This is a genomic window from Reyranella sp. (genome assembly GCF_030651995.1).
Classification (GTDB): domain Bacteria; phylum Pseudomonadota; class Alphaproteobacteria; order Reyranellales; family Reyranellaceae; genus Reyranella.
This window is the reverse complement of sequence record NZ_JAUSBN010000024.1, coordinates 56,607-114,277: the sequence shown is the minus strand read 5'-3', so window position 1 is coordinate 114,277 and position 57,671 is coordinate 56,607. Positions and strand designations below refer to the sequence as shown.

Here is a 57,671-nt window from a genome sequence, read left to right as displayed (position 1 = left end):
CATCGGCTACGCCGCCCCCGGGCTCGGGCTCAACGCGAGCTTCGGCCCGACACGGTTCAAGGCCGGACGCATCGCCGCGGTCGCCCAGTCGGGCGCCGTGCTGGCCGGCCTCGCCGACTGGGGCGTGGCGCAGGGGATCGGCTTCTCGCACCTGATCTCGATGGGCGACATGGCCGATGTCGATTTCGGCGACGTGCTCGACATGCTGGCGCGCGATTCCGATACGCGTGCGGTGCTGATGTATGTCGAGGGCATCACGCAGGCGCGCAAGTTCATGTCGGCGGCGCGCGGCGTGGCGCGTATCAAGCCGGTGATCGTGCTGAAGGGCGGCCGCCACGCCGCGGCCGCCCAGGCGACGGCCTCGCACACAGGCTCCATGGCGGGATCGGCGGCGGTCTACGACGCCGCCTTCGCGCGCGCGGGCCTCGTGCGCGTGCTGGGCCTCGGCGAACTGTTCGATGCGGCGGAGACACTGGGCCACAGCATTGCCCCACGCACCGAGCGGCTGGCGATCCTGACCAACGGCGGGGGCGTCGGAATCATCGCCACCGACCTGCTGATCGACGAAGGCGGCGAACTCGCCACGCTGCCGCCGGCCACCATCGCGCGGCTCGACAAGCAGATGTCGATGAGATGGTCGCGCGCCAACCCGGTCGACATCGTGGGAGATGCCGACGGGCCACGCTATGCCGCTGCCCTCGACGGGCTGGCCGACGATCGCGGCGTCGGCGCCGTGCTGGTCATGAACGTGCCCACCTCGCTCACCTCGTCGGTCGAGGCGGCCCGCGCCATCACCGGTGCCGCCGGCCGCAAGGTCGTGCCGGTGATCGGCTGCTGGATCGGCGGGCGCGAGGCCCAGGCCGGTCGCGACGTGCTGCACGACGCGGGGATTCCCGCCTACGACACGCCGCTGCGCGCCGTCCGCGGCTTCATGCACATCGTCGCGTATCGCCGCGGCCAGCGTGCCCTGCAGCGCACGCCGCCCTCTGTGCCGGAGATGCGTTCCGATACGGCGCTCGTGCGCTCGATCGTGCAGGGGGCGCTGGCCGAGAAGCGCAAGGTGCTCACAGAGCCGGAAGCCAAGCGGGTGCTGGCGGCCTACGGTATCCCCGTGGTGCCTACCGAGATCGCGCGCGACGCCGCCGAGGCCGCCGCCATCGCGGTGCGAATCGGCTTTCCCGTCGCGGTGAAGCTGCTGTCGCGCGACATCACCCACAAGAGCGATGTCGGCGGTGTTTCGCTCGACCTGGTGTCAGAGCAGGCGGTGCTCGACGCCGTCCGCGAGATGACCGGCAAGGTCCTGGTGCTGGCCAACAAGGCCAGGATCGACGGCTTCGTGGTGCAGCCCATGGTCCGCCGCCCGCATGCCGTGGAGCTGATCCTGGGCGCCGCCGAGGATCCCGTGTTCGGTCCGATCCTGCTGGTCGGCCATGGCGGCGTGGCCGCCGAGGTGATCGACGACAAGGCGCTGGCTTTGCCGCCGCTCGATCCGGTGCTGGCGGAGGATGCGCTGAGCCGCACCCGCGTCGATCGCCTGCTGCGCGGCTATCGCGACCGCGCTCCTGCCGATCGGGAGGCGGTCGGCGCGGCCATGGTGCGGCTCTCACAACTCATCGCCGATGTCGGGGAGATCGCCGAGCTCGACATCAATCCTCTGCTGGCCGACGCCGACGGCGTGATCGCGCTCGATGCGCGTATCGTGGTGAACCATCAGAAGAAGGGGCAGGAGCGGGCGGCCCGCTTCGCCATCCGGCCCTATCCGGTGGAACTCGAGGCCGACATCGAGCATGGCGGGGAGAAGCTGCGCATCCGTCCGATCCGCCCCGACGACGAACCCATGCTGCAGGCCTTCACACGCCGGCTGACGCCCGAGGATGTGCGCATGCGCTTCTTCGGGCCGATGCGGGAACTCAGCCACGAACTCGCGGCCCGGCTGACGCAGATCGACTACGACCGCGAGATGGCGTTCGTGCTGCTCGACGGGAAGGAGATGGTCGGTGTCGGACGACTCGTCGCCGATCCGGATTTCCAGCAGGCCGAGTTCGCGCTCACCGTTGCGTCCGATCGCCAGGGCCGCGGCTATGGCGAGCTGCTGCTGCGACACGTGCTGCACTATGGCAAGTCGCGCGGCATCAAGCGCGTGGTCGGCCATGTGCTGCGCGAGAACAGCAGGATGCTCGACCTCGCCAAGCAGGTTGGCTTCCGCCGCGAGAGCGGCCGCTCGGGCGAGCCAGACATCCGGGTGGTGAAGTCGCTCGCGAGCCTTAACTGAGGCAAAATAGTGGCTCGCGCCAAGAGGTTAGGGCATAACTCTCAGATGGCGTCGAGGAAGAACAGAAGCGGGAAGACGAACAGAAGGAGTCCGAAACGGCCGCCCGGCTTCACGGATCGCCTTCGCGCCCGTTTTGGCGGACTTTCCGCGTGGGTCGCAGCGCACCGCTGGTCCTCGATCGTCATCGCCGTGGTCCTGATGTTCGTCGGCAGTGTGTTTGGCGGTTACTGGATCGCCGAGCGACTGGACCTGCGCGGCAGCGAGAACGTGGCGCGCGATACGCTGGAAGACATGAAGCGCAGCGCCGCGGCGACCGGTCCGGTCGTTGCACCAAGATACTCGCGTATCGAGGACCTGCCGGACTTCCCGAAATACACCGAGGCCGACCCCGGCAAGCCGATGCCGAACCTCGAGGAAAAGCCGCCGGTGAAGAAGGTCGCCGCCGCGTTTCCGGCAGAACAGACCTGGCGTCGCAACGCGGTGCCGTTCCGTGACCTGAGGACCAAGCCACTGGTCGCGATCGTGATCGACGATGTGGGATTGGACCGCGCACGCTCGAGACGCGCCTGGGAGCTGCCGGGGCCGATGACCATGTCGTTCCTGCCCTATGCCAAGGACCTGGCCGAGCAGGCACGCGCCGCGCGGGCGCGCGGGCATGAGCTGATGCTGCACATGCCGATGGAACCCAACGGGCGCAACGATCCCGGGCCGGGCGCGCTGATGGTGTCGATGTCCGACGCCGAGCTGCGCCAGAAGCTCTTGGTCGCGCTGGAGAGTTTCGGCGGCTATGTCGGCATCAACAATCACATGGGCAGCCGCTTCACCGCCAATCGTCCCGACATGGAGCTGGTGATGCGCCAGCTCAAGCCGCGCGGCCTGATGTTCCTCGACTCGCGCACCAGCCCGCAGTCGGTCGGCGATCAGACGGCGCAGGAGATCGGCGTGCCATCGATCGTGCGCCACGTCTTCCTCGACGACGAGGACACGGTCGAGGCGGTGCGCCGCAAGCTCGCCGAGACCGAGGCGGTGGCGCGCCGGCAGGGCTTTGTCGTGGCGATTGGCCATCCGCACGAGTCGACGCTGCAGGCGCTGGCGGAGTGGCTGCCGACGGTGCAGGGCAAGGGCCTCGCGCTCGCGCCCTCGACCGCGATATTGCGCAAGCGCAACGGTTGGGATTGAGTCGTACCAACGAATGAGTTGGAGGAAGCGACGTGCGGTACAAGAATCAGGCGATGATCGTGGCCCCGCAGCCCGAGCCGACGGAGGCCGGCGCCGACGTGCTGCGCGAGGGCGGCAACGCCGTCGATGCGGGCATTGCCTGCGCGCTGGTGCAGGGGGTGGTCGATCCGCAGATGTGCGGCATCGCAGGCTTCGGCTCCTGCGGCATCTACATGCCGGGCAAGAACTTCCACGGCTATATCGACGCCCATGCGCCGGCGCCGCTTGCCGCGCGGCCCGACATGTGGGCCAACCTGATCGAGAGCGAGGCGAGGGATGGCTACGGCTTCATCCTGAAGGGACGGGTGAACGACATCGGCTACAAGTCGATCTGCGCGCCGGCCAATCTCAAGATGTACTACGACGCGCACAAAGAGCATGGCAGCCTGCCCTGGTCGCGCATCGTCGAGCCGGCCATCCATTGGGCCGAGAACGGCTGGACCGTGCGGCCGCACGTCCACTTCTGGTGGGCCGATGACGGCGCCTTCGGCCGCGCGCCCAACTTCGAGCGCACAGGTTTCACCCCGGCCGCGCGCGAACTCTACTGTCGCCCCGACGGCACCCCGAAGCGGGTGGGCGACCGGGTGATCAACCGCGACTACGGCCAGACCCTGCGCGCCATCGCCAAGGGCGGGGCCGACGTCTTCTATTCAGGCGAAATCGCTCACGCGATCGCCGAGGACATGAAGAAGAACGACGCGCTGCTGTCGATCGAGGATCTCAAGGCCTGGAGGACCGTCCGCAACGAGCCGCTGTGGGGCGACTATCGCGGCTACAAGGTCTCGACCAACCAGCCGCCGGGCGGCGGCGTGATGCTGATCGAGATGCTGAACATCCTCGAGAACTTCGACATTGGTGCGCTGGAGCACGGCTCGTCCGAGCATCTGCGCATCGTGGCCGAAGCGATGAAGCGGGCGACGATCGACAAGGATGCCAAGGTCGGCGACCCGAAGTTCGTCACCGTGCCGGTCGGCGAGCTGACCTCCAAGGCCTATGCCAGGGCGATGGCGGCCGAGATCGCGCGCGGCGAGAAGGCCAGCGTGACGCGCTTCAACTCGGGCGCGGTTTCGAAGGACACGACGCACATCTCCGTCCTCGACAAGGACGGCAACTGTTTCACCATGACCCATTCGCTGGGTATGCCTTCGGGCGTGATCACGCCGGGCCTGGGCTTCATGTACAATGGCTGCATGGGTGTGTTCGACCCGCGCCCCGGTCGCGCCGGCTCGATCGCGCCCGGCAAGGCGCGCTTCAGCTCGGTCGTGCCGTCCATCGTCTTCAAGGACGGCAAGCCGCACCTGATCATCGGCGCGCCCGGCGCCACGCAGATCGCCATGGGCGTGCTGCACGTGGTCCTGAACGCACTCGACTTCGGCATGACCATGGTCGAGGCGGTGAGCGCGCCGCGCTTCTCGGCGACCTCGGACGCGATCGACATCTCCAACCGCATCCAGGGCCGGGTCGAGCGCGAACTGCAGGCGCAGGGTTATCCGGTCGTCCGCAGCCCCTACGGCTTCGGCTTCGCCGCCGTCCATGGCATCCGCATCCACGAGGACGGTCTGGATGGCGGCGCCGATCCCGGCCATGACGGTGTGGTGATCGCGGTTTAGCTACAGAGCGGGCAGGTCCGGCGGCGGGCGACGGGCCTTGGTCGCCTGCTCGAAAGCATAGGCGAACCGCAGAAGCGTGGCCTCGCTCCAGGCCCGGCCGGCGAAGGTGAGGCCGAGCGGATAGTCGGGCGTTTCAGTGGCGCCGACGCCCGAGATGAAGCCGGCCGGAACCTGAACGCTGGGATAGCCCGGCTTGGCGGCGATGGCCGACCCGCTGGCTCCGGGAAACACCACGGCATCGAGCCGGTGGCGGCTCATGTAGGTGTCGATGCCGCGCTCGGCCGCCGCCAGGTCCATGGCACGCGCGGACTTGTATTCCAGTTCCGAGAGATCGCCCCGGGTGGTCTCCGCGGCCAGGAACAGGTCCTGCCCGTAGCGCAGCGCCTTCCCGGCATTCGCCGTGTTGAACTCGATGATGTCGGCCATCGTTTTCATCTGCGTACCGGTCGCCCAGTCGCGCAGGTAGAGGTTGAGGTCGCGCTTCAGCTCGTAGAGGAAGACGAGAGACGCGCTGCCGGCCGTACCCTTGAGCGGGCTGAATGGATTGCGGTTGAGCACCGCCATGGTGGTGCCCGGTCCGCCGATCCAGCCGTTCGCCGGAAGGGCCGCGCGCACGACCGTAGCGCCGAGGTCCTCCAGCACCGTGATCGCCTGTGCCATGACCTGCTTCCCGCGCGGCGTGAGCGGCCCGCAGAAAGGGTCGTTCAATGGATCGCCCGGATCGCTGGGCACACCGATGCGCGCTCCCTTCAGGCCGTCCTTGTCGAGCCCGGCGGTATAGTCCTCCGGCCGCTGCAGGAGGTGCGTCGCCGGATCGTCCGGGTCGCGCGCGGCCAGCACGTTCAGCAGGATTGCCGAGTCGCGCACGGTGCGGGTGAGGGGGCCGGCGGTGTCCTGGCTGTGCGAGATCGGGATGATGCCGCTGCGGCTGATCAGGCCGACCGTCGGTTTGACGGTAACGAGGCCGTTCTGGGTGGCGGGGCTGAGCAGCGAGCCCGAGGTCTCGGTGCCGATCGCCGCCGCGCACAGGCCGGCCGCGACGGCCACGGCCGAGCCGGCGCTCGAGCCGCCGGGCAGCACGACCGGCGCGTGGTGGTCCATGAGCTTGGGCGAGTAGGGGTTCCGGACATAGCCGGCGATCGAGCTATAGCCCGAGGGCATGCCGATCGCGAGGACGTTGGCGAACTCGGTGAGATTGGCTTTGCCCAGGATCACCGCGCCGGCGTCCCGCAGTTTGCTGACCACCGGCGCATCGTCCCGGGCATGGGCGCCGTCGAGCGCCAGCGAGCCGGCGGTCGTGGGCTGCCGGTCACCGGTCGCGATATTGTCCTTCAGCAGGATCGGCAGGCCGGCGAGCGGGCGATCGGCCGAGGGCTTCTCCATGTCGAGGCTGGCGGCGATGGCAAGCGCATCAGGATTGGTCACCCGCACGGAGTTCAGGCCCGGCCCGTGACGGTCATAGGCTTCGATACGGGCGAGGTAGGCTCGGGTCAGTTCGGTCGACGTGACACGCCCCTGCGCCAGGGCTTCCTGCAGCTCCGACAGCGAGGCATCGTCGACCGGTACGTGGGGGTTCGTCACGCCTATCACCCATGATTGCGCCGCCAAGATGGGCGGCGTGTGCATCTTTACAGGATGCAAACAACCGCCGTCCGCTGGTAGTTTGCGATCATCGACGCCTGCGGGGGCGAGGTTCGCCACGCGACCTGCGTACATTGCATGCGACCTGTAGCGCCCTAAACTCCCGTGAAAAGCGGAGGAAACAAGAATGGGCATCGGGCGGCGCCGCGTCGTGGCGGCCGGCATGGCATTCGCGGCATCGACGGCCGGGGCGAGAGCCCAGGGATCGTATCCGGACCGGCCGATCCGGCTGGTCATCGGCTTCCCGCCGGGCGGGCCGACCGACATCGCAGGGCGGCTGCTGGCGCAGCGGCTGAGCGAAATCCTCGGCCAGCAGGTGGTGGTCGACAACAAGCCGGGCGTCGCGGGCAACATCGCGTCGCAGATCGTGGCCGATGCCAAGCCCGACGGATACACGCTGCTGGTCGGCACATCGATCATGGGCATCGTGCCGGCCCTCTACGACAAGCTGCCCTACGACCCGGTCAAGGGCCTGGAAGCGGTGGCCCACTTCACGACGGTCCCCATGATCGTCGTGGCGCCGGCCGGCGGGATCGGCTCGATCGAGGAACTCGTTGCAGCCTTGCGCAAGGAGCCCGGCAAGCTCTCCTATCCGTCGCCGGGCAATGGCAGCCTGATCCACATGGGCAGCCTCCTGCTGGCCCAGCGCGCCGGGGGAGATGCACTGCACGTGCCCTACAAGGGCTCGGCACCTGCCATGCAGGACACGCTGGCGGGACGCCACGCCTTCCAGATCGACACGCTGGGCAGCAGCAAGGGGTTCGTCGATGCCGGACGGCTCAAGATCCTGGCCGTCTGCGACACCAAGCGGGCGGCCTCGATGCCCGACGTGCCGACGGTCCAGGAAAAGACCGGCATCGCGATCGAGGTCGTCACCTGGAACCTGATCTTCGCCCCGGCCGGCACGCCCCGGCCGATCGTCGACCGGCTGAACGCCGCGATAAACCAGGCCGTCCGGACTCCCGAGATGATGGAGAAGGCAAAAGCCGTGGGCATCGGCCTCGTCGAATCGACGCCGGCCTCGTCGAAGAAATTCTACGAGGGTCAGATGGCGATGTGGGCGCCGATCGTGAAGGCGTCGGGCGCGAAGGTCGAATAAGGGGGAAACGATGAAATTCACACGACGGGGCGCGCTCGCAGCGCTCGCAGCGACGCTCCTGGGAACACCTGCGGCCGCGCAGACTTATCCCGACAAGCCGATCCGCATGGTTATCGCTTTCGCGGCCGGCGGACCGACCGACGTGGTCGGACGCCTGCTGGCGCCGCGGTTGTCCGAGATTCTTGGGCAGCAGGTCGTGGTCGAGAACAAGCCCGGCGCCACCGGCAATATCGGCACGGCCATGGTCGCCGACGCCAAACCCGACGGTTACACGATCCTGTTCAGCGCCTCGACCATGGCGATGGCGCCGGCGCTCTACGGCAAGTCGCTGGGCTACGACCCGGTGAACGGGCTGGCCGCCATCGCCTATGTCGCCAGCGTGCCGCTGATCCTGCTGGCGCCGATGGACGGCGCGAAGTCGACGCCGGAACTGGTGAGCATGCTGCGCAAGGATCCTGGCAAGTATTCCTACGCCTCTTCGGGCAATGGCGGGATGATCCATCTCGCCAGCTATCTGTTCGCCACCCGAGCCGGCGGCGATGCCCTGCATGTTCCCTATCGCGGCTCTGCCCCCGGCATGGTCGACATGATCGCCGGCCGGCACGGCTTCCAGATCGACACGCTGCAATCGAGCAAGGGCTTCATCGACGGCGGCAAGGTGCGCGTGCTCGGCGTCGCCTCCGACAAGCGGCTGAAGCAGCTTCCCGACGTGCCGACGATCAAGGAGGCGACGGGCTTCGATTACGCCATCAACACCTGGTACGCGGCCTATGCGCCGGCAAAGACGCCGCGGCCGATCATCGACAGGCTGAACGCCGCCTTCAACCAGGCCCTCAAGCAGCCCGACATGGTGAAGAAGGCCGACGAACTCGCCATCGAGCTGGTCCAGTCGACGCCCGAGCAGGCCAAGAAATTCTACGACGACCAGATGGCCTTCTGGGATCCCATCATCAAGCAATCGGGCGCCAAGGCGGAGTGACGATCCGTGGTAGAGAGCGACGAGTAACGGAGAATGTGATGATCAAATTCTATTACAACATGGCGCCGAACCCGATGAAGGTGGCGCTCTGCCTCGAAGAGATGGGCCTGCCGTACGAGCTGGTGCCGGTGGATACGCGCAAGGGCGAGCAGCATTCGCCGGAATACCTGGCGATCAACCCGAATGCCAAGGTCCCGGCCATCGTCGACGGCGGCGAGACGGTGTTCGACAGCAACGCGATCCTGCTCTACCTCGCGGAGAAGACGGGCAAGTTCACGCCTCCCAAGCGGGGCGAAATGCTGTCCTGGATGATGTTCGTGGCCTCGGGCATCGGCCCTTACTCCGGCCAGGCGGTTCACTTCCGCAATTTCGCGCCGGAGCCCAAGGAATATGCCGTCAACCGCTACACGTTCGAGGCACAGCGCCACTGGGGCATCCTCGAGGCGCGGCTCGGCAAGCACCCATACATGTGCGGCGACACCTACAGCATCGTCGACATGGCGGTATGGGGCTGGTCGCGCCTGATCCCCTTCGTGCTGGGGCCCGAGGCGCCCAAGCAGTTCCCCAACGTCCAGCGTCACTTGGCCGAGATCAACGCGCGGCCGGCGGCGGTGCGGGCGCTCGGCCTGAAGGACAAGCACGCTTTCAAGGCCGAGATGGACGATGCGGCGAAGCTCGCGATGTTCCCGCACCTGGGCAAGAAGGTCGCCTGAGCCGCGAGGTCGGCTACATCATCCCCGGAGCGCCGAGGTCGGTACCGTCGATCATGCGGCTGTAGCGGAACGGCGCGGGATCGACGATCGGCGGGTCGCCGGCGATGAGGTCGGCGGCCAGCCGGCCCGCGCCGGGACCGATGCCGAAGCCGTGGCCGGTATAGCCGGTCGAGAGGAAGAGGCCGGGCAGGGGATCGACGGCGGAGATGACCGGGATGCCGTCGGGCGTCGAGTCGATCAGGCCGCCCCAGGCATGCGCCACCTTCAGCCCCTTGAGCGCCGGATAATGGTCGCCGAGGCGCGTCAGGCCGCGCTCGACCAGCACCGGATCGGCGGCGGGATCGAGCGTGCGCTGGCGCTCGAAGGGCGATTCGAGGTCGAACGACCAGTTGGCGAAGGACTCCGGCCCTTCGAGGAAGGAGCGGCCGATGCCGAAGGTGAGACCGGCACGGCGCTTCCTGAAGGTCGGCCAGAACTGCCGCGCGTAGAGCAACCCCTGCGGCGACAGTTCGACGAGGCCGCGGCCGCCCAGCCCCACCGTGTAGCCGCCATCGAGGCGGCGGCGGATCGTGACGTCGGGCATCGACAGACCGCCGCCGGTCACCTCGGGCGCCGCCACCGTGGCGAAGGACGTCGAGCGCACGCTGGCCTGGGCCAGCCGCAGATCGTGGCGGCGGCAGAAGAGAGAGCTCCAGGCGCCGCCGGCCAGAAGCACGGTCCGGGTGCGCACGATCCCATGCTCGGTGATGACGCCCGCGACCTTGCCGCCTTCGATGTCGAGGCCGCGGGCGGCGCAGTTCTGGTGGAGCGTGGCGCCGAGCTTCCGGGCCCCCTCGGCGAGGGCTGGGCCGGCGAGGGATGGCTCGGCGCGCCCGTCGGTCGGCGAATGCACGCCGCCGATCCACTGGCCGGTGCTGCCGGGCGTGAGTTCCGTGGCCTCGGCGGGGCTCAGCACCCGGCTGTGCATCTGGTACTCGCGGGCCTTAAGGGTCCATTCCTCCCACTGCGCGAAATCGTCCGGCCGGTCGGTGACATAGGTGAGGCCGGTGCGGCGAAAGCCAGTCTCGGCGCCCAGCTCACGGGAAAGCTCGCCCCAGAACTCCAGGCTCTTCATGGCGAGCGGCAGTTCGCGCAGGTCGCGATGCTGCTGGCGGCACCAGCCCCAGTTCCGGCTGCTCTGCTCGCCGCCGATCACACCCTTGTCGAGCAGCGCAACCCGGTGGCCCCGTTTCGCCAGCCAATAGGCGGCGGTGCTGCCGGCGATGCCGGCGCCGATCACCACGATCTCGGCGGCGGGGGGGAGTTTCTCGTCGCTGACGACGGGCTGGACGGGTGGGGACATTGGCTACCTGCGGGCTGTACGCGTTGCGGAACAGTGTATCGCACGCTTTACGCGCCGGAACCCGGCGCGGTACCTTCCGGACCCTAAAAGGAGCCCCCAATGGACCTGACGTTCGGCAAGGAAGAACTCGCCTTCCAACAGGAAGTGCGCGACTGGCTGAAGGAGAACCTGACGCCCGAGATCCAGGGTGAGATCAAGGTCGGCCGAAACGCCTACATGCCGAAGGAGCGGCTGGTCGACTGGCAGAAGCGCCTGGCCAAGAAGGGCTGGCTGTGCACCGGCTGGCCGAAGGAATTCGGCGGCCCGGGCTTCACGACGACGCAGAAGTACATCTTCGAGATGGAGATGGCGAAGGCCGGCGCGCCCGGCACCTCGCCGTTCGGCCCCAAGATGTGCGCGCCGGTCATCATGAAGTACGGCTCGGACGAGCAGAAGGCGCGCCACCTGCCGCCGATGCTGAACTCCGACCTGATCTGGTGCCAGGGCTATTCGGAGCCGGGCTCGGGGTCGGACCTCGCGAGCCTGCGCACCAAGGCGGTGCGCGAGGGCGAGTACTACATCGTCAACGGCCAGAAGACCTGGACGACGCTCGCCCAGACCGCCGACTGGATCTTCTGCCTGGTACGCACCTCTAACGAGGGCAAGCCGCAGGAGGGCATCTCCTTCCTGCTGATCGACATGAAGACGCCCGGCATCTCGGTCGAGCCGATCATCACCGCCGACGGCAACCGCGCTGGCACGCAGGAAGTGAACTCGGTCTTCTTCACCGACGTGAAGGTGCCGGTCGAGAACCGGGTGGGCGAGGAGAACAAGGGCTGGACCTACGCCAAGTACCTGCTCGAGTTCGAGCGCGGCGGCAATCCCTACAGCCCGCGCCTGCGCTCGGGCTTCGAGCGGCTGAAGCGCCTCGCGCAGTCGATGCCGGAAGGCGAGGACTCGATCCTGGCCGACTCGGCGTGGCGCGAGAAGCTCGCCCGCATGGACATCGAGATCTCCGGCCTCGAGATGTTCGAGCAGGAATTCTATTCCAAGCTGGCGTCGGGCCAGAATCCGGGCCCGCTCTCGTCGATGATCAAGCTGCGCGGCACCGAGGTGATGCAACAGGTCCAGGAGTACGCCGTCGAGGCGGCGGGCTATTACAGCCAGCCGTTCCCGGAGCAGCGCGCCTGGAACGCGAATGTCGAGCCGATCGGCCCCGAGGGCGCCGACGTGCTGGCGCCGCGCTACTTCAACGGCCGCAAGATGACGATCTACGGCGGCTCCTCGGAAGTGCAGCGCGGGATCATGTCGAAGGTGATGCTCGGCCTTTAGGCCGAGCATCACCCCGAGCGTAGCGAAGCGAAGCCGAGGGGTCTTGTCTCCCTCGGCGCCGTCTTTCGGAATGAAAAGAGGTCTCTCCGCTGCGCGCCTTCGGCGCTTCGGTCGAGACGACGGGAGTGTGCGATGCGTCTAGCCTTCAACGATCAGGAACTGGCCTTCCAGCAGGAAGTGCGCGACTGGATCAGCGCCAACATGCCTCCCGAAGTGGCGGAGGAGAGCCGTCGCAGCCGCAGCAGCCATGTCTCCAAGGAGCGGCTGCTGCAGTGGCAGAAGAAGCTGGCCGGCAAGGGCTGGCTCTGCCCCAACTGGCCGAAGGAATACGGCGGAACGGGCTGGACCTCGACGCAGAAGTTCATCTTCGAGATGGAGATGGCGCGCGCCGATTCGCCCTATCTCTCGTCGTTCAGCATCAAGATGGTGGCGCCCGTGCTGATGAAATTCGGCAGCGACGCGCAGAAGAAGCGCTTCCTGCCGAAGATCGCCGCCGCCGAGGAGCTGTGGTGCCAGGGATACTCCGAGCCGGGCTCGGGCTCCGACCTCGCGAGCCTGCGCACCAAGGCCGAACGCCAGGGCGACCATTACGTCGTGAACGGCCAGAAGATCTGGACGACCAACGCACATTTCGCCGACTGGATCTTCTGCCTGGTGCGCACCTCAAACGAGGGCAAGCGCCAGGAGGGCATCTCCTTCCTGCTGATCGACATGAAGTCGCCGGGCATCACGCTCGACCCGATCTATCTGGTCGACGGCACGCGGACGCCGATGCGCCACGAGGTCAACCAGGTCTTCTTCACCGATGTGAAGGTGCCGGTCGAGAACCTGGTTGGCGAGGAAAACAAGGGCTGGACCTACGCCAAGTTCCTGCTCGAGTTCGAGCGCGGCGGCCAGGCCTTCGGGCCGCGGCTCCGCAAGGCGTTCCGCCATCTCCAGACCCTGTCCAAGACCCAGATGAACCAGGGTGAGTCGCTGTCGACCGATCCGCAGTGGCGCGAGAAGATGGCGGCCGTCGAGATGGAGATCGACGCCATCGAGATGAACGAGCTGATGTTCTATTCGAGCCTCAAGACCGGCGACGCACCGGGCAACATGGGCTCGGTCGTGAAGATGCGCGGCACCGAGGTCGGCCAGAAAGTGACCGAACTGGCGGTCGAGGCGGTCGGCTGGTACGGCACGCCGTTCACCGAGCTGCGCAACTACGACAGCAATGTCGTGCCGGTCGGTGGCGAGTATGTCGACGACGTCTCGCCGCGCTACTTCAACACCCGCAAGACGACGATCTACGGCGGCTCGTCGGAAGTGCAGCGCAACGTGCTGGCCAAGGCGATGCTCGGCCTCTGAGTCGAGCCTCGCGTGAGCGGCCCGAAGAAGGCGATCTTCTACGCGATCCTGGCGGCTATCGTCCTGGTCGCGCTGGAGATCGGCGCCTCTGCCTTCCTCTACGCCGTCAACAAGGACAGGATCGCCGCTCTGCCCGGACCGCCGTCGGAGCCCGCGATCCTGCTGGCGCTGCGGACCGGGCTGAGCTGGCTCTTGCCCGGGTCGTTTCCGGATCCGGCGACCTACCGGCGCATGACGCGCCTGCCAGCCGGCTTCTTCGCCCAGGATGCCGAACAGGGGTACCGCGCCAATTCGGGACGGTACATTTTCCGCTACAGCGGCATGCGCCAGGGAAAGCTCGAGCATCTCGACGCCGTGGTGACGATCAACCCGGACGGAACGAGGTCCACCGGCAACGCGCCCGCCAATGCGGCGCGCACGATCTTCGTGCTGGGCGATTCCTACGTGTTCGGCGACGGCGTCAACGACCAGCAGACCTTCGCCTTCCTGCTGCAGACGGAATTTCCCGGCGCCTCCGTGCAGCTCCATGCGCTGGCCGGCTATTCGTGGGCCAATGCGCTGGTCACGATGCAGCGGATCAAGGACCGGATTCGGCCCGGCGATGTCGTCGTCCTGGGCTATGCCCAGTACTACAAGGAACGCCATGTCGCCGCGCCCGCACGGCTGCGCAGTATCCGCGACTGGATGGCCTCGACCTTCCCGGAGGTCGAGCTCGACCCGAAAGACAGGGTGATCCGGGCCCGGCTCGACGCGAGCAACCGCCTGTCCCTCGACACGATACCAATGCACTGCAAATTCGATCCGGCCTATTGCGCGGGGCCGGAGCCCGCTCCGGACTATGTGGACAGGGTTTCGAGCGAACTGCTGCGGGCGATTGCGGCGTCCACCGCTGAGAAGATCCATCTGCTGCACATGTTCGGCCCGAAGAACGATCCGGTGCTCCGGGACCTGCCGGGCAATGTCGAGGTCGTTGCCGCGACCCCACAGGACTTCACCTATGTCATGCAGGACAACATCATGGGCCTCGACGATCACGGCGGGCCCTACTGGCACTACGCCATGTACTCGAAGTTGAAGCAGGTCATCGCCGCACGGCCCTGACGCCCTCGCTGCGCGCCCGGGCCACGGCGGCGCAGATGGGCGATCAGCGCTTCCTGATTGGCTCTGTCCAGTCCCTGCTCGACGAGATCGACGACGACGGGCGTTGGCGTTTCGAGGCCAGCGAGAAGGGCTCTGAGCGCCGGGGTGTCGGTCGCGCCGTCCTGTATGAGCAGGGTGACGGTCGGCTCGATCTTCGACACCAGCGACGGGTCGGCCACGCGTTCGAGGCCGAGAAAGGCGCCGCCGATTTCCTCGGCGATGCGCATCGCCAGACGCCTCTTGCCGCTGCCCAGGGGGCCGGTGATGTAGGTGAGGGGACGGATGTCGCGCAGCTCAAAGGGTTCGCCGCCCCATGGCCAGGGGAGATCGAAGGCGACGTGGAGCCCGGCCGTCGGGACCAGCGTGCGGGCGAGGTCGGCCGCGCTCGGCGCGCCGCCGCGGGCCAGGTCGCCCCGCAGGGCCCGCACGCCGTCCATCGCCGCGACCACCTCGCGCAGCCGCGCCTCGAGTGACGCCTGGTGGGCTGCCAGCGCCGGCTCCAGCCCGCTCGCATCGCCCTTCAGGATGCGCGCCACCTGGGCCAGGCTGAAACCCAGCGCCCGCAGGGCCACGATCTCCGAGGCGCGCTCCAGGTCCTCCGGCCCGTAGGCCCGCCAGCCGGCGTCCGAGCGCACGGGTGCCAGCAGGCCGCGCTGCTCGTAGAGACGCAGCGCCTTGGTCGAAATGCCGAGGCGCCGGGCGGCGTCGGATGCGTTCAGGAATTGGCTCACGATCGACCTCGTCTGATGTTGACCGCTCGCCTTATGAGGGCGGCCCCTGGGTCCGGGTCAATGCGCTTTTCCAGGCACGGTCATTCCTTCGTTACCGCAGGACGGCGTAGTCTCCCTGTCGGATGACGGAGGGAACCGCATGGACTACCGCAATCTCGGCCGCGCCGGCCTGAAAGTCTCGGAGATCTGCCTCGGCACCATGACCTTCGGTAACGGCGCCGACCAGGACGGCGCCTCGGCGATGGTGAACGCCGCGCTGGATGCGGGTGTGACCTTCTTCGACACGGCCAATTCCTATGTCGGGGGCACGTCGGAGACGATGCTGGGTGTGGCGCTGAAGGGCCGGCGCGAGGACGCCGTCATCGCCTCCAAGTTCTTCAATCCGATGGGCCATCGGCCCAACGATTCAGGCATGTCGCGGCTGCATATCAAGCAGCAGATCGAGGGTTCGCTGAAGCGCCTGCAGACCGACTACATCGACATCTATTACATCCACCACGTCGACCATCAGACGCCGCTGGAAGAGGTGCTGCGGGCGCTCGACGATCTCGTGCGCGACGGCAAGATCGTCTACACGGCCTGCTCGAATTTCGAGGCGTGGCGCCTGATGGAAGCGCTGTGGATCAGCGACACGAGGGGCTGGGAGCGCTTCGCCGCCTACCAGCCGCAATATAGCCTGGTGGTGCGCGACATCGATGAGGAGATCGTGCCGGCGCTGCAGCTCAAGGGGCTGGGCTGCGTGGCCTGGTCGCCGCTCGGCAGCGGCTACCTTGCCGGTAAATACACGCCGGGCACTCTTGAGGTGCAGGGCAGTCGCTCAGCCGAGGGATGGGGGTTCCAGAGCAGGTTCTTTGCGCCCAACCATGCCGAGATCCTGCAGACGCTGCTCGACACCGCGAAGCAACTCGGCAAGCCGCCGGCTGAGGTCGCGCTGCGCTGGGTGATGGACCAGCCCTTCATGACCAGTGCCATCGTCGGCGCCCGCAATGTCGAGCAGCTCGGAGAGACGCTGAAGGCGGGCGGCTGGCGCCTGCCGGGGGACGCGCTCGCCAAGTTGAACGAGGTCTCCGCCCAGCCCCCCAGATACCCGCGCGCCTTCGAGGACCCGATGCCTCAGCGCCGCGCGAGTGCGCTGAAGATGCAGGGCCACAAAGCGGGCTGATGGACGACGAGCCCGACGTCAACTGCAATCGAGGTCAACGCGCGGCCAGCCGCTTGCCTTGACGGCGGGCGAGGGGTTCATTGCGTTCATTGAGATACTGAACGTTGCTGACGTTCGGCCAGAGCGGCTGTGCCATGACTTCCTCGATCGACCCTTGGCGGGTTCGCGTCACCACTGTGACGAACTCCGCTTACATCTGCCTGACGGCGCCAGCGTTCGGGAGAGGTGTCGGGTGTGTCGCACCGGCGACGGCCTGATCAGTCGATCGCGACGAGTCGTCCGCCCTGAACGCGGCAGAGGCCGCTGTCTGAGGTCGAGGGCCTGCCGGCCAGCGTCTGCACGTCCGGCACGTAGATCGGACGATTGCCCGCGAAGCCGGCGCTCGCGACGAGACGGGCCTGTTTGCCCGCTTCGGCCTGGGAGTAGACGACCGTCACCCCATTGATCAGCGCAAATTCGTCGGGCCAGACGAGGCGCAGGACCGTAACGGGGCGGGAGCGCTCGTCACGGGCCGTCCAGCGCTCGACCCTGGGCGGCGGGCCCGGCTTGCCGATGCCACGATGGACCGCGCCGTCCAGCGTGATGCCGGTCTGGGTCATCTGGCCGAGCGGCAGCATCGTGTTGATCTCCTCGCCGTTCTGGCCGACCCAGATCTCCAGATGCGACAGATGGATCCATGAGCCGCCGGAGGGTGCGGCCGGCGGGACGGGATCAAAGACCTGCACGATCAGCGAGTTGGTGCCGACGCCGATCGTCCGGATCTCGGCTGCCTGGTCGGCCGCCGCGGGCTTGCCCCAGACGACGAAGCCATTGTCGCCTGCCGTCGTCATGCCGGGCACGCAGTTGCCGAGCGCGGTTCCGGCCGGGATCGCGGCCTTGCCGGGCAGACCGGGCGCCACCACCGGATAGGCCCCGAGCGTCTCCGCATCGACGCGCGCCGCGAAGGTCTGCGGCGGTTTGGGCCAGGACGGACACCCCACGCCGAGTTCGCGCCGGGTGCTGTCCTTGGCCAACGCCCGCACCAGCCGCGTCCGGTAGTCGATGTCGGTCAGCGTGCCGCTCTGCTCCGAAACATTGTGGTAGCTGCAGTCCCGCTCGGTCAGAGCGCCAAAGGGCGCCAGCGAATAGGTAACCTCCATCGACCAGCGCCACGACGAGCCACCAGACTGGTGATGAACGAGGCGGTTGGGACCCACCTCGACCTCGTCCTCGCCGACGCCCGACGAGCCATAGCCGTCGTTGCAGAGCTGCAGGACCTGCCTGGGCGCCGCCGTGCCGGCCAGCAGCCAGTATTCGGTGCCGCCGTCGCGCGCGTCGCCGTCGATGCAGCCTTCGTCCTGATCCTTCGGCTTGTCGGCCAGGCCAAGGCGGACCTGGACGACCGCGAGCGACGTTCCGTCGGGCGACCTGCCGGCATCGTACGTCTTCTCGACCTTGCAGCTCGTGCGCTGACCGCAGATGGCGGCCGTCTGCGCGGCATCGGGCGCGGCGAGCGCGGCGACGGGCAGCACCAGGACGCAGGCCGCCAGGAGCAGCGGCTTCATGGCGATCAGCCCGCCAGCACGGGCTCGCCCACGATCTGGGTACGGTGCATCAGGCGCCGGAGGCTCTCGTCGAACGCATCGCGGCGGTGCATGACGCAGCGATTGTCCCACATCACGAGGTCGCCGGCGCGCCACTTCTGGTACCAGGCGAACTTCTCCTGTGTGGCATGCGCCCAGATCGCGTCGAGCAAGGCTTCGCTCTCCTCGACTTCGAGCCCGTGGATGTAGGCTCCGGGCCGGCGGCCGAGGAACAGTGCCTTGCGGCCGGTGACCGGATGCAGGCGGACGAGGGGATGCACGGCGCCGGGCGTGTGGCGCACGTCGACCGTGCGCTGGAATCCCTTGCGCAGTTCGCCGGCCGAGTTGCGGCTGGAATCGTGGATGCAGGTCTTGCCCTCGATCGCGCGCTTGAGTTCGGGCGTCAGCGTCTCGTAGGCGGCATACATGTTGAGGAAGCCGGTATTGCCGCCATCGGCCGGCACTTCGAGGGCGTAGAGCAGCGAGGCCCGCGGTGGCAACGGATTGTAGGACATGTCGGTGTGCCAGACGAGTTCGTAGGAACCGAGCCCGCCCATCTCCTTGCCGTCCTTCTTGGCATTGGCGATCACGGCGACCCAGTCGACCGCTTCCGGGACGACGCCGGAGTTGATGCGATCGAGGTTGGCGGCCCCGATCGGCACGCGGTCGAGCTCGCCGAAGCGGGCACTGAACTGCATCAGCATGGGGTCGTCGAGCCTCTGGCCCGAGAAACGCAGCACCAGGTGCTCCCCCCAGGCGTCGGCGATGCGCGCAAACACCGCGTCACTGACCGGTCGCGAGAGGTCGACGCCGTGCACGTCGGCGGCGAGAGCCGCGCCGGTCGGCTGGATCCACAATTCGCTCATCGGTAGGCTCCTTCATCCATGCATGGTGAGACCACCGGAGACGCTGATCGTCTGTCCGGTGATGAAGCTCGCATCGTCGCTCGCCAGGAAGCAGACGGCCCCCGGAATATCCTCGGGCTGGCCGACGCGTTTCATGGGAATGGCGCCGACGAGGGCGGCGCGCACTTTCCGGCCGCGCTCGTCGTCGCCGGCGACGGCCGCCAGCAGCGGCGTGTCGGTCGGACCGGGGCAGACGGCGTTCAGGGTGATGCCCTTGCGGGCGACCTCGCGCGCCACGGTCTTGGTGAAGGCAATGATGCCGCCCTTGCAGGCCGAATAGACGGCTTCCTGGGAGGAGCCGACACGGCCCGCGTCCGAGGCGATGTTGACGATCCGGCCGCTGCCGCGCGCCACCATGGTCTTCAGCACGAAGTGGCTCATGTTGAGCGGTCCGCGCAGGTTGATGGCGATCAGCTGGTCCCACAGGTCGGGCGTGGTGTCGACGAAGTTGGCGAAGCGGTCCCAGCCGGCGTTGTTGACCAGGATGTCGGTCGGCCCGACGCTGCGCTCGAAGCCGGCGATCGCCGCGCCGACCGCCTCGTAATCGGCGATGTCGACGCCCGAGGCGTAGCCGCCGATCTCGCCGGCAATCCGCTTCGCGCCGTCGAGGTTCTTGTCGAACACCCCGACCCGCGCACCGTAGCCCGCGAAGCGCCGGCAGATGGCGCTGCCGATGGCACCTGCGCCGCCGGTCACGATGACGTTCTTTCCGTCCAGTCCGCGCATGGTCTACGCCTCCTGTCAGATCGGCGAATACGGATCGAACTTCGGCTTGCGCTTCTCGAGGTGCGAAGCGAGGCCTTCCTTAACGTCCGGTCCCACGAAGCCCAGCATTTCGAGGCCGAGCGAGGTGTCGAAGGTCGGGCCCATCATGCGCAGCCAGTTGTTCAGTGCGTACTTGGTGAAGCGGATCGAGGTCTGGGCGCCCTCGGCGAGCTTGGTCGCCACTTCCAGCCCCTTGGCTTCGAGCTGGTCGTCCTCGACGCAGAGCGACACCAGGCCGATGCGCTCGGCTTCCTCGCCGTCGATCGCCTCGCAGAGCAGCAGATAGTACTTGGCCTTCGCCATGCCGCAGAGCAGGGGCCAGACGATGCAGGCATGGTCGCCGGCGGCGACGCCCAGGCGGGTATGCCCATCGATGATTTTTGCCTTCTTCGAGGCGATCGAAACGTCGGCCAGGATGCCGGCGACGAGGCCGGCGCCGACCGCCGGTCCGCGCATCGTGCTGACAATCGGCTTCGAGCAGTTGATGACGTTGTAGACGATGTCGCGCGCCTCCTTCCAGGTGCGCAGCAGCGCGTTGTGGTCCTTCATGTTCTTTTCGATGATGTCGAAGTCGCCGCCGGCCGAGAACACCTTCCCGCCGGCGCCCTGGATGATCACGCAGTTGACGGTGTCGTCACCGTCGATGTCACGCCACACGTCGACCAGTTCGCGATGCATGATGGCGTCCGTCGCGTTGTATTTCTCGGGCCGGTTCATCGTGACCCGCAGCACCTTGGGGTGCGGACGGTCGAACAACAGGCGCTGATAGCGGTTTTGCCAGTCGGACATGGGCTTTCCTCCGTTGCCGGGAGGTTAGCACCGCTCGCGCGGATCGCGGAATGGCATGCTGATTGCGTTCGATATGAAAGGTGATGTGGGAACGAACGGAGGATCGGACATGCGGGCCATGAAGTGGGCAATCGGGGCTGCGGCCACGGCATTGATGACTTTTTCCGTGCAGGCGCCGGCCCAGGCCCAGACGATCCGCGCGGTCATGCATGCGGACATCAAGATCATCGATCCGATCTGGACCTCGGCCTACAACGTCCGAAACTACGGCTACATGGTCTACGACACCTTGCTGGCGATGGACGAGAATCTCGTCGTCAGGCCGCAGATGCTCGAAGGCTGGAAGATCAGCGACGACAAGCTTACCTACACCTTCACCCTGCGGGACGGGCTCAAGTTCCACGACGGCGCCCCGGTGACCTCGGTCGACTGCATCGCCTCGCTGCAGCGCTGGGCGCCCAAGGATGCGATGGGGCAGAAGCTGTTCTCGCTGGTCAAGGAGCTGAAGCCGGTCGACGACAAGACCTTCACCCTGGTGCTGAAGGAGCCCTACGGGCTGGTCCTGGAATCGCTGGGCAAGCCCAGCTCCACGGTGCCCTTCATCATGCCCAAGCGGGTCGCCGACACGCCCAACAACGTTCAGATCAGCGACCCCACGGGCTCGGGCCCGTTCGTCTTCCGCAAGGATCTGTGGCGGCCGGGCGAAAAGACGGTCTACGACAAGTTCAAGGACTACAAGCCGCGCAGTGAGCCGGCCTCCGGCCTGGCCGGCGGCAAGGTGGTCAATGTCGACCGGGTCGAATGGCTCAACATCACCGACGCCCAGACCGCGGTGAACGCGCTGCTGAACGGGGAGATCGACTATATCGACCAGCCCGAGATCGAGCTGCTGCCGCTGCTCGCCAAGGACAAGAACATCGTCATCGGCACCTACAACAAGCTCGGCGGCCAGATGAACCTCCGCTTCAATACGCTGCACAAGCCGTTCGACAATGCCAGGATCCGCCAGGCTGCGCTCTATGCCCTGAACCAGAAGGACTTCCTGATCGCGGGGTTCGGCGACGAGAAATACTACAAGGAGTGCAAGGCGCTGTTCATCTGCGGCACGACCTTCGCCACCGACAGGGGCTTCGAGGACAAGCTGAACTCGGATTTTGCCAAATCGAAGGAGATCCTGAAGCAGGAAGGCTATGACGGCACGCCCGTCGTGCTGCTCTATGCCACCGACACCCAGACCGGCCGGCTGTCGCCGATCGTGAAGTCCCTGCTGGAGCGCGGAGGCTTTGTCGTCGACATGCAGGCGATGGACTGGCAGACCGTGCTGTCGCGGCGCGCGCGCAAGGAGGCGCCGGACAAGGGGGGCTGGCACGCCTTCATCACCACCTGGGTGTCGGCCGACCTGCTCGATCCGATCATGATGTCGTACATCGCGGCCACCTGCGAGAAGGCCAATGTCGGCTGGCCCTGCGACCCGCAGATCGAGAAGCTGCGCGACGCCTTCTCCCGCGCGACCACCGAGGCCGAGCGCAAGGAGCTGGCCATCGCCATCCAGGTGCGCGCGTCGGAATATCCGATGTACGCCAATCTCGGCCAGTACATCATGCCCGTCGCCATGCGCACCACGATCACCGACCAGCTCAGCGGACCGGTGCCGATGTTCTGGAACATGAAGAAGAAACAGTAGGACTGTCGACGCCGACAAGAACCAAAAGGGGGAAACGTTGACCATCGTCATTCACAACGCCGCCATCGTCACCGTCGACGATGCGGACAGCGTCCACTACAACGCCGCGGTCGCCATCGACGGCGACCGCATCGCCGCCATCGGGCCCAGCGCCGACATACTGGCGAGCTATCCCGGCGCCGAGAAGATCGACGGCACCGGCAAGCTGGTGATGCCGGGCTTCGCCAACATCCATACGCACTTCACCATGACCCTGGCGCGCGGCGTGTTCGAGGACCTGTCGCCCTCGCACAAGCCGCCCTTCTCGGGAGGCCTGTCGCCGATCCCGCTGCCCGACATGACGCCCGACGAGCGCCGTGCCTTTGCGTTGCTGGGCGCACTGGAAGCGCTGCGCAGCGGCACCACGCACGTGCTCGAGGATTCCAACGACGTCGACCATTATGCCGGCGCCCTGGCCGATACCGGCATGCGTTTCCTGCTGGCCGAGCGCGCCTACGACCGGATCGGCACCTCGATCGGCGATCCTGCGCTCTACCAGCTCGACCGCGCGCTGGGGCAGGGCCACATCAAGAACATCGAGCGGAACCATCGCGACTGGAACGGCAAGGCGGACGGGCGGATGCGCATCGCCATCTCCGCCTGGGCGCCCGACATGTGCTCGCCGGAGCTGCTGCAGGATCTGAGCGCGCTGCAGAAGCAGCTCGACAACCGCATCACCATCCACCTCAACCAGATCTGGGGCGAGGTGGCCGCCGTGCGCGCCCATCGCAACCGCCTGCCGACCGAGTTTCTCGCCGACCTGGGCTTCCTCAACGACCGCATCATCTGCGCCCATTGCCGCTGCATGGAGCCATCGGAGGAGAAGCTCTTGGGCGAGGCGAAGGTCAACGTCTCGTTCAATTCCGCCATTGCCGCACGCCGCGGTCTAAGCCCTCGCGTCGCCGATCTGGAAAGCTACGGCTGCAACATCGGCATGGGCTCCGACAACATGGCCGAGGACATGGTCGAGGTGATGCGCACCGGCCTGTTCATGGAGCGTGTCCGCCGGGAAGACGGGCGCGAACCGACGCCCGAGCGCGCGCTGCGCTGGGCGACGCGCAACGGCTACCGCGCGCTCGGCGTCCCCGACGGCGGCTGGCTGGCGCCGGGCAACAAGGCCGACCTGATCATGGTCGATCTCCAGCGCGCCCACCTGATTCCGGTGCTGCGCGTCGTCTCCGATTTCGTGCACAATGGCCAGGCGCGCGACGTGCAGTCGGTGATGGTCGACGGCAAGTGGGTGATGAAGGACGGCGCCGTGCTCACGATGGACGAGGACAAGATCCTGCACGACGCCCAGCGCATCGCCAACGAGGCCTGGTCACGGACGTTCAAGACCCGCTTCACGCCACCGGCCGGCTTTTCCCCGGACGCGCTGCCATAGGAGCTAAGCGATAACCCCGTCGTCTCGACCGAAGCCTCGCGCAGCGAGGCGTACCGGAGAGACCTTCTCTCCACGATTAGCCAGCCATTTGTAGAAAGAAGGTCTCTCCGCTGCGCGCCTTCGGCGCTTCGATCGAGACGACGGGTTGCTCTTTGCTGGATAGCATTTGAGGCTAACGCCGCTTGTTACCGGCGCTCCATTGGCCAGCACTGGCGAACCGCACGGCTTCCTCGGCAGCATCGACCAGGGCGCGCGCTTTGAGCACGCTCTCCTGGTATTCAGCCTCGAGGTCGGAATCGGCGACGACACCGACGCCAGCCTGGACGTACATCACGTCGTCCTTCACCAGCGCCGTGCGCAGCAGGATGCAGGTGTCCATCGAGCCGTTGGCCGCGAAATAGCCGGCGCAGCCGGCGTAGATTCCGCGCCGCACCGGCTCGACCTCGTCGATGATCTCCATCGCCCGCACCTTGGGGGCGCCGGACAGCGTGCCGGCCGGGAAGCCCGCCTTCAGTACGTCGATTGCGTCGAGCCCATCCTCGATCGTGCCCTCGACATGGCTGCTGATGTGCTGGAGGCGGCTGTACTTCTCGATCGTGAATTGCTCGACGACCCGCACCGAGCCGATCTTGGACACGCGGCCGACGTCGTTGCGCGCCAGATCGAGCAGCATCAGATGCTCGGCGTGCTCCTTGGGATCGGCCAGAAGCTTCTCGGCGAGTTGCTTGTCCTCTTCCGGCGTAGCGCCGCGCCGGATCGTGCCAGCGAGCGGCCTTATGGTAACGGTGTCGTCGCGCAGCCGGACCAGGATCTCGGGGGAAGAGCCTACGATCTGGAAGTCGCCATAGTCGAAGAAGATCAGGAACGGCGAGGGGTTGATGCGGCGCAGCGCCCGGTAGAGCGACAGCGGCGGCAGCTTGAAGGGCAACGAGAAGCGCTGCGACGGCACGATCTGGAAGGCGTCGCCGGCGCGGATGTACTCCTTGCAGGTCTCGACCATCGCCTTGAAGTCTTCCTTCGACATGTTGGCCTGCGGCTTAGGCAGGGCGTCGAGGTCGTCGGCGCTGTCGCGGCGGAAGGGAAGGGTGCGCTCGAAGTCGGAGACGGCGTCGGCCAGCCGCTCCTGCGCGGCCTCGTACGCGGCGCGTGCACTGGTCCCCGCCTGCGGCCAGACGGGTGTGACCAGGGTCACGTTGTCTTCGAGCCGGTCGATGATGCAGATCAGGGTCGGCCGCACCATGATCGCGTCGGGCAGGCCGATCGGGTCGGGATTGGTGTCGGGCAGCCGCTCCATGTCGCGGACCATGTCGTAACCCAGGAAGCCGAACAGGCCCGACGCCATCGGCGGGAGGCCGGCCGGCAGGTCCATCTGGCATTCCTTGATCAGACCGCGCAGCGTCTCCAGCGGCCGGCCCTCGAGCTTCTCGAAGGCATGGGAATCGACCTGGGCGCGGCGATTGATCTCCGCCTGGCCCTTGTTGCAACGCCACACGACATCGGGCTTGAAGCCGATGATCGAGTAACGGCCGCGCACCGAGCCGCCTTCCACCGACTCCAGCAGGAAGGAGTTGGCGCGGCCGTCGGCCAGCTTGAGATAGGCCGAGACGGGCGTCTCGAGGTCGGCGACCAGCTTGGTCGAGACGACCTGCGGCGTGCCGGCATCGTAACGCGCGGCGAAGGCATCGAAGTCGGGCGAGATCGACATGGGGCGTCTTCTATTGCTGCGGCGCGAAGGTCGCCTGGAAGGCGGCTTCGTCGACGGTCACACCGTACTTGGCGCGCAAGGCGGCCACGAGTTGCAGGATCAGGTCGTTCGCAACCATCGTGTCGAGCTGCTTGCCGAAGCGGTCGAGCTGGTCCTTGTCCTTGGCGAGGTCCGGCGGCTCGACGGACTTCACGCGCACCAGCACGCTGCCGTCGCCGGTGCGAACCGATTGCGTCTTGTCGGGCGTGAGCTTGAAGAGTTCCTGGACCACCGGCTGGCTGAGATAGTTTCCGGCATCGGCCTCGAAGCGGGTGACCGGCTTGGTGATCCGCGCCTCCACGCCGAGTTCCTTGGCCAGAGCATCGAAGTCGGTGCCGGCATTGGCCTTCTCGACCGCTTGCTTGACCTTCTCGTCGGCCAGCTTGCGACGTTCCACGGCCTGCCAGGACTCGACCGCCTTGGCCTCGACCTCGGAAAGCGCCGGCGTGCGCGCGGGCGTGATGCGGTCGGTGTGGACGATGAAATACTCGCCGCGCTGCGTTTCCAGCAGCTCGCTCTCCGCGCTCTCGCGTGTGGCGAAGGCCGCCTGTACCAGTTCGGACGCCGCCGGGCCGATCACGACCTGCTTGCCGGCGGCATCCTGGCCGCGTGCATCCACGTTCTCGTAGGTACGGACCTTGAGGCCGAGATCCTCGGCGGCCGCTTTCATCGACTGCGTCCTGCCCAGCACGCGCTCGAAGTCGGTAACCAGCTTGATGAGCAGGTCAGGCGCCTGCTGTGCCTTCAGGTCCTTCTCGAGCTTCTCCTTGACCTCTTCGAAGGGCACGGACTTGCCGGCCTCGATCTTGTTGATGCGCACGATGTGCCAGCCGAGCGGCGACTGGATCGGCGCCGCCGCAATACCTTCGGACAGGCCGAAGATGCCGTCGGCGAGCGGGCCGGGCGGCAGGTCCTTCTTGGTCACGGGACCGAGCTTGATGACGCCGTCGGCGTTGCCGGTCACTTCCTTGGCCGCGTCTTCCAGCGACTTGCCGCCCTGGACGGCGGCGATGATCGCCTTGGCCTTGTCCTCGTTGTCGGTCATCGCCTGGTCGACGTCGCGCTTCTCGGGCGTTCCGAATTCGGCGGCGCGTGCCTCGAATTCCTGGCGCAGGGCGTCGGCGGTGACCGCCACCTGGCTCTCCACGTCGTCGACCGTGATCATGACATAGGAGAAGGCGCGGAACTCGGGCACCTGGAACTTGGCCTTGTTGGCCTCGAAATAGGTGTTGAGCTGCTCCGGCGTCGGCTTGGGAACGTCGACGACGATGGCGTCGGGCACATAGATCGTCTCGGCGGTGCGCTTCTCGCTCTCGAGCATGAAGATGTCGTTGCGCAGCGATACCGGCGCAAGCCCGTCGGCGCGCACCACGCCGAACAGCTGGCTTGCGGCCATCTCGCGGCGCATGTCGATGACGAACTGCGGCTCGCTGATGCGGGCCTGCTGCAGGCGGTTGCGGTAGAGCAGGGGATCGAACGAGCCACCGGTGCCCTGGAAGGCAGGATTTCGGGCGATGGCCGCGCGGACTTCCTCGTCGCTGATGATCAGGCCGAATTCCTGGACGGCGTAGTCGAGCACGGCCCGCTGGATGACCTCTTCGAGGGCGCGGACGTGGAGGCCGTAGCGCAGCGCCTGTTCCTGCTCCGGCCGCTGGCCGGTCTGGCGCTGGATGGCTTCGAGCTGGCGGTTGAACTGCTCGCGCACTTCGGTCGCGTAGACCGGCGCGCCACCGACCCAGCCATAGAGGGGGATCTTCGTGCCGCCGACATGCGCCACTTCGGTGCTGCGCCCGGCCGCCTTCAGCATGTCGCCGACCCCCCACAGGCCGAAGCTGATGATCAGCATGCCGAAGAGAATGGAGAGAACGATGAAGCGGGCGTATTTGCGGAACTGATTCACGGGCCGGACAGGGTTCTTGAAGGGGCGCCATGCCTACCACCGGCCCCTTGGACAGGCAACCAAGCGGCCTTTGACCGCAAACGCCACCGGCTTTAGATACGCCCCCAACGGACTGGGCGGAACGGGAAGGGAAATTCGATGGCGCGAACGAGGCGGCCGCTGATCGCGGGCAACTGGAAGATGAACGGTCTCAAGGCTGATGCCCTTGCTCTCGCCAGGGATGTTGCCGCCGGGGTGAAGCAGGCCGGATGGAGCGACCGCGATCTGCTGGTCTGTCCGCCGGCGACCCTGGTCGCCGCCGTCGCCGACGCCGCCAGGGGAAGCGGATTGCTGGTCGGGGGCCAGAACTGCCACGCCAAGCCGAGCGGCGCCCATACCGGCGACGTATCTGCCGAGATGCTGAAGGATGCCGGCGCCACGCACGTCATCGCCGGCCACTCCGAGCGCCGTGCCGATTGTGGGGAGACCGACGCGATTGTCCGCGCCAAGGCCGAGGCGGCCTGGCGCGCCGGATTGTTGCCGATCGTCTGCATCGGCGAGACGCTGTCCGAGCGCGAGGCCGGGGACACGCTGTCGGTGCTGGAAACCCAGCTCAGGGGCAGCGTGCCGCCGGGGGCGACAGCCGCCAATCTGGTCGTGGCCTATGAGCCGGTCTGGGCGATCGGCACCGGTAAGACGCCGACCGTGGCCGAAGTGGCCGCAGCACACGCGCATATTCGTGCGGTGCTGGGCGGGCTGACAGGCGGGGCGGCCGGGGTGCGGCTGCTCTACGGCGGGTCGGTGAAGGGCAGCAATGCCGCCGAACTCCTGGCCGCCGGCGACGTCGATGGCGCCCTCGTGGGCGGGGCGAGCCTCAACGCCGCGGAATTTTTGGCTATCGCCAAGGCCGCTTAAAGGCGTTAGAAGCGCCCGCTTGCGAAGATGCCCTTCTAGCGCTGGACAAAAATGGACGCCGTAAGACACTTTCTCCACGAATGGCGCCTCGTGCTGCTCGTCATCCATGTCGGTGTGACCAGCGCGATGATCGTCGTGATCCTCCTGCAACGCAGCGAGGGCGGTGGTCTCGGCATGGGCGGCCGTTCCGACGCCCTGTTCTCGGTGCGCGGCCAGGCCAACATCCTGTCGCGGATGACCGCGATCTTCGCGACCATCTTCTTCGTGTTGAGCATGATCATGGCCTGGAGCATGACCGACCCGATGCGTGCCTCGAGGTCGATCATGGATCGCGTGCCCGTCGGATCGGGAGCGCCTGCCGTTCCGGGCGGCACGGCACCGGCCGCACCGGCGCAACCCGCAGCTCCCACCCGCTAAGGGCCGACATGAAATCAGCTTCCCACCTCCGCCGAAATATCTCCGGCGGGGTGATATCCCCATGGCTGCGCTCCACAAGCGCTTGTATGCTGTAAGCCCATGACGCGCTTTATCTTCATAACGGGCGGCGTGGTTTCCTCGCTTGGAAAGGGGCTCTCCTCGGCAGCGCTCGGCGCGCTGCTGCAGGCCCGCGGCTACAAGGTCCGGCTGCGCAAGCTCGACCCATACCTGAACGTCGATCCGGGGACGATGAGCCCCTACCAGCACGGCGAGGTCTTCGTGACCGACGACGGGGCGGAGACCGATCTCGATCTGGGTCACTACGAGCGCTTCACCGGCGTCGATGCCCGGCAGAGCGACAATATCACCACGGGGCGCATCTACTCGACGGTGATCGCGAGGGAGCGGCGGGGCGAGTATCTCGGTGCAACCGTCCAGGTGATCCCGCACGTCACCGACGCCATCAAGGAGTTCGTTCTCACTGACACCGACAAGGAGGACTTCGTCCTGGTCGAGGTGGGGGGCACGGTCGGCGACATCGAGAGCCTGCCGTTCCTCGAGGCGATCCGCCAGGTCGGCAACGAACTCGGCCGCGAGCGCACCATGTATGTGCATCTCACCCTGCTGCCCTGGGTGCCGACGGCGGGCGAACTCAAGACCAAGCCGACCCAGCATTCGGTCAAGGAGCTGCTGAGCGTCGGGATCCAGCCCGACCTGCTGGTCTGCCGCAGCGGGGACAAGGAAATCCCGCAGAACGAGCAGCGCAAGATCGCACTGTTCTGCAACGTGAAGCCGGAGCGGGTCATCGAGGCGCGCGACGTCGACACGATCTACCAGGTGCCAATCGCCTATCACGAGCGCGGCTTCGATCGCGAAGTCTGCCGCTATTTCGGCCTGCCGGCCGACGAGGAGCCCAATCTCGACCGCTGGCGCGGCGTGGTGCGCTCGGTGCGCGAGCCCGAGGGCAAGGTCACGATCGCCGTGGTCGGCAAGTACACGGTTCTTCTGGACGCCTACAAGTCGCTCTCCGAGGCCCTGACCCATGGTGGCTTCGGGAGCAACGTGAAGGTCGGCCTGGAGTGGATGGACTCCGAGATCTTCGAGCGGGACGACGCCGTCAGCCATCTGGAGCATGTCCACGGCATCCTGGTACCCGGCGGCTTCGGCGAGCGTGGCACCGAGGGCAAGATCCATGCGGTGAAGTTCGCCCGCGAGCGCAAGGTTCCCTTCTTCGGCATCTGCTTCGGCATGCAGATGGCGGTGATCGAGGCGGCGCGTAACCTGTTGGGCATCGAAACAGCCTCGTCGAGCGAGTTCGGTCCGACCGACCACGCGGTGGTGGGCCTGATGACGGAATGGATGAAGGGCAACCAGCTGGAGAAGCGCTCGGCCGACGGCGACCTGGGCGGCACGATGCGGCTCGGCGCCTATCCGGCCCACCTGCGGCCCGGCTCCAAGGTCCACGAGATCTATGGGCAGGACGTGATCAGCGAGCGGCACCGCCATCGCTACGAGGTGAACGTCAACTACAAGGACCGGCTGGAGCAGGTCGGTCTGCACTTTTCGGGCATGTCGCCGGACGGCATCCTGCCGGAAATCGTCGAGATTCCCGACCATCCCTGGTTCATCGGCGTCCAGTTCCATCCCGAACTGAAGTCTCGCCCCTTTGCGCCGCACCCGCTGTTCACCTCGTTCATCGGCGCCGCCAAGACACAGAGTCGCCTCGTCTAGGGAAGGGCGGGGCCGCGGCCGGGTCGCATTTCCGTCACCTTTTTCAGGTGAATACATTGCCATGTACCGAATTGCCGCCGCGCTCCTGCTCGCCGTCGTCTCGCTCGCCCCGGCCCTGGGCTCGACAGCCTGGGCACAGTCCTACGGCAAGGCCGAGAGACGCGATCCCATCTTCCTGCGCTTCAGCGAGATGGCGAACCGCTACTGGGTCAACAGCGAGACGAACTCGGCCAGCCACAAGGTCGTGGCGATCCCGATGCCCAAGCAGTGTGCCTTCCTCTATGCCGATGCTTATACGCGCGGAGGGCAGAGCGAGAGCGAGGTTCAGCAGATCGCCGTGTCCAACTGCAACCGCCGCTTGGCCGAACTCGGCCCCCTCGGTGAGAATTATGGCGTCGACTGCCGCTGTCAGGTCGTGATCAGCGATGAGAATTACGTCGTTCCCAGATCCTCGATGCCGGACGATGCCTATGGTCCCGCCTCGATCTTCTATCGCGACGATCGCGGCAATGTCGCGCGTCTGAACGGCCTCGTGCGCTACGGCGCGCTGATCGGCCGGGACCGTTCGGTGACCTTCACCGTCGACAATCCGCGCGGCGAGCAGGTGTGCACCGGGACCATGACCAACGCGACTCCCGGCAGCGGCCAATTCTCGCTCTCCTGCTTCGGCGGCAAGTTCGCCGGCCGCGGCAGCTACGAGAGCAAGACCGGGGCGCCGAACGATCACATCATCGCCCGCGGCCAGACCGGTCGCGGCCAGCCGGTGACCATGGTGATAGGCTTGCCGGCGCAGCTCGCGGCCAACAACTATGGCAGCCTCTGACATGCGGCTCGCCGCGGGCCTGATCGCGCTGGCGCTTCTGGCGCCGGTCGCCGCCTCGGCGCAGAGCGCCAGCGAAGTCGAACGCTGCTTCCAGAACCCTGCTGCCTGCTCGAACGGCGGGGCCGGCGGTGCGGCAGGACGGGGAACCCCTGCGCCGACTCCACCGCCGGCGCCCGTCGCGGCGCGCCCGGCGCCGGCGCCCGACTATACGACCGTCCTCAACAGCCCGGATCCCGAACGCCGGAAGATCCAGGAATCGCTGCGCACGCTCGACAAGTACAACGGCCCGATCGACGGCAACCTGCAGTCCGAAGCCACGATGAAGGCGATCGCCGACTGGCAGAAGGGGCGCAACACGCCGGCGGTCGGCAAGCTGACACCGCAGGAGGCGGCCCAGCTCAATGCCGAGGCGGCCCGCGCGCCGATCCGCCGGCTCGAGTCGCCGCCACCACAAACCGCCGCACCGGTCCCGCTGGCCCCGCCGGTGCAGCCCTCGAACGCCGACGCGCTGAAGGCCCTGCAGGCGAAGCTGGCCGAGCGCCGCAAGGCCGCGGAGCCCAAGGCCAATGCGGCGGCGCAGGCCCTCGTGCGCGACCTGAAGGCTTACGTCGCGGCCGACGGCAAGGGCGTGGCTGGCGACCAGTTCACGGCCTTCGCCAAATGGTACGCCGACAACAAAGCGGTTGGCCGCACCGTGGCCGAGATCACGCCCGTGATCGACGACTACGGCGATGCCAAGGCCGGCGCGGCGACGACGACGGAAGTGAAGTTCGAAACGAAGCAGGGCGACAAGACCTATGGCCAGTGCCTGGTCTTCGGCTGGATCGAAGCCACCCCGCGCAAGAACCCGCAGGCCTTCACCTGCGACGACGTCGCCGCGGTCGAGAAGTGGAAGACCGACCAGGCGCTGAAGAGCGCCTGGCGCTGATGCCTGGAATGCTTTCCTTCACTCCTGAGCGCAGCGAAGGATCTGATCAACGATACCCCGGGACGGCTGCGGCTTGAACAGGCGAGGTGTCGCTGCGCCTCAGAACCAGTAGCGCTTGCCGACGGCGGAGGGCGCCAGAACCTCGTCGCCGAAGGCTTGGCCCAGCGCCGCCATGGCGCGCCAGCCGGTGCAGTGGCCGGCGCCGATCCGGGCCAGGCCAAAGCCCTTCAGGGCGTCGATGGTCTCGGGGATGATCTTCTCGTTCGTACCCGAGAGATGCAGACCGCCTAGCACCGCATGCAGCGGCACGTCGGGGAAGCTCGCGCGGGCATGGTGGAGCACGTTCACGATGCCGGCGTGGGAACAGGCGCTCAGCACTACCAGCCCCTTGCCCTTCACGTTCACCGCGATCCAGCGTTCGTCCATGAGCAGTTCGTCGCTCTCCCACGGCGCATCGGGCGCCGTGCGCCGCATCTGACCGGGCAGGCCGCGCTCGAAGGGCGTGACCCGCGGGATCTCGCCGCTCACATGGAACAGGCCGTCGAGCAGGCGCTGCGGATGGGTCGTCGAGACGATCTCGGCGCCGAGGCCGCCCAACTCATCGGCCGAGGGCACGTCGTCCATCTGCCGCACACTGCCGTCTGGCAGCTTCATGCCGCGCTGGTGGAACATGCCGGGATGGACGTGGAAAGGCACGGCGCGTCCGCCGTTGCCGGCGCGGATGCGCTGCAGCGCCAGCTTCATGGCCCCGGCATGGTCCCAGTGGCCGTGCGAGAGCACGATGCCCTCGACCCGGCCGAGATCGACGCCGAGCCGCGCCGTGTTGCGCTCGAAGGCGTATTCCTCTGGCCCGCTGTCGAACAGCAGCGTGTGGATGACGTCGCCCTTCCGTACGGTGACGAGGCAGGAGAGCCCGTGGACGCCACAGCACAGGCAGCGGTCCGACGAGGCGCGCAGGCCGCGCCGTGTGGCGAAGGCCCATTCGCCCTCGACGTTGAGTGGGGTGGAGGAGAGGCCATCGACTGCGTTGTCGACCAGGATGTGTATGTCGACGCGGTCGGCTTCGGCGAGGTCGGTCATGCGGGTGGTCCTCCCATATTGATCGGCAGCCTAAGGGCGGGCGGTCCTGTCCGGCAACAGCGGACGGGCATCCGGCGCCTCGGTTGATACGAATTGGTTGAGAGGCGGACTCACGAGGTGGCGTTGTTCTGACTCCAGTTCAGGAGTGTTGCGGTCGTTCCGCTAGGTCCTTCGCTGCGCTCTGAAATAATCGTCTGATCAGAACGCGCCGATTACTTCGCGCGCTCCAGGTAGCTCTCGAACACGCCGACATGGACGAAGGCCGGATCGGCCGCGTCGGACCACAGGTCGCGCGCGTCGAAGCGGACGTCGTAGGTCGGCTCGTGTTCGGCCTCGATGCCGTGGCCATGGGCGTCGGGGAACGGGTAGGGCGGGGACACGCCGACCACCACGCCGCTCTTGCCGCGGATATAGCCTGGCATGCGCACATGGCCGTGCACGTGGTGCGACTTGACCGTGACCTTGTCGCCGACCTTCAGCGTCTCGCGCGTGGCGACGTTGGTGCGGCCGGGAGCGCTCGGCAAGGCGAGCGGGAAGGCGCCCTGGGCGCGGCGTTCCAGCTCCTCCTGGGTCAGGATGCCCTTCTCGACGCACAGCGTGGCGAGGCTGGTCAGCGAGCGCTCATAGTAGCTGGCCGACAGATAGTGGCGCGGCTCCATGCGCTCGATGGCGTGGCGGTACTCGTCCATGTTGAAGATGCCGAGCTTCACCGCCAGCGAGTAGAGCGCGTTGACCCGCTTCTCCCACGGCTCGTGGAAGGTCTGGGCGCGGAGAGAATAGCGGACCCGGCCGAAGCCCTGCTTGCCGCCGAGATCGTGCATGCCGTCCATGTTGTCTCTCCGGTCCTAGAGGCGCGAGACGCCGATCATGGCGTCCTTGGTGACCAGCCCGGCGAGCTTCTCCTCGGACCAGCCCTCGGTGCCTTCCGGGCGTACCGGCAGCACCATGTAGCGCGTGTCGGCCGTGGTATCCCAGACGCGGATCTCCATGTCGGCCGGCAGGTCGAGGCCCATCTCCTTCAGCACGGTGCGCGACTGGCGAACGACGCGGGCGCGATACTCCAGGTCCTTGTACCAGTCCGGCGGCAGGCCGATGATCGAGAAGGCGGTGCACGAGCAGAGCGTGCAGCAGATCACATTGTGGACGTTCGGCGTGTTCTCCAGCACGACCAGGTGCCGGTGATGCGGCGGCATAGACAGGCCGAGCTCGGTCACGGCCTCGCGGCCGTTGGCGAACAGCCGCTCGCGGAACGCCGGATCGGTCCAGGCCTTGGCGACCACCCGTGCGCCGTTCTCCGGCACCCACTCCTCCTCGGCAAGATGCTTGAACTCGCGGATGAAGTTGGCAGGTTCCATGCCGCGTTCGTGGAACGCGGCCTCGATGGCATCGGTCCGCGCTTCGACGGAGGCGGTGGCCTGATGCTGATGGGTCTGGTCGGGCATTGTTTTCTCCCAGGCGGCGGCAATTCTCGTCCCGAAGTATAGGAAGCGCGCGCCATCGCGTCACTTGCTCCCCGCCGTCGGCGCGGGCTAGACAGGCCGCGCCCAACAGGAGTTTTTCTCATGAGCGCCATAGCTGAAGTCCGCGGTCGCGAAATCCTCGACAGCCGTGGCAATCCCACCGTCGAAGTGGAAGTCGAACTCGACAGCGGCGCGATCGGCCGCGCGGCGGTCCCGTCCGGCGCCTCGACCGGCGCGCACGAGGCGGTCGAGCTGCGCGACGGCGACAAGAAGCGTTATGGCGGCAAGGGCGTGCTGAAGGCGGTCGCCGCCGTGAACGGCGAGATCATGGACCTGCTGTCCGGCCTCGACGCGCTGGAGCAGATCAAGATCGACCGCGCCCTGATCGAGCTCGACGGCACCCCGAGCAAGGGCCGCCTCGGCGCCAACGCGATCCTCGGCGCCTCGCTCGCCGTCGCCAAGGCTGCGGCGATGGACAGCGGCCTGCCGCTCTACCGCTATGTCGGCGGCAGCCAGGCCTCGGTGCTGCCGGTTCCGATGATGAACATCATCAACGGCGGCGCCCATGCCGACAATCCGATCGACATCCAGGAATTCATGATCATGCCGGTGAAGGCCGACCGCTTCGCCGATGCGCTGCGCATGGGCGCGGAGGTCTTCCACGCGCTGCGCGGCCAGCTCCATGACGCCGGCCACAATACCAACGTGGGCGACGAGGGCGGCTTCGCGCCGAATCTCGCCACCGCCGACGAGGCGCTGTCCTTCGTCATGAAGGCGATCGAGAAGGCCGGCTACAAGCCCGGCGAGGACGTGATGCTGGCGCTCGACCCGGCCTCGACCGAGTTCTTCAAGAAGGGCAAGTACGAGATGGAGGGCGAGGGCAAGTCGTTCGATGCCGCCGGCATGGTCGACTATTACGCCGATCTCGTGAAGCGCTACCCGATCGTGTCGATCGAGGACGGCATGGCCGAGGACGACATGAAAGGCTGGAAGGCCATCACCGACAAGCTCGGCAAGAAGATCCAGCTGGTCGGCGACGACCTTTTCGTCACCAACCCGAAGCGGCTGGAGCAGGGCATCAAGGACGGGCTGGCCAACGCGATCCTGGTCAAGGTGAACCAGATCGGCACGCTGACCGAGACGATGGAAGCCGTGTCCATGGCGCGCAACGCCAGCTACGGTGCCGTCATGTCCCACCGCTCGGGCGAGACCGAGGACGCGACCATCGCCGACCTCGCCGTCGCCACCAACTGCGGCCAGATCAAGACCGGCTCTCTGTCGCGCTCGGACCGCCTGGCCAAGTACAACCAGCTCCTGCGCATCGAGGAGCAGCTCGGCACCCAGGCCCGCTACGCGGGGACCTCGATCCTGCGCGGCTGAGCCGGGCTGAACGGGATGAGGAAGGGTCGCTGCGGCGGCCCTTTTTCTTTGGGAAAGAGCGAAAGGTCCTTCGCTGCGCTCAGGATGACAATTTTGCTCGAATCTATGCACTGCGCCGATCCAAAAAACGCTGTCATCCTGAGCGCAGCGAAGGACCTTTGCTTGATTGCCAATAGTTGACTACAGCAAGTAACTGATTGACGATGGCAACCATCTCGGAGGTTGCCATGGCAGCGTCGTCGCTCGCGTCCCGCATCGAGGCGGTCCGCCGTTTCTCGCGTTTCTATACCCGCCGCATCGGCGTGCTCGAGGAAACGCTGCTGCACAGCCCCTTCACACTGCCCGAGGGGCGGCTGGTCTACGAGATCGCCAATCGCGACCGGCCGACGGCACAGGAACTGTGCCGCGATCTCGGTCTCGACCCGGGCTATGTCAGCCGCCTGCTGAAGGGGCTGGAGAAGAGGGCCTGTCTCGCCCGCACACGCAGCCAGCAGGACAAGCGCGAGACGCAGCTCGCGCTCACGGCTAAAGGCCAGCAGCTCTGGGCGGCCATGAACGAGCAGTCGCGCCAGGACATCGCCAAGCTGCTGGCCGAACTGCCGGTGGAGCGGCAGGACAAGCTGGTCAAGGCGCTGGAGACGGTCGAGAAGCTGCTCGACGAGCCGCCGGAGAAGCGCACGCCCTTCACCCTGCGGCCGCATCAGCCTGGCGACATGGGCTGGATCATCCGCCGCCAGACCCAGCTCTATGCCGACGAACATGGCTGGGACGGCACCTTCGAGGCGATGCTTGCGGAGATATCGGCAAAGTTCATCCGGAAGTTCGATCCGAAGTCCGACAACTGCTGGATCGCCGAGCGCAACGGCGAGCTCGTGGGATCGGTCTTCCTGGTGCGGGCGGGCAAGGCCACTGGGCAGCTCCGCATGCTCTATGTCGAGCCGACGGCGCGCGGGTTGGGGATCGGCCAGAGCCTGGTCGCGGCCTGCATCGAGGATGCCCGGGCCAAGGGCTACAAGAAGCTGATGTTGTGGACCAACGACATCCTGGTCTCGGCGCGCAAGATCTACATCGCCGCCGGCTTCCGGCTCATCAAGGAAGAGAAGCACGACAGTTTTGGTAAGAAGCTGGTCGGGCAGTTCTGGAACCTCGACCTGTGAAGCGCCCCGGCCCCCTCTGGGCCGCGGCCGGGACCGGCATCCAGGTTGGCGCCGCCATGGTGGCGACGCGCTACGTCGTCGATGCGGCGGGGCCGGGCTCGCTCGGCTTCCTGCGCTATCTGGTCGGGCTGATCTGCCTGGTGCCGGCGCTGTGGCTTCGGCCATGGCGGCGTATCGCCGGCCGCGACCTCGTGCCGATCGGGCTGCTGGGCATCGGACAGTTCGCCGCGCTGATCGTGCTGCTGAACTATTCTCTGCTGCACATCCCGGCGGCGCGGGCCTCGCTGCTGTTCTCGACCTTTCCGCTCATGACCATGATTTTGTCGGCACTGCTCGGCCGGGAACGCTTGACGATGGCGAAAGTCGGTGGCTCGCTGCTCACCGTCGGGGGCGTCGCGATCGCGCTCGGCGGGGCCGCGATGACGGCGCAGCCGGAACACGGATCGGTCTGGCTGGGGACGCTGTCGGCGCTCGGTGCCGCCCTCTGCGGCGCGCTCTGTTCGATCTTCTATGCGCCCTACGTCGCGCGCAGCTCCGCGCTGCACGTAACCGCCTTCGCCATGTTCGTGGCCGTCCTCGCGCTCGCCGGCATGGCCGCCACGGAGGGCTTTTTCGTCACCTCGCCGTCGTTCACCGCGGGCGAGATCGCGGCCATCGCCTTCATCGGCGTATCGAGCGGCATCGGCTTCTTCCTCTGGGTCTATGCGCTGGGCAACGCGCCGCCGAGCCAGGTTACGCTGTTCCTCGGCCTCGGTCCGGTGACGGCGGCGCTGGGCGGCACGGCGCTGCTGGGCGAACCCTTGCCCGTCGCCGCACTGCTGGGGCTCGGCTGTGTCCTGGCGGGCCTGTGGTGGGCGCTGAAGCCCGACCAGCGGGCGGCGCAAATGAAAAAAACGAAATAACCGAAACAGTCGAAACGAAAGTCATGCCCCGAGCGATCCATGGGGGCGGAGTTGCTTGGAGATCGCGGGTTCCCGTTGTCACAACCGCTGACAGCCTTCGGCGGAACGAAAATTTCTTGACGGAAGCCCACCATATGTTGCCATATGCCTGCAGGAACGCAGCATATGTTGTTGAGACCACGTCAGATTTTGGCTCCCGTCATCTTCGCCACGGTATTCGGCTATTTCGGGTACCATCTGGTGAACGGTGATCGTGGGCTGCTGGCCATGGCGCATCTGCAGCGCGAAGTGCTGATCGCCGAACAGAACCTCGCCGAAGCCGAGACCACCCGGAAGATCTGGGAGCGGCGCGTTGCGGCGCTGCGCAACCAGAGCCTCGAGCCCGACATGCTCGACGAGCGGGCGCGCGTTCTCCTGAATTTCGCGCGCAAGGACGACATCATCGTCTTCATGCCGACGCGCTGAAGGTGAGATTCCTGCGACGATGACGCCTCGTTCAGCGTTCGCCCCGCGGTCATCTGAAAGAAACTGTCCGGTGCGATCCATCGTAGGCAAACAATCGCTCAATTGCTGCGGCGCACCCGCGGCGAGTCTGGTTTTTCCTGCTAGATCAAATACATCGCCCTGAGCGATGCTATAAGCCGAAGTGCGTTCATGAGGGGACTGCCATGGCGAAGCCGGCCACCAAGCCGAAAGACGATCCTTCTCCCGCCAAGGCGAAGTCGCCTGCGACTCCGGGCGACAACAGCGTGAGCCCCGACGAGCTCAAGGCGCATTACCGAGACATGCTGCTGATCCGCCGCTTCGAGGAGCGGGCGGGCCAGCTTTACGGCATGGGCCTGATCGGCGGCTTCTGCCATCTCTACATCGGCCAGGAAGCGGTCGTGGTCGGGATGCAGGCCAACGTCCGGGACAAGGACGCCGTCATCACCTCGTACCGCGACCACGGCCACATGCTGGCCTGCGGCATGGATCCCAAGGGCGTGATGGCCGAGCTGACGGGACGCAGCGGCGGCTACTCCAAGGGCAAGGGCGGCTCGATGCACATGTTCAGCCGCGAGAAGAGTTTCTACGGCGGCCACGGCATCGTCGGCGCCCAGGTGCCGATCGGCACCGGCCTCGCCTTCGCGCACAAGTACAACGGCAACAAGAACGTCTCGCTGACCTACTTCGGCGACGGCAGCGCCAACCAGGGCCAGGTCTACGAGGCCATGAACATGGCCGCGCTCTGGAAGCTGCCGGTGGTCTACATCATCGAGAACAACCGCTACGGCATGGGCACCTCGGTCGAGCGCGCCTCCGCCACGACCGAACTCTACCGCCACGGTGAAGCCTTCGGGATCCCCGGCGAACGGGTCGACGGTATGGACGTGCTGGCGGTGCGGGCGGCAGGCGAGAAGGCCATCGAGCATGCGCGCAGCGGGCAGGGACCCTACATCCTCGAGATGCAGACCTATCGCTATCGCGGTCACTCGATGAGCGATCCGGCCAAGTACCGGACCAAGGAAGAGGTCGACAAGTTCCGCAACGAGCGCGACCCGATCGAGCACATCCGCAAGCGCCTGCTCGACGCCAAGATCATCGACGAGGCCGGGCTGAAGGCCATCGACACGGAGATCCGCAAGGTCGTGAACGACGCCGCCGAATTCTCGCAACAAAGTCCCGAGCCCGATCCATCGGAGCTGTGGACCGACATCCTGGTCGAGGCCTGATCCCATGAGCACTCAGGTTCTGATGCCGGCCCTGTCTCCCACCATGACCGAGGGCAAGCTCGCCAAGTGGCACGTCAAGGTCGGCGATGAAGTGAAGTCCGGCCAGGTGATCTGCGAGATCGAGACCGACAAGGCGACCATGGAAGTCGAAGCGGTCGACGAGGGCACGGTCGCCAAGCTCCTGGTCGAGGAAGGCACCGAGGGCGTCGCGGTCAACACGCCGATCTGCATCCTCGCCGGCGAAGGCGAGAGCGCCGCCGATGCCGAGACGCCGGCTCCGACCACCAAGGCCGAGGCCTCGAAGGAGGAGGCTCCCAAGTCGGACGAGAAGCCGAAGGCCGAGGCAGCGCCTGCAGCACCTGCCGTCGTTGCGCCCGCACCCGAGCCGGAGTGGAAGGGCGGGACGCAGCACATCACCGTGCGCGAGGCGCTCCGCGAGGCCATGTCCGCCGAGATGCGCGCCGATAAAACCATCTTCCTGATGGGTGAGGAAGTCGCGCAGTACCAGGGCGCCTACAAGATCAGCCAGGGCATGCTGGAGGAATTCGGCGAGAAGCGCGTCATCGACACGCCGATCACCGAGCACGGCTTTGCCGGCCTCGGCGTCGGCGCGGCGTTCGGCGGCCTCAAGCCGATCGTCGAGTTCATGACCTTCAACTTCGCCATGCAGGCGATCGACCAGATCATCAACTCGGCGGCCAAGACGCATTACATGTCGGGCGGCCAGATGACCTGCCCGATCGTGTTCCGCGGCCCCAACGGCGCGGCCTCGCGCGTCGCCGCCCAGCATTCGCAATGCTACGCGAGCTGGTACGCCCATGTGCCGGGCCTGCGTGTGCTTGCCCCGTGGAGCGCCGCCGACGCCAAAGGCCTGCTGCGCGCGGCGATCCGTGATCCCAACCCGGTGATCTTCCTCGAGAACGAGATCCTCTACGGCCAGTCCTTCGACGTGCCGGAGGATCCCGACTTCGTGCTGCCGATCGGCAAGGCGAAGATCGAGCGCGCCGGCAAGGACGTCACGATCGTCGCCTTCTCGATCATGGTCGGCAAGGCGCTGCAGGCGGCCGAGGAACTGGCCAAGCTCGGCATCGACGCCGAGGTGATCAACCTGCGCTCGCTGCGGCCGTTCGACACCGAGACCATCGTCCAGTCGGTCAAGAAGACCAACCGGCTCGTCTCCTGCGAGGAGGGCTGGCCCTTCGCTGGCATCGGCTCCGAACTCTCCGCGCTGATGATGGAGCACGCCTTCGATTATCTCGACGCGCCGGTGAAGCGCGTCGCCGGTCTCGACGTGCCGCTGCCCTATGCGGCCAACCTCGAGAAGATGGCGCTGCCGCAATCCTCTCACATCGTCGAGGCCGCGCGCGCGGTCTGTAATCGCTGACGGGAGAGCCGGCATGTCCATCAACATTTTGATGCCCGCGCTCTCGCCCACCATGACGGAGGGCAAGCTCGCCAAGTGGCACGTCAAGGTCGGTGACACGGTCAAGTCCGGACAGGTCGTCTGCGAGATCGAGACCGACAAGGCCACGATGGAAGTCGAGGCCGTCGACGAGGGCAAGATCGGCCAGATCCTCGTCGAGGAAGGCACCGAAGGCGTTGCCGTGAACGCCGTCATCGCCGTGCTGCTCGAAGAGGGCGAAAAGGAAGTCGCCAAGTCCGCGGCGCCCGCCGCGGAGAAGCCGGCTCCCAAGGCCGAGGAGAAGCCTGCCGCGGCTGCTCCCGCACCGGCGGCCAAGCCCGCCGCTCCCTCCGGCGGCACCCGCCTCTTCGCCTCGCCGCTGGCCCGCCGCATCGCGGCGGAGAAGGGGATCGATCTCGCCGGCCTCAAGGGCTCGGGCCCGAACGGCCGCATCGTCAAGGCCGATGTCGAGAATGCGAAGCCCGCTGCCGCGCCCGTTGCGGCTCAGGCCCCGAAGGCCGCGGCCAAGGCCCCGGCGCCGGCCACCGGCAGCCAGCCGGTCTTCGTGGCGCCCGGCGACAGCCGCGTGCCGCACACCAGCATCCGCAAGGTGATCGCCCGGCGCATGCTCGAGTCCAAGCAGACCGTCCCGCATTTCTATCTGACGGTCGACTTCGAGATCGACGCGCTGCTGACCGCGCGCACGGCAATCAACGCCGTAGTAGAGAAGAAGGGCACCAAGGTCTCGGTCAACGACATGGTGATCAAGGCCTGCGCCAAGGCGCTGCGCGACCATCCGGAGTGCAACGCCTCGTGGACCGAGGAGGAGATGATCCAGTACGGCGCGGTCGACATCTCGGTCGCCGTCGCCACCGATCGCGGCCTCATCACGCCGATCGTGCGCAATGCCGACATGAAGGGCCTCGCGCAGATCTCGATCGAGATGAAGGATCTCGCCAGCCGCGCCAAGAGCGGCAAGCTGAAGCTTGAGGAGTTCCAGGGCGGCGGCTTCACCATCTCGAACCTCGGCATGTTCGGCATCCGCGACTTCGGCGCCATCATCAACACGCCCCAGTCCATGATCCTGGCCGTCGGCGCGGGCGAGGAGCGGGTCGTCGTCCGCAAGGGCGAGATGGTCATCCGCAACATCATGAGCTGCACGCTGGCCGTCGATCACCGTGTTGTGGACGGCGCCCTGGGCGCGCAGTTCCTGCAGACTCTCACGGCGTATATCGAGCAACCCGCCGCGATGCTGGCCTGATGTCGTCCGGGATCGAAAAATCCGGCCGTCATCTCGACCAGAGCGCGCAGCGCGGAGTGGAGAGACCTTCTCTCCACGATTTGTCGGCTTTTGGTCGAGAGAAGGTCTCTCCGCTACGCACCTTCGGTGCTCCGGTCGAGACGACGGAGGCTTGCCTCCTGCGACCGCAGCTCATCCGGCTCTAGGAGCACGTCATGGCCGAAACCAGTTTCGATCTCATTGTCGTGGGCGGCGGGCCGGGCGGCTATGTCGCCGCGATCCGCGCGGCGCAGCTCGGGCTCAAGACCGCCGTGGTCGAGCGCGAGCATATGGGCGGCATCTGTCTCAACTGGGGCTGCATCCCGACCAAGGCGCTGCTGCGTACCTCGGAGGTCTACGGGCTCATCAAGCATGCCGAGGCCTACGGCCTGTCAGTCAAGGACGTGTCGTTCGACCCGAAGAAGATCGTCGAGCGCTCGCGCAAGGTCGCGAGCCAGCTCAGCAACGGCGTCTCGATGCTGATGAAGAAGAACAAGATCACGGTGTTCGACGGCACCGCGAAGCTCGCCGGCTCCGACGGGGCCAGGCGCAAGGTCGCGGTCGCGCTGAAGGACAAGAGCAACGTCACCCTGACGGCCAAGGACGTGATCCTCGCCACCGGCGCCCGCGCGCGCCAGCTTCCTGGCCTCGAGGCCGACGGCAAGCTGGTGTGGAGCTACAAGGAAGCGATGGTGCCGCCGGAATTCCCGAAGTCGCTGCTGGTGATCGGCTCGGGCGCGATCGGCATCGAGTTCGCCAGTTTCTACCGCACCATGGGCGCCGAGGTGACGGTGGCCGAGGTCATGGACCGCGTGCTGCCGGTCGAGGATGCCGAGGTCTCCGCGTTCGCCAAGAAGGCGTTCGAGAAGCAGGGCATGAAGATCCTGACCAGCGCCACGGTCTCCAATCTGAAGAAGGGCGCCAACAACGTCACGGCCACCATCACGGTCGGCGGCAAGGCGCAGGAAATCACGGTCGACCGCGTCATCAGCGCCGTCGGCATCGTGGGCAACGTGGAGAATATCGGCCTCGAAGGCACCAAGGTGAAGGTCGAGAAGACCCACATCGCGATCGACCAGTGGGGCTTCACCGGCGAGCCGAACGTCTACGCGATCGGCGACGTCGCCGGCCCGCCCTGGCTCGCCCACAAGGCGATGCACGAGGGCGTGCTGGTGGTCGAGAAGATCGCCGGCGTGAAGGGCGTGCACCCGATGAAGACCGAGAACATCCCGGGCTGCACCTACTGCCAGCCGCAGGTCGCGAGCATCGGCCTCACCGAGGCGGCGGCGAAGGCCAAGGGGCTGGAACTCAAGGTCGGTAAGTTCCCCTTCATCGGCAACGGCAAGGCGATTGCCCTTGGCGAGCCCGAGGGTTTCATCAAGACGATCTTCGATGCCAAGACCGGCGAGCTTCTGGGCGCCCACATGATCGGCGCCGAGGTCACCGAACTGATCCAGGGCTACAGCATCGCCAAGACGCTGGAGACCACCGAGGCCGAGCTGATGGCCACGGTGTTTCCGCATCCCACCCTGTCGGAGATGATGCACGAGTCGGTACTGGCGGCGTACGGCCGGACGCTCCATATCTAGACCATCATGGACGGAACCCTCGACAAGCTTTCCCTGAGCCGGGCCGAACGCCACCCGGAAAAGGCCCATCGCCCCGACAACCCGATCCAGCGCAAGCCGGATTGGATCAGGGTGCGTGCGCCCAACTCGCCGGAATATGCCGAGACCAAGCGTCTGATGCGCGAGCTCAAGCTCACGACGGTGTGCGAGGAGGCGGCCTGCCCGAACATCGGCGAGTGCTGGAAGCAGAAGCACGCGACCTTCATGATCATGGGCGAGACCTGCACGCGGGCCTGCGCCTTCTGCAACGTGGCGACCGGCAAGCCGGGCGCCCTCAACCCGCATGAGCCGGCCAACATCGCCGAAGCTGTGGGCAAGCTCGGCCTCGGGCATGTCGTGGTCACGTCCGTCGACCGCGACGACCTGGAAGATGGCGGGGCAGGGCACTTCGCCGAGGTGATCACGGCGCTGCACAAGTCGGCGCCCACGACCACGGTTGAGATCCTGACGCCCGACTTCATGCGCAAGCCCGGCGCCATCGAGACGGTCGTCGCGTCGCGGCCCGACGTTTTCAACCACAATCTCGAGACCGTGCCGCGGCTCTATCCGACGATCCGTCCTGGCGCGCGCTATTTTACCTCGCTGCGCCTGCTGTCGCGCGTGAAGGAGATCGATCCCGCGATGTTCACCAAGTCCGGCCTGATGGTCGGGTTGGGCGAGACGCGCGAGGAGATCCTGCAAGTCATGGACGACCTGCGCGCCGCCGACGTCGACTTCCTCACGATCGGCCAATACCTGCAGCCGACGCCCAAGCACGCCGCGCTCGACCGGTTCTGGACGCCGGCCGAATTCTCCGAGCTTGCCCAGATGGCTCGCGCCAAGGGCTTCCTGATGGTCTCGTCTTCGCCGCTCACGCGGTCGAGCTATCATGCCGGCGACGACTTCGCGCGCCTCAAGGCCGCGCGTCAGGCGCAGCTCAAAGGCTGACGGCTCCTTGGCGACCCGTCATCAGGAACGGCGAGTCGTTCCGTTCCAACCGCGACAGCTGTTCGACCTGGTCGCCGACGTGCCGCGCTACCCCGAGTTTCTGCCCTGGTGTTTCGCCGGCCGCATCCGCCGGCGCGAAGGCCCCAGCGTCGAGATCGCCGAACTGGCGATCGGCTTCGGCCCGTTCCACGAGAAGTTCGTCTCGCGTGTCGAGCTGTCGCCCGACGATCCTGAAGGTCCGCGCATCGTCACGACTGGCATCGAGGGCCCCTTCCGGCTGCTCCGGAGCCGCTGGATCTTCAAGCCTCATCCCGGGGGCACGCAGATCGACTTCGAGCTCGAGTTCGATTTCCGCTCGCTGCTGTTGCAGAAGACCGTGCAACTCCTCTTCGCCGAAGCCGTCCGTCGCATGGTCTCGGCCTTCGAGGCGCGGGCGGCGCAGCTCTACGGGAAGCCTGCCGTCGCCTCCTCCTGAGACTACCGCTCCGCGAGCTTCGCCAGCATCGCGAGCGCCGTGATCACCGTGAGGCGGCGGATTTCGTCGCGGTCGCCAGGGAAGACGTGGCGTTCGGTCATCGGCTCGAAGCCCGCGCGCGCAGCGCCGAAATGCACGAGGCCGACGGGCTTTTCGGCCGAGCCGCCGCCGGGGCCGGCCACGCCTGTCACCGAGACGGACAGCTGCGCGCCGGAGCGGGCGAGGGCGCCCGTGGCCATCGCGCGTGCCACCGGCTCGCTCACCGCGCCGTGGCTCACGATCGCGTCCCACGGCACGTCCAGCATTTCGCGCTTGGCCTCGTTGGAATAGGTGACGAAGCCGCGGTCCACGACGTCGGAAGAGCCGGCGATGGCCGTGAGGGCAGCGGCGATCAGGCCGCCGGTGCAGGACTCCGCCGTCACGACCTTGAAGCCGCGCTTGCGACAGGCGAACAGGACGTGCTCCGCGGCTTCCCGCATTTCGTGATCGAACATGTGTCGCTCAGCTCCCTGGAAGTTCCACGGTTGCGATGGCCTGGGCCGCGATGCCTTCGCGCCGGCCGGTGAAGCCCAATCCCTCGGTCGTCGTGGCCTTCACGCTGACCCGACCCGGGGCAACGCCGGCGATGGCGGCGATGCTGCGCACCATGGCGTCGCGATGCGGCCCGACCTTGGGGGCTTCGCAGACGATCGTGACATCGAGGTGAACGATGCGGCCGCCACGCGCCGTCACGAGATCGACAGCGTGACGCAGGAAGCGGTCGGACGAGGCGCCGCGCCATTGCGGGTCGGAGGGCGGGAAGTGCTTGCCGATGTCGCCGGCGCCGATCGTGCCCAGCACGGCGTCGGTCAGCGCGTGCAGCGCCACGTCGGCGTCGGAATGTCCCGCCAGCGTCTGGCCGTGCGGGATGGCCACCCCCCCCAGCATGACGGCATTGCCCGGCGCGAAGCCGTGCACGTCGAAGCCGAAGGCGGTGCGGGTTTCCATATGAGGCAAGGCGAGGTCGGCAGTGGTGGTGATCTTGCGGTTATCTTCGGTGCCCGCGACCATGACAAGCTTCAGCCCGGCCCGCTCGGCGACGGCGGCATCGTCCGTCAGCGCGGTTGCTTCGTCGGCGGCGAGCAACGCGGCCGCGCGATGCGCCGCGAGGAGCGGCGCGAAGCGGAAGACCTGCGGTGTCTGCGCGCGCCACAGGTCGCTTCGCGGCACGGTTTCCGTGATCGTCTGGCCCGCGCCGACGCGCTTCAGCGTATCGGCGAGGGGAATGCCGAGGATGGCGCCGTCGATCCCGTCCGCCGAGGCGGCGGCGAGGCACGCCTCGATGTCGGCAGGCCGCACGAACGGCCGCGCCGCGTCGTGGATGGCGACGAAATCCGGCGCCGCAGCGGCCAGGGCTTCGAGGCCGTGCAGCACGGACTGCTGGCGGCTGGTACCGCCCGGCACCGGCGCGGGCAGGCCGAGCCCGCGGGTTGCTGCCTCGTAGCGGGCGTCATCTCCCGCACCGATCACCACGAGAATCCGGCCGACGGCCGGCGTGGCCCGAAAGGCGGTGATGGTCCGGCGCAGGACGGGTTGGCCATCCAGAAGCGCATATTGCTTGGGCAGTGGGCCGCCGAAGCGGCTGCCGCGGCCGGCCGCGACGATCAGGGCGGTGACTCTACGCATAATGGGCAATCTAGCAGGCTTTGGCGGGCAGGTACTTCCAGCCCTTGCGCTGGCCGTCGGGACCCGCTATTGCTCGCTTAATTATTGTGCAGTGCACAAGATGCCTAATATATGAACAAAGAATGCAAAACGCACACCGCCTCAAACCTGTCGACATCGGCCCCGTTCGCATCGAGGACCCCGTCATCCTGGCGCCGCTGTCGGGTGTCAGCGATATGCCCTTCCGCCAGATGGTGAAGCGCCGCGGGGCAGGACTCGTCGTCTCCGAGATGATCGCCTCCGCCGCGATGGTCCGCGAGAACCGCAAGACGCTGCTCATGGCCAAGACCACGCCGGAAGAGTTCCCGATGTCGGTCCAGCTCGCGGGCTGTGAGCCCGAAGTCATGGCCGAGGCCGCCAAGCTCAACGAGGATCGCGGCGCGGCGATCATCGACATCAATTTCGGCTGCCCGGTGAAGAAGGTCGTGAACGGGCATGCCGGTTCCTCGCTGATGCGCGACGAGGTCCATGCCGCGAAGATTCTGGAAGCCACGGTCAAGGCGGTGAAGCTGCCGGTCACGCTCAAGATGCGGACCGGCTGGGACTCGACCAACCGAAATGCCCCGAACCTCGCGCGCATCGCCGAGGCGTGCGGCATCAGGATGCTGACGGTGCACGGCCGCACGCGCTGCGATTTCTACGACGGTCACGCTGACTGGGCCTTCGTCCGCACCGTCAAGGCAGTCACGAAGCTGCCGGTAATCGTGAACGGCGACATCAACACGCTCGAAGACGTCGACCAGGCGCTGGAGCAGTCGGGCGCCGACGGCATCATGATCGGCCGCGGCGCCTATGGACGTCCGTGGTTTCTTGCCCAGGCAATCCACTATTTGCGGACCGGCGAGCGGCTGCGCGACCCCACGATCGCCGAACAGTACGCGGCGGTGCGCACGCATTTCGAGGCGATGCTCGAACACTATGGTCTGGAGACCGGCGTGCGCATGGCCCGCAAGCATCTCGGCTGGTACTCGAAGGGGCTTCCTGCCTCGGCCGATTTTCGGGCGGCGCTCAACCGCGAAACCGACGCCGGCAAGGTGCGGAGCATGCTCGCTTCGTTCTTCCTGCCGGCCGCGGAGCGGCAGGCAGCCTGATGTCCCTGCGCCCTCTCAAACGGAACGGCATGAGCGATCAGTTTCCGGCGGCTCTCCTCGATTCGCTCTCGGAAGCGATCATCGTCGTCGATGCGAACGGCCTGATGCACTACGCCAACCTATCGGCCGAGCAGTTCTTCGGCGTCGGCCGGGCTCGCCTGGTCGGTCATCCGCTGAGTGAGTTCGTTCCCGAAGACACGCCGCTCTTCTCACTTCTGGAGCAGGTGCTGGCCACCGGCGGTGCGGTCGCCGAGAACGGCGTGACGCTCGCGTCGCCGCGCATCGGCACGCGCTTCTGCGCGCTTCGGCTCTCGCCGATCGTCGAAAGCGAAGGCTTGGTCGCGGTCTCCCTGGTCGAGCAGACGATCGCCCGCAGCATCGACCGGCAGCTCTCGCACCGCAGCGCCGCCCGCTCGGTCAGTGCGCTGGCCGCGATGCTGGCCCACGAGGTCAAGAACCCGCTGTCCGGCATCCGCGGCGCCGCCCAGCTCCTCGAACAGTCGGTGCCGGATTCCGAGCGGGAACTGACCGAACTGATCTGCGAGGAGACCGACCGCATCGTGGCCCTGGTCGACCGCATGGAGGCCTTCGCTGACGGACGCCCCATCGAGCGCGGCCCCATCAACATCCATCAGGTCCTGAACCACGTCCGCCGCCTGTCGCAGAACGGCTTCGGCAAGGGCGTGCGTTTCATCGAAACCTACGATCCGTCGCTGCCGGACGTGCACGGCGACCGCGACCAGCTCATCCAGGTGTTCCTGAACCTGGTGAAGAATGCCTGCGAAGTGCCGGGCGACGTCGAGCGCGAAATTGAACTCTCGACCGCCTACCGCCATGGGCTGCGACTGGCCGTGCCCGGGCAACAGACGAGGGTGAACCTGCCGCTGGTCGTTTCCGTGCGCGACAATGGCCGCGGCGTCTCCGACGAGATCCGCAGTCACCTATTCGACGCTTTCGTGACCAACAAGCCGACCGGAACCGGCCTGGGTCTTGCTTTGGTTGCCAAGATCATCAACGACCACGGCGGCGCGATCGAGTTCGATAGCGAGCCGGGCCGCACATCATTCAGGGTCATGTTACCGCTCCAATTCCCGCAGGCCACGCCATGAGCGAAGGCACCACCATTCTCGTCGCCGACGACGACCGCGCCATCCGCACGGTCCTGCACCAGGCGCTGGGCCGCCAGGGCCATACGGTTCGCAGCACCGGTACCGCCGCCACGCTCTGGCAATGGGTCCAGGAAGGGGAGGGCCAGCTGGTCATCACCGACGTGGTGATGCCGGATGAGAACGGCCTCGACCTGGTGCCGCGCATCCGCAAGCTCCGGCCCGACCTGCGCATCATCGTCATGAGCGCACAGTCGACGCTGCTTACGGCCGTGCGCGCCACCGAGCGCGGCGCGTTCGAATACCTGCCCAAGCCGTTCGACCTGAACGAGCTGATTTCGGTCGTGAACCGGGCTCTGTCGGCGCCAGCCGCCTCGATGGCGCGTTCGCCGTCTGTGCCGGAAGAGGGCGAGCGCCTGCCGCTGATCGGTCGGTCGCCCGCGATGCAGGAAATCTACCGCTCGCTTGCGCGCCTGATGGCGACGGACCTCACGGTCATGGTCACGGGCGAGTCGGGGGCCGGCAAGGAACTGGTCGCGCGTGCGCTGCACGATTACGGCAAGCGCCGGAAGGGGCCGTTCATCGCGCTCAACATGGCCGCGATCCCGCGCGAGCTGATCGAGAGCGAGCTGTTCGGCCACGAACGCGGCGCCTTCACAGGTGCGGTTCAGCGGTCGGCCGGCAAGTTTGAGCAGGCTTCGGGGGGCACGCTGTTCCTCGATGAGATCGGCGACATGCCGCCCGAGGCCCAGACCCGCCTGCTGCGCGTGCTGCAGGAAGGCGAATACATGACGGTCGGCGGCCGCACGCCGATCAAGGCCAATGTGCGAATCGTGGCCGCGACCCATCGCGACCTGCGCCGCCTGATCCAGCAGGGCCTGTTCCGCGAGGATCTGTTCTATCGCCTCAACGTCGTGCCGATCCGCCTGCCGCCGCTGCGCGAGCGGCTCGACGACATTCCCGAACTGGCCAACCACTATCTGCAGATGGCCACCGCCGACGGATTACCGACCAAGGTCCTGTCTCCGGAGGCGATGTCGCGGCTGAAGCAGCACCGCTGGCCGGGCAACGTCCGCGAACTCGTCAACCTGGTGCGTCGCCTGTCTGCGCTCTATTCCGAGGAAATCATCGGCGTCGAGACGATCGAGAGCGAACTGGCGGACGCCGTGTCGGCGATCGATCACGGCCCGTCATCGTCCGAGTCGAGCGAAGACATCTCTCTGGCCGATGCCGTCGACCGCCATCTGCAGTCGCTTTTCGCGGCACACGGGGACCGGCTGCCGCCGGACGGCATGTACGATCGTGTCATTTCCGAGGTGGAGCGGCCGTTGCTCGCCCTGGCGCTGGGGGCTACACGCGGGAATCAGTTGCGCGCGGCCCGCCTCCTGGGGCTCAATCGCAACACGTTGCGCAAGAAGATAAAGGACCTCGACGTCCCCGTGGTTCGCACGCCGCAGGTTCGCCGAGGCGGGTGATTTCGTGACAGCTGCGCTGGGCGTTTCACGCTTGGGCGACAAGATGAGCGTGGTGCTGCGCAGCCTCAGCGGCCGCATCGCCGCCGTCTCGTTGGCCGTTCTCGCCATGGCTGCCGGCGGCGCGACTTATGCGTGGCTCGCCGGCTTCGTGCCAGAGTCGTTCGGCACGCGCGGCTGGATGACGGGCCTGCTGGTGGCCGATCTCGTCATCGCGATCGCGCTGGTCTCCGTCGTGGCCGTCCGCCTGACCCAGCTCTGGCTCGACCGGAGGCGCGGGGCCGCAGGCTCGCGCCTGCACATGCGGCTGGTGCTGGTCTGCAGCGTCTTCACCATCACGCCGACGGTCATCGTCACCATCATCCTGTCGCTGCTGGTGATCAGCCTCACCGACTTCGTCGTGAAGCCCTCACAGGCCTCGTACGAGGCGGCACGCGCCATCGGCGAGCCGGTGCGGCGCGCCCGCGAGCAGGAGATCCTGAACGACATCGAGGCGATCTCCGCCCCGCTGCAGGCCGAAGGCGTCGACGGGGTGCGCGACCCGGCGGCAACGAAGGCGATGCTGGAGCGCCTGATCGAGGGACGGCCGATCATCGAGGCCACTGTGCTGGATGCCGACAAGGGGGTCATCGCCCAGGCCAAGGCGCCGGATGCGACCGGGATGACCAATCCTGTCCCGCCGGCCCAGTTCCTCTGGCAGGCGGTGAACCAGGCTAGGCCCGTCCAGATCGAATCGCCCACCGGCGCCTACTTCGTGATGCAGCTCTTCGTGGGCGAGCCACTGTTCCTCGCGACCGGCCACGCGGTCGACCTCCGGGTCGTCGACTACATCAAGAGCATCGAGTTCGCGGGCTCGTTTTACTCACAAATCGAATCGGCGCTGCGGCGCAGCCAGCTCATCATCTTCGTGGTCTGCGGCGCCATCGCCTTCCTGATGCTGCTGGCCGCGGTCTGGCTCGCCATCCTTTTCGCGACCCGCCTGACCGAACCGATCGGCGGGTTGATGCTGGCGGCGGAGCGGGTCCGCGGCGGCGATCTCAGCGCGCGCGTGGAGGAGGGACCGCCGAATGACGAGTTGGGTCAGCTTGCGCGCTCCTTCAACCGCATGGCCAGCCAGATCGAACAGCAGCGCGGCGAACTGATCCACGCCAATACCGAACTGGACACCCGGCGCCGACTGACCGACGCGGTTCTCGCGGGCGTCTCGGCCGGCGTTCTCAGCGTCGACGGCGAGGGTGTCGTGATGCGCTCCAACCGCTCCGCGCTGGACCTTCTGGCCCTCCCTGAGGACGGCGTGCTGGGGCGGCCGCTGATCGCAGTGATGCCGGAACTGGGGCCACTGGTCTCGCAGGCGGCGGAGCGGCCCGACCGGATGACCCAGGGTCAGGTCGAAATCCTGCAGCGCGGAGCGCGGCAGATCCTGCTGGTCCGCATCAGCGCCGCCACCGGCGCAGGCTTCGTCGTCACCTTCGATGACGTCACCGACCTGATGTCGGCGCAGCGCATGGCGGCCTGGGGCGACGTGGCCCGCCGCATCGCGCACGAGATCAAGAACCCGCTGACGCCGATCCAGCTCTCGGCCGAGCGGCTGAAGCGCCGCTACCTGAAGCAGATCAAGGAGGACCCCGAGACCTTCTCGATGTGCACCGACACGATCATCCGGCAGGTCGGCGACATCGGGCGCATGGTCGACGAGTTCTCCTCCTTCGCCCGCATGCCGCGACCGACGGTCAAGGAGGAGGATGCCAAGGAGATGTGCCAGCAGGCCCTGTTCCTGCAGCGCAACGGCAATCCCGACATCCGCTACATGGCGAACCTGCCCGCCCACCCGCTGCCCTTGAATTGTGACCGCCGCCAGGTCGCGCAGGTGCTGACCAACATCCTGAAGAACTCGGCCGAGGCGATCGAGGGCAGGGACGAGAAGCCGGACACGCCCTTGCCTCAGGGTGAGATCAGCCTGTCGCTGATCGAGGACGAGGCCGGCCTGCGCATCGTCGTCGAGGACAATGGCCGGGGGCTGCCCAAGGAAGGACGCGAGCGGCTGACCGAGCCGTATATGACGACCCGCAGCAAGGGAACCGGACTTGGTCTCGCGATCGTGAAGAAGATCATGGAGGACCATGGCGGGTTCCTGTCGCTGCAGGATCGCGAGGGTGGCGGCGCGCGCATCAGTCTGGTATTCCGGCGAGACGCGAAGGAAATCGCGTCGGCTCGACCACACGCGACAGCCGCACAATGACCCGCCGTTCCATGCGGGCTGCTTGAAGTGACATGGCCCACGATATTCTGATCGTCGATGACGAACGCGATATCTGCACGCTGATCGCCGGCATCCTCGAAGACGAGGGCCACACCGCCCGGCGTGCCCACAACAGCACCGAAGCGATCGAGGCCGTCCGGCAGCGCCGGCCGGCGCTGGTCATCCTCGATGTCTGGCTGCAGGGAAGCGAGCTCGACGGGTTGCAGATCCTGGAAGTCATCCGCCGCGAGGATCCGCCGATCCCGGTCGTGATGATCAGCGGACACGGCACGATCGATACCGCGGTGTCGGCGATCAAGAGCGGCGCCTACGATTTCGTCGAGAAGCCGTTCAAGGCCGATCGCCTGCTGCTCGTCGTCGACCGCGCCATCGAGGCCGACAAGCTGAAGCGCGAGAACGTGGCGCTGCGCCGCCGTGCCGGCGGCGAGGTGACCTTCGTGGGCTCCTCCAGCGACGCCGCCAACGTCCGTGCGCAGATCGAGAAGGTGGCGCCAACCGGCAGCCGTGTCCTGATCACGGGCGCTTCCGGGTCGGGCAAGGAAACGGTGGCGCGGCTGATCCACCAGGGATCGAAGCGCGCCGACGGACCGTTCGTCGTCGTCAACTGCTCGACCCTGCCGGCCGAGCGGCTCGAGATCGAGCTCTTCGGCACCGACGGTGACACCGACGCCGAGGCGCTGCGCGTGTCGGGTGCCTTCGAAATGGCGCACGGCGGCACGCTGGTGCTCAAGGAAGTGGCCGACCTGCCTCTGGCACTGCAGGGCCGGCTGGCGCGCGTGCTGCACGAACAGTCCTATGCCCGCGACGGTGGCAAGACCAAGGTCGAGATCGACGTGCGCGTCCTCGCCACGACGGCGCGCGATCTTCAGGAGGAGATCGCCGCCAGCCGGTTCCGCGAGGACCTGTTCCACCGGCTGAACGTGGTGGGGCTGCGCGTGCCGCCGCTCAGTGAACGCCGCGAGGACATTCCAGAACTGGCGCTCGACCTTCTGAAGCGTGTCGCCGACGCCACAGGCCTGCCGGCGCGCTCCATCGGAGAGGACACACAGGCGGCGCTGCAGGGCCACGACTGGCCGGGCAACGTGCGCCAGCTGCGCAACGTCATCGAGCGGCTGCTGATCCTGGCGCCGCCGGGCGGCGCGCCGATCCGCGCCGACGTCCTGCCCAATGACGTCAGCGAGGACGCACCGTCGGTGCTGCGCTGGGAGAAGGGCGGGGAGATCATGCAGCTGCCGCTGCGCGACGCGCGCGAGGTCTTCGAGCGCGAATACCTGCTCGCCCAGGTGACGCGTTTCGGCGGCAACATTTCACGGACGGCAACCTTCGTCGGCATGGAGCGCTCGGCCTTGCACCGCAAGCTGAAGTCGCTCGGCCTGCACGGCGGTTCGCTGGAAAGCAACGGCGTTGAGCCGTCGGTCTGAGCAGGAGAGGGCGTTATGGCGCGTTATGCCTATGTCAACGGTCGGTATGTCGACCATCGGGAAGCGAGCGTCCATATCGAGGACCGCGGCTACCAGCTGGCCGACGGCGTCTATGAGGTGGTGGGCGTCCGCGACGGCAAGTTGATCGACGAGACGCCGCATATCGACCGGCTCGACCGCTCGCTGAAGGAACTTCGGATCGGCTGGCCGGTGTCGCGCAACACGATGGGCTTCATCCTTCGCGAGCTGATGCGGAAGAACCGCCTGCGTGACGGGCTGGTCTACATGCAGGTGACGCGCGGCGTCGCCCGGCGCGACCATGGCTTTCCGACCACGCCGGTGAAGCCCGCCCTGGTGATGACGACCAAGGCCACCAGGCATATCGAAGCCGATGCCGGTCCCGGCGTCGCCGTGAAGAGCATGCCCGACATCCGCTGGGAGCGTTGCGACATCAAGACGGTGGCGCTGCTGCCGAACGTGCTGGCCAAGCAGGCGGCGCGCGAGGCCGGCGCCTACGAGGCGTGGCTGCTCGACGACAAGGGCTGCGTGACCGAAGGCGCGTCGACCAATGCCTGGATCGTGACCGACGACGGCGAGCTGGTGACCCGCCAGACCGACAACGGCATCCTCTCCGGCATCACCCGCCAGACGCTGAAGTCGATCTGCAATTCGCTGCAGCTCAAGTTCGTCGAGCGGCCCTTCACCCTGGACGAGGCCAAGAAGGCCAAGGAAGCCTTCATCACGAGCGCCACGTCCTTCGTCACGCCGGTCGTCAAGATCGACGGCGACAAGGTGGGTGACGGCAAGGTCGGCGCCACGGCGAGGCGTCTGCGCGAGGAATACGTGCGCTTCTCGGAGGCGGGCGAGGCCGTGACGTGAGCCTGCCGGAGGGCCTGAAGCCGCCGCGCGCCATCCTGTTCGACTGGGACAACACGCTGGTCAACACCTGGCCGACCATCGTCGAATGCTACCGCGACACCTTCATGGCACTGGGCCTGATGCCGTGGACGGCTGCGGAGGTCCAGGACCGCGCCCATGGCTCCCTGCGTGAAGTCTTTCCGACCCTGTTCGGGGAACGCGCAGCCGAAGCGGAGCGGGTGTTCTACGAGACTTTCTTTCGCATCCACCTCGAACGGCTTGAGCCGCTGGCGGGCGCCGATACGTTGCTGGCGCACTGCCATGCCAAGGGGCTCTACGTTGCGATCGTCAGCAACAAGGTCGGCGACAATCTGCGGGCCGAGGTCGCCCACCTCGGTTGGGACAAGTGGATCGCCCGTTCGGTCGGTGCGCGCGACGCTGCCCGCGACAAACCAGCACCGGACCCCATCTTTCTGGCGCTCGACGGCACGGGAATTGCCCCTGACGATAGCGTGTGGATGGTGGGCGACACCCCAGCCGACCTCAAGAGTGCACACGCGGCGGGATGCCTGCCCGTTCTCGTGGGGGGCGCGGACGAGTTGTCCGGCTCCCTGCTTGAACATCCGCCGAGACTGCGAGCGCGTAATTGTCATCAGCTGGTGGCATTGCTTTGAGACCAACCTCCCCTATATACGAGGCGACTCGGTAGCGGGGAGAGACCCCGTACCCCCCAACCGGCCGCCTTCGGGCAGCCGGCCGCCCACCAAGAGGCCAAGAATATGAGCGAAAAGGCACAAAACGTTCAGGACGTCTTCCTGAACCACCTTCGGAAGAACAAGACTCCGGTCACGATCTTCCTTGTGAACGGCGTGAAGCTGCAGGGCATCGTCACGTGGTTCGACAATTTCTCGGTGCTGCTGCGCCGCGATGGGCATTCGCAGCTTGTCTACAAGCACGCGATTTCGACCATCATGCCGGTCACGCCGGTGCAGCTGTTCGACGGGGACAAGGCCGACGCAGGCTGATTTGATCGACGAATTCGAGCAGGACGTACAGGAAAAGCGCGCACGGCAGCCGCTGGAGACCGTGCGTCCCGCGACGGTGGCCGCGGTCGTGTGCCCGTACATGGCGGGACCACGCGGTCGCGGCAAAGAACGCGATAGCGGAGCAAAGCTGGAAGAGGCCGTGGGCCTTGCCCGCGCGATTGATCTCGACGTCCGGCTGCAGCAGGTCGCGCCGTTGCGGCAGGTCACTCCGGCGACCCTGCTCGGCAAGGGCGTCGTCGCCCGGATCGCGGCCGCCGTCGAGGAGATGGGCATCGGTCTGGTCGTCGTCGACGACAAGCTCACGCCTGTCCAGCAGCGCAATCTCGAGAAGGCATGGCAGGCCAAGGTCATCGACCGCACCGGCCTGATCCTCGAGATCTTCGGCGCGCGCGCCCGCACCCATGAAGGCCGCCTCCAGGTCGAGCTGGCCGCTCTCGACTACCAGCGCGGCCGCCTCGTGCGATCCTGGACCCATCTCGAGCGGCAGCGCGGCGGCTTCGGCTTCCTGGGCGGCCCTGGCGAATCGCAGATCGAGATCGACCGCCGCCTGATTGGCGAGCGCATCGTCCGGATCAAGCGCGACCTCGAAAGCGTGCGCAAGACGCGCGCCGTCAACCGGGCCGGTCGCAAGAAGGCGCGTCTGCCGACCGTGGCGCTGGTTGGCTACACCAATGCCGGCAAATCGACGCTGTTCAACCGCATGTCGGGCGCCGAGGTGATGGCCAAGGACCTGCTCTTCGCCACGCTCGATCCGACCATGCGGTCGATCAAACTGCCGAACGGCAAGTCCTGCGTCCTCTCCGACACCGTGGGCTTCGTCTCCGATCTTCCGACGCACCTCGTCGCGGCCTTCCGCGCCACGCTGGAGGAAGTGATCGAGGCGGACCTGATCGTGCATGTGCGCGACATTTCCCATCCCGATAGCGAGCAGCAGCGCGCCGACGTGGAGGAGGTTCTGCACGAGCTCGGGGCGCTGGACGAGGCGGGGGGCCGCCCGTTCATCGAGGCGCTGAACAAGGTGGACGCGCTGCCGGAAGAGGTGCGCGCAACCCTCGAGACCCGCACCGCCACGGGTGCCGAGCGGGCCCGGCAATATCCGGTGTCAGCGCTGACAGGCGAGGGGGTCGAGCGGCTCCTGAATGCGATCGCCGACCTGCTGGGCGCAGCCGGCGAAGCGCGCG

General features: G+C 66.8%; 50 protein-coding genes (2 of these 50 cut by a window edge). 36 read left to right on the top strand and 14 right to left on the bottom strand.

Annotated elements, in window-relative coordinates:
* The 3 genes from Q7V45_RS06580 to Q7V45_RS06570 all read left to right on the top strand — a co-directional run.
* A protein-coding gene (locus tag Q7V45_RS06580; RefSeq protein WP_304848900.1) for a bifunctional acetate--CoA ligase family protein/GNAT family N-acetyltransferase crosses the window boundary here: on the top strand, positions 1–2,272 show its 3' portion. 383 nt of this gene lie to the left of the window's left edge; only the last 2,272 of its 2,655 coding nucleotides appear in the window; the start codon falls outside the window, past its left edge; it ends in the stop codon at positions 2,270–2,272.
* Between the two features lie 198 nt (positions 2,273–2,470).
* Positions 2,471–3,451 (top strand): divergent polysaccharide deacetylase family protein, encoded by a 981-nt coding sequence (locus Q7V45_RS06575; RefSeq protein WP_304848897.1) that lies wholly within the window; start codon positions 2,471–2,473, stop codon positions 3,449–3,451.
* Between the two features lie 53 nt (positions 3,452–3,504).
* Positions 3,505–5,100 (top strand): gamma-glutamyltransferase family protein, encoded by a 1,596-nt coding sequence (locus Q7V45_RS06570; RefSeq protein ID WP_304848912.1) that lies wholly within the window; start codon positions 3,505–3,507, stop codon positions 5,098–5,100.
* Here the strand turns inward: Q7V45_RS06570 and Q7V45_RS06565 are convergent, their stop codons facing one another.
* A complete protein-coding gene (locus Q7V45_RS06565) occupies positions 5,101–6,681 on the bottom strand; it encodes an amidase family protein (RefSeq protein ID WP_304848894.1) in 1,581 nt (526 codons plus the stop codon).
* A gap of 187 nt (positions 6,682–6,868) precedes the next feature.
* Here Q7V45_RS06565 and Q7V45_RS06560 point away from each other — a divergent pair, with 187 nt between their 5' ends.
* The 3 genes from Q7V45_RS06560 to Q7V45_RS06550 are packed head-to-tail and all read left to right on the top strand — an operon-like array spanning position 6,869 to position 9,532.
* Positions 6,869–7,840 carry a tripartite tricarboxylate transporter substrate binding protein gene (locus tag Q7V45_RS06560; protein WP_304848891.1) on the top strand — a complete coding sequence of 324 codons (972 nt, stop codon included), beginning with the start codon at positions 6,869–6,871 and terminating at the stop codon, positions 7,838–7,840.
* Between the two features lie 10 nt (positions 7,841–7,850).
* Positions 7,851–8,819, top strand: coding sequence for a tripartite tricarboxylate transporter substrate binding protein (locus Q7V45_RS06555; RefSeq protein WP_304848888.1), 969 nt, complete (start codon positions 7,851–7,853; stop codon positions 8,817–8,819).
* 38 nt (positions 8,820–8,857) lie between these two features.
* A complete protein-coding gene (locus Q7V45_RS06550; protein ID WP_304848885.1) occupies positions 8,858–9,532 on the top strand; it encodes a glutathione S-transferase family protein in 675 nt (224 codons plus the stop codon).
* Positions 9,533–9,545: 13 nt separating this feature from the next.
* Here Q7V45_RS06550 and Q7V45_RS06545 read toward each other — a convergent pair whose 3' ends face one another.
* Entirely contained in the window at positions 9,546–10,874 is a 1,329-nt protein-coding gene (locus tag Q7V45_RS06545; protein ID WP_304848882.1) for an FAD-binding oxidoreductase, read from the bottom strand.
* A 99-nt stretch (positions 10,875–10,973) separates the two neighbouring features.
* Here Q7V45_RS06545 and Q7V45_RS06540 point away from each other — a divergent pair, with 99 nt between their 5' ends.
* The 3 genes from Q7V45_RS06540 to Q7V45_RS06530 all read left to right on the top strand — a co-directional run bounded on the left by Q7V45_RS06540 (position 10,974) and on the right by Q7V45_RS06530 (position 14,633).
* Entirely contained in the window at positions 10,974–12,185 is a 1,212-nt protein-coding gene (locus tag Q7V45_RS06540) for an acyl-CoA dehydrogenase family protein (RefSeq protein ID WP_304848879.1), read from the top strand.
* 132 nt (positions 12,186–12,317) lie between these two features.
* Positions 12,318–13,532 (top strand): acyl-CoA dehydrogenase family protein, encoded by a 1,215-nt coding sequence (locus tag Q7V45_RS06535; RefSeq protein ID WP_304848876.1) that lies wholly within the window; start codon positions 12,318–12,320, stop codon positions 13,530–13,532.
* A gap of 12 nt (positions 13,533–13,544) precedes the next feature.
* Complete coding sequence (locus tag Q7V45_RS06530) at positions 13,545–14,633, top strand: hypothetical protein (protein WP_304848873.1); 1,089 nt, start codon at positions 13,545–13,547, stop codon at positions 14,631–14,633.
* Here Q7V45_RS06530 and Q7V45_RS06525 read toward each other — a convergent pair.
* Positions 14,585–15,403 carry a MerR family transcriptional regulator gene (locus tag Q7V45_RS06525; protein WP_304848870.1) on the bottom strand — a complete coding sequence of 273 codons (819 nt, stop codon included), beginning with the start codon at positions 15,401–15,403 and terminating at the stop codon, positions 14,585–14,587. The genes Q7V45_RS06530 and Q7V45_RS06525 overlap by 49 nt on opposite strands.
* A gap of 139 nt (positions 15,404–15,542) precedes the next feature.
* On the opposite strand from Q7V45_RS06525, the gene Q7V45_RS06520 reads away from it, so the two are divergent.
* Positions 15,543–16,565, top strand: a complete 1,023-nt coding sequence (locus Q7V45_RS06520) for an aldo/keto reductase (RefSeq protein WP_304848867.1) — start codon at positions 15,543–15,545, stop codon at positions 16,563–16,565.
* Between the two features lie 257 nt (positions 16,566–16,822).
* Here the strand turns inward: Q7V45_RS06520 and Q7V45_RS06515 are convergent, their stop codons facing one another.
* The 4 genes from Q7V45_RS06515 to Q7V45_RS06500 are packed head-to-tail and all read right to left on the bottom strand — an operon-like array spanning position 16,823 to position 20,586.
* The gene (locus Q7V45_RS06515; RefSeq protein ID WP_304848864.1) at positions 16,823–18,109 is read right to left on the bottom strand and encodes a hypothetical protein; all 1,287 of its coding nucleotides are present in this window, start codon (positions 18,107–18,109) and stop codon (positions 16,823–16,825) included.
* A 5-nt stretch (positions 18,110–18,114) separates the two neighbouring features.
* Positions 18,115–18,993 carry a TauD/TfdA family dioxygenase gene (locus Q7V45_RS06510; protein ID WP_304848861.1) on the bottom strand — a complete coding sequence of 293 codons (879 nt, stop codon included), beginning with the start codon at positions 18,991–18,993 and terminating at the stop codon, positions 18,115–18,117.
* Positions 18,994–19,005: 12 nt separating this feature from the next.
* Positions 19,006–19,758, bottom strand: a complete 753-nt coding sequence (locus tag Q7V45_RS06505) for an SDR family oxidoreductase (protein ID WP_304848858.1) — start codon at positions 19,756–19,758, stop codon at positions 19,006–19,008.
* 15 nt (positions 19,759–19,773) lie between these two features.
* Positions 19,774–20,586: an enoyl-CoA hydratase/isomerase family protein gene (locus Q7V45_RS06500; RefSeq protein ID WP_304848855.1), complete on the bottom strand. Its 813-nt coding sequence runs from the start codon at positions 20,584–20,586 to the stop codon at positions 19,774–19,776.
* Positions 20,587–20,695: 109 nt separating this feature from the next.
* On the opposite strand from Q7V45_RS06500, the gene Q7V45_RS06495 reads away from it, so the two are divergent.
* Together Q7V45_RS06495 and Q7V45_RS06490 are read left to right on the top strand one after the other, a co-directional pair.
* Complete coding sequence (locus tag Q7V45_RS06495; protein WP_304848852.1) at positions 20,696–22,270, top strand: ABC transporter substrate-binding protein; 1,575 nt, start codon at positions 20,696–20,698, stop codon at positions 22,268–22,270.
* A 37-nt stretch (positions 22,271–22,307) separates the two neighbouring features.
* Positions 22,308–23,693 (top strand): amidohydrolase family protein, encoded by a 1,386-nt coding sequence (locus Q7V45_RS06490; protein WP_304848849.1) that lies wholly within the window; start codon positions 22,308–22,310, stop codon positions 23,691–23,693.
* A gap of 172 nt (positions 23,694–23,865) precedes the next feature.
* On the opposite strand, the gene trpE is transcribed toward Q7V45_RS06490, so the two are convergent.
* Positions 23,866–25,398, bottom strand: a complete 1,533-nt coding sequence (gene trpE / locus Q7V45_RS06485) for an anthranilate synthase component I (protein ID WP_304848846.1) — start codon at positions 25,396–25,398, stop codon at positions 23,866–23,868.
* Between the two features lie 10 nt (positions 25,399–25,408).
* On the bottom strand, positions 25,409–27,337 hold the full coding sequence (locus Q7V45_RS06480) for a peptidylprolyl isomerase (protein WP_304848843.1): 1,929 nt from the start codon (positions 27,335–27,337) through the stop codon (positions 25,409–25,411).
* Between the two features lie 138 nt (positions 27,338–27,475).
* On the opposite strand from Q7V45_RS06480, the gene tpiA reads away from it, so the two are divergent.
* The 5 genes from tpiA (at position 27,476) to Q7V45_RS06455 (ending at position 32,130) form a co-directional block, all read left to right on the top strand.
* On the top strand, positions 27,476–28,231 hold the full coding sequence (tpiA, locus tag Q7V45_RS06475; protein WP_304848840.1) for a triose-phosphate isomerase: 756 nt from the start codon (positions 27,476–27,478) through the stop codon (positions 28,229–28,231).
* Between the two features lie 51 nt (positions 28,232–28,282).
* Complete coding sequence (gene secG / locus Q7V45_RS06470) at positions 28,283–28,648, top strand: preprotein translocase subunit SecG (protein WP_304848838.1); 366 nt, start codon at positions 28,283–28,285, stop codon at positions 28,646–28,648.
* A 99-nt stretch (positions 28,649–28,747) separates the two neighbouring features.
* Complete coding sequence (locus tag Q7V45_RS06465; protein WP_304848835.1) at positions 28,748–30,379, top strand: CTP synthase; 1,632 nt, start codon at positions 28,748–28,750, stop codon at positions 30,377–30,379.
* 61 nt (positions 30,380–30,440) lie between these two features.
* Positions 30,441–31,202, top strand: coding sequence for a hypothetical protein (locus Q7V45_RS06460; protein ID WP_304848832.1), 762 nt, complete (start codon positions 30,441–30,443; stop codon positions 31,200–31,202).
* A gap of 1 nt (position 31,203) precedes the next feature.
* On the top strand, positions 31,204–32,130 hold the full coding sequence (locus Q7V45_RS06455) for a peptidoglycan-binding domain-containing protein (protein WP_304848829.1): 927 nt from the start codon (positions 31,204–31,206) through the stop codon (positions 32,128–32,130).
* Between the two features lie 99 nt (positions 32,131–32,229).
* On the opposite strand, the gene Q7V45_RS06450 is transcribed toward Q7V45_RS06455, so the two are convergent.
* The 3 genes from Q7V45_RS06450 to nthA all read right to left on the bottom strand — a co-directional run bounded on the left by Q7V45_RS06450 (position 32,230) and on the right by nthA (position 34,652).
* On the bottom strand, positions 32,230–33,210 hold the full coding sequence (locus Q7V45_RS06450) for an MBL fold metallo-hydrolase (protein ID WP_304848826.1): 981 nt from the start codon (positions 33,208–33,210) through the stop codon (positions 32,230–32,232).
* A gap of 212 nt (positions 33,211–33,422) precedes the next feature.
* Complete coding sequence (gene nthB, locus Q7V45_RS06445) at positions 33,423–34,040, bottom strand: nitrile hydratase subunit beta (protein WP_304848823.1); 618 nt, start codon at positions 34,038–34,040, stop codon at positions 33,423–33,425.
* 15 nt (positions 34,041–34,055) lie between these two features.
* Positions 34,056–34,652 carry a nitrile hydratase subunit alpha gene (gene nthA, locus Q7V45_RS06440; protein WP_304848820.1) on the bottom strand — a complete coding sequence of 199 codons (597 nt, stop codon included), beginning with the start codon at positions 34,650–34,652 and terminating at the stop codon, positions 34,056–34,058.
* 120 nt (positions 34,653–34,772) lie between these two features.
* On the opposite strand from nthA, the gene eno reads away from it, so the two are divergent.
* The 10 genes from eno to Q7V45_RS06390 all read left to right on the top strand — a co-directional run bounded on the left by eno (position 34,773) and on the right by Q7V45_RS06390 (position 45,532).
* Positions 34,773–36,050 carry a phosphopyruvate hydratase gene (gene eno / locus Q7V45_RS06435; RefSeq protein ID WP_304848817.1) on the top strand — a complete coding sequence of 426 codons (1,278 nt, stop codon included), beginning with the start codon at positions 34,773–34,775 and terminating at the stop codon, positions 36,048–36,050.
* Between the two features lie 227 nt (positions 36,051–36,277).
* Positions 36,278–37,207, top strand: a complete 930-nt coding sequence (locus Q7V45_RS06430) for a helix-turn-helix domain-containing GNAT family N-acetyltransferase (RefSeq protein WP_304848814.1) — start codon at positions 36,278–36,280, stop codon at positions 37,205–37,207.
* A complete protein-coding gene (locus tag Q7V45_RS06425) occupies positions 37,204–38,109 on the top strand; it encodes a DMT family transporter (RefSeq protein WP_304848811.1) in 906 nt (301 codons plus the stop codon). Before Q7V45_RS06430 ends, Q7V45_RS06425 begins: the two co-directional genes overlap by 4 nt.
* A 189-nt stretch (positions 38,110–38,298) precedes the next feature.
* Complete coding sequence (locus Q7V45_RS06420) at positions 38,299–38,574, top strand: septum formation initiator family protein (protein WP_304848807.1); 276 nt, start codon at positions 38,299–38,301, stop codon at positions 38,572–38,574.
* A gap of 203 nt (positions 38,575–38,777) precedes the next feature.
* Positions 38,778–39,821, top strand: coding sequence for a pyruvate dehydrogenase (acetyl-transferring) E1 component subunit alpha (gene pdhA / locus Q7V45_RS06415; protein ID WP_304848804.1), 1,044 nt, complete (start codon positions 38,778–38,780; stop codon positions 39,819–39,821).
* Between the two features lie 4 nt (positions 39,822–39,825).
* Entirely contained in the window at positions 39,826–41,205 is a 1,380-nt protein-coding gene (locus Q7V45_RS06410; protein WP_304848801.1) for a pyruvate dehydrogenase complex E1 component subunit beta, read from the top strand.
* Between the two features lie 13 nt (positions 41,206–41,218).
* The gene (locus tag Q7V45_RS06405; RefSeq protein WP_304848798.1) at positions 41,219–42,484 is read left to right on the top strand and encodes a pyruvate dehydrogenase complex dihydrolipoamide acetyltransferase; all 1,266 of its coding nucleotides are present in this window, start codon (positions 41,219–41,221) and stop codon (positions 42,482–42,484) included.
* Between the two features lie 194 nt (positions 42,485–42,678).
* The gene (lpdA, locus tag Q7V45_RS06400) at positions 42,679–44,091 is read left to right on the top strand and encodes a dihydrolipoyl dehydrogenase (RefSeq protein ID WP_304848795.1); all 1,413 of its coding nucleotides are present in this window, start codon (positions 42,679–42,681) and stop codon (positions 44,089–44,091) included.
* A gap of 6 nt (positions 44,092–44,097) precedes the next feature.
* Complete coding sequence (gene lipA, locus Q7V45_RS06395; protein ID WP_304848792.1) at positions 44,098–45,057, top strand: lipoyl synthase; 960 nt, start codon at positions 44,098–44,100, stop codon at positions 45,055–45,057.
* A 7-nt stretch (positions 45,058–45,064) separates the two neighbouring features.
* Entirely contained in the window at positions 45,065–45,532 is a 468-nt protein-coding gene (locus Q7V45_RS06390) for a type II toxin-antitoxin system RatA family toxin (protein ID WP_304848789.1), read from the top strand.
* 2 nt (positions 45,533–45,534) lie between these two features.
* On the opposite strand, the gene Q7V45_RS06385 is transcribed toward Q7V45_RS06390, so the two are convergent.
* Positions 45,535–46,026: a CinA family protein gene (locus Q7V45_RS06385; protein ID WP_304848786.1), complete on the bottom strand. Its 492-nt coding sequence runs from the start codon at positions 46,024–46,026 to the stop codon at positions 45,535–45,537.
* Between the two features lie 7 nt (positions 46,027–46,033).
* Positions 46,034–47,197, bottom strand: coding sequence for a bifunctional 2-C-methyl-D-erythritol 4-phosphate cytidylyltransferase/2-C-methyl-D-erythritol 2,4-cyclodiphosphate synthase (locus tag Q7V45_RS06380; protein WP_304848783.1), 1,164 nt, complete (start codon positions 47,195–47,197; stop codon positions 46,034–46,036).
* A gap of 122 nt (positions 47,198–47,319) precedes the next feature.
* Between Q7V45_RS06380 and dusB the strand changes: the two genes are divergently transcribed.
* The 9 genes from dusB to hflX all read left to right on the top strand — a co-directional run.
* Complete coding sequence (gene dusB / locus Q7V45_RS06375; RefSeq protein ID WP_304848780.1) at positions 47,320–48,327, top strand: tRNA dihydrouridine synthase DusB; 1,008 nt, start codon at positions 47,320–47,322, stop codon at positions 48,325–48,327.
* Between the two features lie 29 nt (positions 48,328–48,356).
* Positions 48,357–49,436 (top strand): nitrogen regulation protein NR(II), encoded by a 1,080-nt coding sequence (locus Q7V45_RS06370; protein ID WP_304848777.1) that lies wholly within the window; start codon positions 48,357–48,359, stop codon positions 49,434–49,436.
* Complete coding sequence (gene ntrC / locus Q7V45_RS06365; RefSeq protein ID WP_304848774.1) at positions 49,433–50,908, top strand: nitrogen regulation protein NR(I); 1,476 nt, start codon at positions 49,433–49,435, stop codon at positions 50,906–50,908. The genes Q7V45_RS06370 and ntrC overlap by 4 nt, the downstream gene beginning before the upstream one ends.
* Positions 50,909–50,912: 4 nt before the next feature.
* Positions 50,913–53,144: a PAS domain-containing sensor histidine kinase gene (locus Q7V45_RS06360; RefSeq protein WP_304848771.1), complete on the top strand. Its 2,232-nt coding sequence runs from the start codon at positions 50,913–50,915 to the stop codon at positions 53,142–53,144.
* Positions 53,145–53,176: 32 nt separating this feature from the next.
* Complete coding sequence (locus Q7V45_RS06355) at positions 53,177–54,586, top strand: sigma-54 dependent transcriptional regulator (protein WP_304848768.1); 1,410 nt, start codon at positions 53,177–53,179, stop codon at positions 54,584–54,586.
* 15 nt (positions 54,587–54,601) lie between these two features.
* Entirely contained in the window at positions 54,602–55,465 is an 864-nt protein-coding gene (gene dat / locus Q7V45_RS06350; protein WP_304848764.1) for a D-amino-acid transaminase, read from the top strand.
* On the top strand, positions 55,462–56,118 hold the full coding sequence (locus tag Q7V45_RS06345) for an HAD family hydrolase (RefSeq protein WP_304848761.1): 657 nt from the start codon (positions 55,462–55,464) through the stop codon (positions 56,116–56,118). The genes dat and Q7V45_RS06345 overlap by 4 nt, the downstream gene beginning before the upstream one ends.
* Before the next feature lie 105 nt (positions 56,119–56,223).
* Complete coding sequence (gene hfq, locus Q7V45_RS06340) at positions 56,224–56,469, top strand: RNA chaperone Hfq (protein WP_068189217.1); 246 nt, start codon at positions 56,224–56,226, stop codon at positions 56,467–56,469.
* Positions 56,470–56,569: 100 nt separating this feature from the next.
* Positions 56,570–57,671 carry the 5' portion of a GTPase HflX gene (gene hflX / locus Q7V45_RS06335; RefSeq protein WP_304848909.1) on the top strand. It continues 158 nt past the right edge of the window, so only the first 1,102 of its 1,260 coding nucleotides appear in the window; the start codon lies at positions 56,570–56,572; its stop codon lies off the right edge, out of view.

Coding starts and splice junctions, on each gene's coding strand:
- Q7V45_RS06575 (WP_304848897.1), top strand. CDS start 2,471: ATGTTCGTCGGCAGTGTGTTTGGCGGTTACTGGATCGCCGAGCGACTG.
- Q7V45_RS06570 (WP_304848912.1), top strand. CDS start 3,505: ATGATCGTGGCCCCGCAGCCCGAGCCGACGGAGGCCGGCGCCGACGTG.
- Q7V45_RS06560 (WP_304848891.1), top strand. CDS start 6,869: ATGGGCATCGGGCGGCGCCGCGTCGTGGCGGCCGGCATGGCATTCGCG.
- Q7V45_RS06555 (WP_304848888.1), top strand. CDS start 7,851: ATGAAATTCACACGACGGGGCGCGCTCGCAGCGCTCGCAGCGACGCTC.
- Q7V45_RS06550 (WP_304848885.1), top strand. CDS start 8,858: ATGATCAAATTCTATTACAACATGGCGCCGAACCCGATGAAGGTGGCG.
- Q7V45_RS06545 (WP_304848882.1), bottom strand. CDS start 10,874: ATGTCCCCACCCGTCCAGCCCGTCGTCAGCGACGAGAAACTCCCCCCC.
- Q7V45_RS06540 (WP_304848879.1), top strand. CDS start 10,974: ATGGACCTGACGTTCGGCAAGGAAGAACTCGCCTTCCAACAGGAAGTG.
- Q7V45_RS06535 (WP_304848876.1), top strand. CDS start 12,318: ATGCGTCTAGCCTTCAACGATCAGGAACTGGCCTTCCAGCAGGAAGTG.
- Q7V45_RS06520 (WP_304848867.1), top strand. CDS start 15,543: ATGGACTACCGCAATCTCGGCCGCGCCGGCCTGAAAGTCTCGGAGATC.
- Q7V45_RS06515 (WP_304848864.1), bottom strand. CDS start 18,109: ATGAAGCCGCTGCTCCTGGCGGCCTGCGTCCTGGTGCTGCCCGTCGCC.
- Q7V45_RS06510 (WP_304848861.1), bottom strand. CDS start 18,993: ATGAGCGAATTGTGGATCCAGCCGACCGGCGCGGCTCTCGCCGCCGAC.
- Q7V45_RS06505 (WP_304848858.1), bottom strand. CDS start 19,758: ATGCGCGGACTGGACGGAAAGAACGTCATCGTGACCGGCGGCGCAGGT.
- Q7V45_RS06500 (WP_304848855.1), bottom strand. CDS start 20,586: ATGTCCGACTGGCAAAACCGCTATCAGCGCCTGTTGTTCGACCGTCCG.
- Q7V45_RS06495 (WP_304848852.1), top strand. CDS start 20,696: ATGCGGGCCATGAAGTGGGCAATCGGGGCTGCGGCCACGGCATTGATG.
- trpE (WP_304848846.1), bottom strand. CDS start 25,398: ATGTCGATCTCGCCCGACTTCGATGCCTTCGCCGCGCGTTACGATGCC.
- tpiA (WP_304848840.1), top strand. CDS start 27,476: ATGGCGCGAACGAGGCGGCCGCTGATCGCGGGCAACTGGAAGATGAAC.
- secG (WP_304848838.1), top strand. CDS start 28,283: ATGGACGCCGTAAGACACTTTCTCCACGAATGGCGCCTCGTGCTGCTC.
- Q7V45_RS06465 (WP_304848835.1), top strand. CDS start 28,748: ATGACGCGCTTTATCTTCATAACGGGCGGCGTGGTTTCCTCGCTTGGA.
- Q7V45_RS06460 (WP_304848832.1), top strand. CDS start 30,441: ATGTACCGAATTGCCGCCGCGCTCCTGCTCGCCGTCGTCTCGCTCGCC.
- Q7V45_RS06455 (WP_304848829.1), top strand. CDS start 31,204: ATGCGGCTCGCCGCGGGCCTGATCGCGCTGGCGCTTCTGGCGCCGGTC.
- Q7V45_RS06450 (WP_304848826.1), bottom strand. CDS start 33,210: ATGACCGACCTCGCCGAAGCCGACCGCGTCGACATACACATCCTGGTC.
- nthB (WP_304848823.1), bottom strand. CDS start 34,040: ATGGACGGCATGCACGATCTCGGCGGCAAGCAGGGCTTCGGCCGGGTC.
- nthA (WP_304848820.1), bottom strand. CDS start 34,652: ATGCCCGACCAGACCCATCAGCATCAGGCCACCGCCTCCGTCGAAGCG.
- eno (WP_304848817.1), top strand. CDS start 34,773: ATGAGCGCCATAGCTGAAGTCCGCGGTCGCGAAATCCTCGACAGCCGT.
- Q7V45_RS06430 (WP_304848814.1), top strand. CDS start 36,278: ATGGCAGCGTCGTCGCTCGCGTCCCGCATCGAGGCGGTCCGCCGTTTC.
- pdhA (WP_304848804.1), top strand. CDS start 38,778: ATGGCGAAGCCGGCCACCAAGCCGAAAGACGATCCTTCTCCCGCCAAG.
- Q7V45_RS06410 (WP_304848801.1), top strand. CDS start 39,826: ATGAGCACTCAGGTTCTGATGCCGGCCCTGTCTCCCACCATGACCGAG.
- Q7V45_RS06405 (WP_304848798.1), top strand. CDS start 41,219: ATGTCCATCAACATTTTGATGCCCGCGCTCTCGCCCACCATGACGGAG.
- lpdA (WP_304848795.1), top strand. CDS start 42,679: ATGGCCGAAACCAGTTTCGATCTCATTGTCGTGGGCGGCGGGCCGGGC.
- lipA (WP_304848792.1), top strand. CDS start 44,098: ATGGACGGAACCCTCGACAAGCTTTCCCTGAGCCGGGCCGAACGCCAC.
- Q7V45_RS06385 (WP_304848786.1), bottom strand. CDS start 46,026: ATGTTCGATCACGAAATGCGGGAAGCCGCGGAGCACGTCCTGTTCGCC.
- Q7V45_RS06380 (WP_304848783.1), bottom strand. CDS start 47,197: ATGCGTAGAGTCACCGCCCTGATCGTCGCGGCCGGCCGCGGCAGCCGC.
- dusB (WP_304848780.1), top strand. CDS start 47,320: ATGCAAAACGCACACCGCCTCAAACCTGTCGACATCGGCCCCGTTCGC.
- Q7V45_RS06370 (WP_304848777.1), top strand. CDS start 48,357: ATGAGCGATCAGTTTCCGGCGGCTCTCCTCGATTCGCTCTCGGAAGCG.
- ntrC (WP_304848774.1), top strand. CDS start 49,433: ATGAGCGAAGGCACCACCATTCTCGTCGCCGACGACGACCGCGCCATC.
- Q7V45_RS06355 (WP_304848768.1), top strand. CDS start 53,177: ATGGCCCACGATATTCTGATCGTCGATGACGAACGCGATATCTGCACG.
- dat (WP_304848764.1), top strand. CDS start 54,602: ATGGCGCGTTATGCCTATGTCAACGGTCGGTATGTCGACCATCGGGAA.
- hfq (WP_068189217.1), top strand. CDS start 56,224: ATGAGCGAAAAGGCACAAAACGTTCAGGACGTCTTCCTGAACCACCTT.